We start from the raw sequence: 54,671 nt of genomic DNA on the forward strand, positions 1-54,671 counted from the left end.
CCGGCCTGGCCGCCCTGGCCATGACGGCGGCGGCCGTGGCGGCGTTCGTGGGAGGTTCCTCATGAGTTCGGACCGGCGGGGCAGGCGGCGGCGCGGCGGCGAGGAGTTGACCGTCCCGGAGGCCGAGTTCACCTCCTACTACGGCCGGCCGATCCTCAAGGCGCCGGTCTGGAAGTGGGACATCGCCGCTTACCTGTTCACCGGCGGGCTGGCCGCCGGTTCGTCGCTGCTCGCGGCGGGCGGGCAGCTCACCGGCCGGCCCGCGCTGCGCCGGGCCGGCCGGGTCACCTCGCTGGCGGCGGTCACCGCCAGCACCGTCTTCCTGATCAGGGATCTGGGCCGGCCCGCCCGGTTCCACCACATGCTGCGGGTGGCCAAACCCACCTCGCCGATGTCCGTGGGCACCTGGATCCTCAGCGCGTTCGGCCCGGCCGCCGGGATCGCGGCGGTCGCCGAGGGCGCGTCGTTGCTGCCCGAGCGCGGTCTGCCGGGGCTCGTCCGCCGGGCGCTGCCGTCGGTCGGACACGCCGCCGGGTTGGCCGCCGCGGCGACGGCGCCGGCGCTGGCCACGTACACCGGGGTGCTGCTCGCCGGCACGGCCGTGCCGTCCTGGCACGAGGCGTACCCGGAGCTGCCGACCATCTTCGCGGGCAGCGCGCTGGCCAGCGGCGCCGGTGTGGGACTGATCGCCGCGCCCACCGCGCAGGCCGGGCCCGCCCGCCGGATGGCGGTGGCCGGCGCGGCCCTGGAGCTGTACGGCTCGCACCGCGTGGAGACCCGGCTCGGGCTGCTCAGCGAGCCCTACCGCACCGGGCACGCCGGTCGGCTGCTGCGCGTCGGGCGGGCGCTGACCGCGGTGGGGGTGGCCGGCGCGCTGCTGGGCCGGCGCAGCCGGACGCTCTCCGCGCTGTCCGGGGCGGCCCTGCTGGGCGCGTCGGTGGCGACCCGGTTCGGCATCTTCCACGGCGGTGTCGCCTCGGCGAAGGATCCGAAGTACACGGTGGTGCCGCAGCGGGAGCGCCTCGAGCGGCGGCGTGCCGACGCGGGTTGACGCCTGGCCGCACCCGCCCGCCGGGGCGTGTGGTTCACTGCTGCGTGGAGGCGTTCAGTGGGCTGGTGCCCCTCCCGGTCTTCAAAACCGGTGTGGTCCGGGATCCGGGCCAGGCGGGTTCGATTCCCGTCCGTCTCCGCCAGGCTGTGGAAGAGGGGACCATGGGGGACGTCGCGGCCGATCCGCGCCGGCGGGTGCCACGCACCGACACGCTGCTCGCCGATCCCCGGTTGGCCGCCGCGACGACCACCCTGGGCCGGGAACGGGTCAAGGCCGCCGTCCACCGCGCGCAGGAGCAGGCCCGTCGGGGCGAGATCACCCCCGAGGCGGTACCCGACGCCGCGCTGGCCGCCCTGCCCGCGCTGACGCCCCGGGCGGTGCTCAACGCGACCGGGGTGGTGCTGCACACCAACCTGGGCCGGGCCGCGCTGTCGCCGGCCGCTGTCGCGGCGGTCACCGCCGCCGCCGGACACACCGACGTCGAGCTGGACCTGGGCACCGGGCGGCGGGCCCGGCGTGGACGCGACGCCCTGGACGCCCTCGCCGCCGCGGTGCCCGACGCGGGCGCGGTGCACGTGGTCAACAACGGCGCCGCCGCGCTGGTGCTCGCCGCCACCGCGCTGGCCGCCGACGCCGAGATCGTCGTCAGCCGGGGCGAGCTGGTGGAGATCGGCGACGGGTTCCGCCTGCCCGACCTGCTGGCGAGCACCGGCGCCCGGCTGCGCGAGGTCGGCACCACCAACCGCACCACGCTCGACGACTACGCCGCCGCCCTCGGCCCCCGGACCGGCTTCGTGCTGAAGGTGCACCCGTCGAACTTCCAGGTCACCGGCTTCACCTCGGCGGTGCCCGTGCGGCGGCTGGCCGGCCTCGGTGTCCCCGTGGTCGCCGACATCGGCTCCGGGCTGCTCACGCCCGACCCGCTGCTGCCCGCCGAGCCCGACGCCGCCGGCACCCTGCGGGCCGGGGCGGCGCTGGTCACCGCCAGCGGCGACAAGCTGCTCGGCGGCCCGCAGGCCGGGCTGCTGCTCGGCGCCGCCGACCTGGTCGACCGGCTGCGCCGGCACCCGCTGGCCCGGGCGTTGCGGGTGGACAAGCTGACCCTCGCCGCGCTCGCCGCCACCCTAGGCGACCCGGCCACCCCCACCCGGGCCGCGCTGCACGCCGACCCGGGCGTGCTGCGGGCCCGCACCGAGCGGCTGCGCGACGCCCTCGCCGCCGACGGCTGCAAGGCGGAGGTGGTGCCGGCCAGCGCGGTCGTCGGTGGCGGCGGGGCACCCGGCGTGGAGTTGGACTCGTGGGCGCTCAGCCTGCCCGAGCGGTACGCCCGGCCGCTGCGCGTCGGCGACCCGCCGGTGCTCGGCCGGGTGGTGCGCGGACGACTGCTGCTGGACCTGCGTTGTATGCCCGCCGACGCCGACGCGACGGTCCGCGCCGCCGTGCTGCGCGTGCCCGGGGAGGGCTGAGCGTGTTCGTGGTGGCCACCGCCGGGCACGTCGACCACGGCAAGTCGACTCTGGTGCGGGCGTTGACCGGGATGGAACCCGACCGGTGGGCCGAGGAACGCCGCCGGGGCATGACCATCGACCTCGGTTTCGCCTGGACCACGCTGCCCTCCGGCGCGACGGTCGCGTTCGTCGACGTGCCCGGCCACGAGCGGTTCGTACCGAACATGCTCGCCGGCGTCGGCCCGGTGCCCGCCGCGCTGGTCGTGGTGGCCGCCGACGAGGGCTGGATGCCGCAGTCGGCCGAGCACCTGGCCGCGTTGGACGCGCTCGGGGTGTCGTACGGCCTGCTGGTGGTGACCCGCGCGGACCTGGCGGACCCGGGGCCGGCGATGGCCCGGGCCCGCTCGGAGCTGGCCGCCACCTCCCTCGGCGCCCTCGACGCGGTCGCGGTCAGCGCGGTCACCGGGGCCGGCCTGCCGCAGCTGCGGGCGGCCCTGGACCGGCTCGCCGTCCGGCTGCCCGCACCGCAGGCCGACGCCCCGGTGCGGCTCTGGGTGGATCGCGCCTTCACCGTCCGGGGCGCCGGCACCGTGGTCACCGGCACCCTCGGCGCCGGCCGGCTGCGTGTCGGCGACGAGCTGGAACTCGCCGGTGCGCAGCCGGTGCGGGTACGCGGCCTGCACTGCCTCGGCGTGGCCCGGTCCGAGGCCGCCGCGGTCGCCCGGGTGGCGGTGAACCTGCGCGGCACGCCCCGGGACCGCATCGGGCGCGGCGACGCGCTGCTCACCCCCGGCCGGTTCCACCGCACGGACCTGCTGGACGTCCGGCTGGCCGGCGACCCGACGGCGCAGCTGCCGGCCACCCTGACCCTGCACATCGGCTCGGCGGCGGTTCCGGTGCGGGTCCGGCCACTCGGCCCGGACACCGCCCGGCTGCGGCTGGCCCGGCCGCTGCCGCTGCTGGTCGGGGACCGGGCACTGCTGCGTGACCCGGGCCGGCACCACGTCGCCGGCGGCGTGACCGTGCTGGACGTCGCGCCGCCGCCGCTGACCCGCCGGGGCGCGGCGGCGGCCCGCGCCGCAGTGCTGGCGACGGTGGACGGCCGCCCCGACCTGGCCGGCGAGCTGCGCCGACGGCGGCTGGCCCGGGCCGCCGACCTGGTCCGCACCGGCGTCGAGATCACCGGCCAGCCGGTCGCCGGCGACTGGCTGGCCGACCCGGAGCACTGGCGGGGCCTCGGCGCCCGGCTGGTCGACGAGGTCGCCCGGCACGCCCGGGAGCACCCCCTCGAGTCGGGCGCGCCGGTCGAGCTGCTCCGCCAGCGCCTCGACCTGCCCGAGCGTGCGCTGGTCGAGGCGCTGGTCCGGCCACCCCTGCGGCTGTATGCCGGCCGGGTCACCGCGTCGGCGGCCGACGCGCTGCCGGAACCGGTGGCCCGTGCCGTGGCCCGGGTCCGCGCCGGCTACGCCGGCCGCCCGTTTCGGGCACCCGAGGCCGAGCACCTCGCCGAGCTGGGGCTGGGCCCCCGGGAGATCGGGGCGGCCGTGCGCGCGGGAGCGCTGCTGCGGCTCGCCGAGAACGTGGTGCTGCTGCCCGGCGCGGCCGACGACGCCGTGCGGGTGCTGGTCGGGCTGCCGCAGCCGTTCACGCTCAGCGCCGCCCGGCGGGCGCTGGACACCACCCGCCGGGTCGCGGTGCCGCTGCTGGAACTTCTGGACCGCCGGGGTGTCACCCGGCGGTTGCCCGACGACGCCCGGATCGTGGTCGACCGGACGGTCGGGTCGCGGCCGGCGGACGAACCCGGCGACCCGGTCCCGGCCCGGCGCTGAAGCCGCCCCGGCGGGGCCGGTGGTCGCCTAGCGTGGCGCCATGGACCCTTCCGCGGTCTGGCGGGACAGGCAGCACAAGTGGCGGATCGAGGCGTACCGGGCGCCTGACCTGCGCTTCGCGATCTTCGCCACCAACGGCCCCACCGAGTCCGCGCCGTTGTGGCTGTTCGGAATGTCGGCGCTGGCCCGATGGCTGATGACGCACAAGATCTCCCTCGACGACCTGGAGGTCGACTGACATGGGGTCGCAACTCGGTCAGCTCGCGCTGGTGGTGGTGCTGGTGCTGGTCAACGCGGCCCTGTCGGGCAGTGAGATGGCGCTGGTGACGTTGCGCGAGGGGCAGGTGCGGCAGCTGAGCCGGCGCAGCCGCTCCGGGGAGCGGCTGGCCCGGCTGGTCCGCGACCCCAACCGGTACCTGGCCACCATCCAGCTCGGCATCACCCTCGCCGGGTTCCTGGCCTCCGCCGCCGCCGCGGTCTCCCTGGCCGAGCCGCTGGTCGGGCCACTGGGCTTTCTCGGCGGGGCCGCGCGCGGCGTCGCGGTCGTCCTGGTCACCATGCTGCTGACGTTCGTCACCCTGGTCGTCGGCGAGTTGGCCCCCAAGCGGCTGGCGATGCAGCGCGCGGAACGTTGGGGGCTGGTCAGCGCCGGCCCGCTGGACCTGCTGGCCCGGCTGTCCCGGCCGGTGGTGTGGCTACTCAGCCGGACCACCGACGTGGTGGTGCGGCTCGCCGGTGGTGACCCGCAGGCCAGCAGGACGGAGATGAGCGAGGACGAACTGCGGGAGATGCTGGTCAGCCAGCGGGGCCTGTCCGCGCAGCAGCGGGAGATCCTCACCGGCGCGTTCGACATCGCCGGCCGGACGCTGCGGGAGATCCTGGTGCCCCGGCTGGACGTGACGGTGCTGCCCGCGGCGCTGCCCGCCGCCGACGGGCTGCGGCGGCTCGCCGCCGCCGACCGTTCCCGCGCCCCGGTCGTCGGGCCGGGCGGGCTCGACGAGGTGTGCGGCGTGGTGCACATCCGCGAGCTGGTCGAGGCGGGCACGGCGACGGTCGCCGACCGGGCCCGTCCGCCGTTGCTGCTGCCCGACACGCTGCCGGTCGCCGACGCGCTGCGCCAACTGCGGCTGTGTCACCAGCAGCTCGCCCTCGTCGTCGACGAGCACGGCGGGGTCGACGGCATGATCACCATGGAGGACCTGCTGGCGGAGGTCGTCGGGGAGTTGTACGACGAGACCGACCGGGACGTGACCGCGGTGACCCGGGAACCGGACGGCTCGCTGCTGCTGCCCGGCGACTTCCCGCTGCACGACCTGGCCGACGTCGGCGTGCGCCTGCACTTCCGGCCGTCGCGGGAGTACACGACGGTGGCCGGGCTGGTGCTGGCCGGGCTGGGGCACCTGCCGACCGGCCCGGGCGAGACCGTGCGCCTGCCGGGGCTGACCGTCGAGGTGGTGGAGGTGTCCGGCCGGGTCATCCGGCGGGTCCGGCTGCGCGGCTTCTCGACCGGCCCCTGACCTGACACTCGGCCGGGTGAAAACGGATGAAACGGCTGCGACCGGTGCGGTCCAGGTCGTACCGTGCGATATGTGAAGGACCGAGGGATGCGGACGTTCGTCACCGTGCTGGCCGGCCTCGCGGTGATCTACTTCGGCACCACCGGCCGCAGCGAGGAGGACGGCCGCGGTGTGTCCGGCGGCCTCGTCGTGCTCGCGCTGCTGGCGGCGCTGCTGGTGTGGCACCTGACCAGGCCGGGCGACAAGACGGTCAAGTAGGTCGGGTCACCCGGCGGCGGCGCGGGTGACCTCACCGGCGGACTCCTCGCCGAGGGCCACCCGGACCAACGCCGAGGCGAGCCGGCCGAAATCGGCCGGGCCGACCAGCCCGGCCAGCCGGTCCGCCGAGCCGGGCAGGCCGAGACGTTCCGCCCCGGCCAGGGCCCGCCGGTCGACGAACGGGCGCAGGCCCGGCCAGACCACCTGCGCCTCGCGCAGGAAGATGTCGGCTCCGGTGGGGCCGATGCCGGGGAACTCCGTCAACAGCCGGCGCAGGGCGGCCGGTTCGTCACCGGCGTCGCGGTGCAGCCGGCGCAGGTCCCCACGCCAGCGGTCCAGGCACAGCCGGGCCCCGGTGCCGAGCATGGTGGAGGTCCGTTCGTCGTAGCGGCGGTAGTGGCCCCGGCCCAGCGCGTCGACCCGGTCCTGCCAGCTCGCCGCCTCCATCGACTGCGGGGTCCGGTAACCGGCGACGAAGAGTTCCCGGGCGGCGGCCACGGCCACCCGGGCCCGGATTCGGGTGCTCAGCAGCGTGGCGAGCACCAGCAGCTGGTAGAGCGGGGCGGGCCGGTCGGCGAGCGTGATTCCCGCCTCCTCGGCGTACGTGCGGCCCTGCCGGTCCAGCAGGACCCGCGCCACCTTCCGGTCGTCGCCCATTCTCGGGAGATACCCGCCCCGCGCCCGGTCACCCCTGTGGCCGTCCGGCTCACCGGGTATGCCGTCGGGGCGGGCGGGTAACCGACGTCGGACACGGTCGAACCCCGAAAGGAGAGACCCGTGGTGAACCCGCAGCAGGAGGAGTTGCGCCGCAACGACAAGGGCGCCACCAGCCAGGACAGCAAGGGCCCCAACCCCGGCGGACAGGTGCGTAGCCGTGGCTCGTCGCGGGGCGACCAGGGGCGGCCGGTGCCCCGGGGGCAGGTGTCCCCGTACGGCCCGGCCACCGAGCCCGTCGCCGAGGACGAGAGCATGCGCCGCTAACCACCCCGACCCGAGGCGGGTGGCCGCAGCCGGTTCCAGGTGGCTGCGGCCGCCACGCCGTACGCGAGGTGCGGCACGATGTCGGCCAACCAGTCCGACCGGCGCCAGGAGCGTGGGTCGGTCACCCCGAGCAGGGTCATCGACCCGTCGGACATCGTCATCACACCGCCGCCGAGCACCCCCGCGGCCAGCGGCAGCGGCATCCGCCGGCCCCGGGCGAGCAGGGCGTACCCGAGTCCCGCCGCGACGCCGATGCCATAGCCGAGCAGGGGCCCGAGGCCCGAGCGGCGGTTCGCCGCCCGGTCCTCGGGCCCCAGGTCAACGTGCGCCACCCCGGCCAGTCGTCCGGCGGTCTTCTCCGGGGTGCTGCTGGCCGGCCGCGCGCGCACCACCATGTCCAGGTAGCTGACCATGTTCAGGGCGACGCTGCCGACCGCGCCGGCGATGGCTCCGTCGGCCAGGCCCGTCGCCCTCACTTCGGGTCGCCCGGTTCGCGCTCGCCCTTGGGGCCGTAGCCGCGCTCGCCGCGCACGACGCCCCGCTGCCCGCGATCGGACTGCAGGATCCGGTTGGCCACGTCGTTGGCCTTGTCGTCCGGCACCCGTCGTCCCGAATCGTCGATCACGTCCCGGATGCGTGCCCGCTGCTTGTCGTACGCGTTGCTGCCCGGCCGTGGTCCTGGCATCACTGCCTCCTCCGGTCGTCGCCGTTGGCGTGCCGGGCTCGTCTACCCGCCTGCGCCGGGGCCAACCCCGTGACCGGTTCAGCGCGGCGCGTGGATCACCGCGACGGGGCAGTCGGCGTGGTGCAGCAGCGACTGGCTCACCGAGCCCAGCAGCAGGCCGGTCAGCTCGCCGCGGCCCTGCCGGCCGACCACCAGCAGCTGGGCCCGCCGGGACGCCTCGGCGAGCACGGTGCGGGGGCGACCTCGTGTGGTCTCCCGGCTGACCGCCACGTCCGGCCACCGCTCGGTCAGCCCGGCCATCGACTCGGCGACCACCCGCTCCTCCTCGGAGCGCAGTTCGGTCTCGTCGTACACCAGGGGGCGCATGTCGCCGGGGCCGGTGGAGGTCGGATGTCGGTAGGCGTGCAGCGCGACCAGCGGTGCGCCGCGCACCGAGGCCTCCTCGATGGCGAACTCCGCGGCCAGGCGGGCCGTCTCGGAGCCATCCACCCCGACGATCACCGGCCCGTCGGGGTGGTCGGTGCCACGGGCGACCAGCACCGGACAGTCGGCGTACGCGGCGACCTGCACCGCGACGGAGCCGACGACCAGGGCGGAGAACCCGCCGAGCCCCCGGTCGCCGAGCACGATCATCGCGGCGGCCGGCGACTCGCCGAGCAGCACCGCGGCGGCCTCGCCGTCGATGATCTCGCCGGAGACCCGCAACCCGGGCACAGTCGCGTCGGCCTCTTCAGTCGCGGCGGCGACGGTCTGTTCCGCCTGGTGCCGCAGGCCCGCGCCGGGTGGGCTGCCGGCGGGCGCGTCCACCGGCACCCGCAGCAGGGGCCAGATGAAGCCGTGCACGATCCGCAGCGGCCGGTGACGCCGGGCCGCCTCGACGGCGGCGAGCCGCACGGCACGCAGCGCCGCTTCCGAGCCGTCAACGCCGACGACCACCGCCGCGCCGTTCGCCGAGTTCACCGCCCACCTCCCGCCGGTTCCCGGCCAGTATCGCGGCCGGCCGCCTATCGGCGGGCCGATACCGCGCAGGCCGACCGGTGGGTACGCTGTCCACGGCCACCGGGGAGGGAGCGTCGTCGATGGTTGAGCCGGACCAGCCGAGCACCGCGCGAATGATCGATTTCTGGCTCGGTGGGGAGCACCACTTCCCGGTCGACGTGGCGGCTGCCAGCGCCTTCGAGCAGGCGTACGGGCCGTGCCCGCCGGTCTTCCGCGAGCTGCGCGCCTTTCTCGGCCGGGCGGTGCGGGCGATGGCCGCGCAGGGGATGGAGAGTTTCCTCGTCTTCGGTGCCGGGGTGCCCACCATGGGCAATGTGCACGAGGCCGCCCCGGAGGCCACCGTGCTCTACACCGACGTCGACCCGGTCACCATCCGCCTCGGCCAGCGCCTGCTGACCGGCAGCGACCGGGCCGGCTACGGCTACGGCGATGCCACCGACATGGGTACGGTCGATCGCGCCCAGCTGCACCGGTTCGTGCCGGGGTGGGGGAGAAGGCCGGTCGGCGTGGTCTTCCTGGGTCTGGCGGCGTTCCTGGACGACGTGACGCTGGCCCGCACCCTCGACGAGCTCTACCAGGCGACCGCGCCGGGCAGCCTACTCGCGGTCGACTTCGACACCGAGGAGCTGGCCGGTTTCCCGGAGGCCCTCGCGATGATGGGTCCGGCGTTCCGGATGCGCCCGCCGACTGCGTTCCTGCCGCTGCTGGGCCGCTGGACGCCCACCGACGACGGCATCGTCCCGATCACGCGGTGGCGTCCGGACGGCCCACCGGCGCAGGTGCCGGACGCCTTCCACGGCGGGGTCGCCGTCCGCTCGGCGGGCTGAGCGCCCGCCCACCGCAGCGCCCGCCCCGAGCTTCCGGGGCACCCTTGGCGGCACCGGCCCAACCCCTTTGCCGACGGCTTCGCGCCCAGCCACCGGGCGCGCGGGCAGGGGCGGCGCGGTGCGCCGTGCACCCGCGCAGGCACCGGCGTGAGACGTGGCCTGGCGCCTCCGGGCCGCACCCCCGCCCGCCCGGTGGGCGGGGAAGGGGCCTCCGTATGATGCTTGCCCTACGGCAAGCATCCGGAGGATGATCATGTTGGAGGCACCGGGCCAGGTCTCGCGTGTGCTTCGTGCGGCCCCGCCCGACCAGGTGGTGGAGGCGGCGGACCGGGCCATCCGGTCCGTTCTGGGCGCCTCGCGGACGGACGTGTTCATCGCCGACTACCGGATCAGCGGGCTCTGGCCGGTGCTGGACGCAAACCTCGCCGGCGGCGGCTCGCTCGCCTGCCACAACATGGCACAGCGCTGCTTCAGCAGCCAACAGCCGGTGACCGACACCGACGACGAGGGCCGGTGCCGGCTCTACCTGCCACTGTCGGTGTGGGGGGAGCGGCTGGGTGTGCTCCTCGTCGAGCTGCCCGACCCGCCCGACCCGGGCACCGTCGAGCGGGCCACGGACATCGCCGGCGAACTGGCCGTCGTGCTGCGCGCGGCGGACCGGGAGACCGACCGGTACCGCCGTCTCCGCCGGCGGGAACGGCTCAGCATGGCCGCGGAGATGCAGTGGGAGCTGCTGCCGGGGCGCGGCGTCAGCCACACCGCGTTCGAGCTCGCCGGCCAGCTGGAGCCCGCGTACACGGTGGGTGGGGATCACTTCGACTGGTCCGTGGACGACAACCGGCTCGCCGTGACGGTGCTCAACGGCGCCGGCATCGGGCTGACGGCGGCGCTGCTGACCGCCGTCACCGTGAACGCGCTGCGCAACGCCCGGCGTTCCGGTGGCAGTCTCGTCGAACAGGCCGAGCTGGCCTCCGACACGGTCTTCTACCAGCACCGCGGCCGTCGGTACGTGGCCACGCTGCTGCTCGAACTGGACACCGTCACCGGCCGGGTGCGGGCGGTGGACGCCGGCTCCCCGCACCTGCTGCGGCTGCGCGGCGGCACGGTGACGCCCATCGACCTCGAGCAGCAGCTGCCGCTGGGCATGTTCGCGGAGGCCCGCTACGACGTCCAGGAGTTCGACCTGGAACCGGGGGACCGCCTCTTCGTGGTCAGCGACGGGGTGTGGGCCGCCGACCCCGGTGACCGTGGGGCGTACGGCGAACGGGCGATGGCGCGGGCGATGCGATCCACGCGCCTGCAACCGCCGGCGGAGGCAGTTGGTACGGTGATGCGCGAACTGCACGCCTGGCATGCGGATGCCGACCTGCGCGACGACGCGGTCGTCGTCTGCCTGGACTGGCGTGGTTCCGCCGGGCGGGACGACGGGTGAGAGCCGTCGCCGCGACGGCAGGACAAGAGCGGGACGATCGCAGGGGACACCGGGTGGAGCGACCTCCGAATCTCGCCACGGCGATCGACGCCGCCGCCGAGGCGCTTGTCGGTGTGCTCGATTCGGCGGTGTCCCGGCACCAGATGGCCGTCTCGCCGACCCAACTGCGCGTGCTGTCGCTGATCAGTGGCCGGCCGGAGACCAACGTCAACGGCCTGGCCGAGCTGCTGGACGTCGTACCGTCCTCGGCGAGCCGGCTCTGCGACCGGTTGGAGGCCATCGGGCTGCTGCGTCGGGTGCCCGATCCCCGTGACCGGCGGGAGGTGCGGCTGATGCTGACGGCAGCCGCTGAGAGGTTGCTGCGCGAGTTGCAGGAGCGTCGTCACCGGGCGGTGCAGGCCGTGCTGGACCGGATGCCCGGCCGGGCGCAGCACGAGCTGCTGCTGGCGCTGCTGGCCTTCGAGCAGGCGGCCACCGCCGCGCCGCTCGATACTCCGGCCGACTCCTCGGTCCGCACCGCCTGACAGGGCTTCCCGCCGCGCGCATAGCCGGCAACCGCTCCACTAGTGTCCTAGGATGCCCTACGCGTGGTGACCCGTCACACACCACGGCAACGGTCACCACGCACCCGGCCGGCTGAGCCCGGAGTAGACCTGGGCAGCCCGATATAGTGGCAGCGCAATCAGCCGGCCCGTGATCGCGACGATCGCGGGCCGTGTCAGGGGAGGGTCCCGTCCGGGGGCCACAGGGGTGCCGGCGTCAGCCGGCCCGACAGCGCCCACGTTCTCCGCGCCGCCCGTCCTCGGCCGGGGCGGCTGAGCGTGCCGCGGAGGAGGTTCGGTGTCGCGTCCGCCGGCTCGGGAAGATCGCCCGGGGGCCACCGCCGGCACGAGCGGGTCGCCCGTGGGTGACCGGATCCTCACGCTGCCGAACGCCATCAGCTTCGTCCGGCTGCTCGGCGTACCGCTCTTCCTCTACCTGCTGCTCGTCGCGCGCGCCGACGTGGCCGCGCTCGTGGTGCTGGCCATCGGCGGCACCACGGACTGGGTGGACGGTTGGATCGCGCGTCGGATGCATCAGGTCAGCCGGCTGGGGGAGCTGCTCGACCCGCTCGCCGACCGGCTCTACATCCTCGCCACCCTGCTCGGGTTCACCGCCCGCGACGTGGTGCCCTGGCAGTTCACTGCGGCCCTGCTGGCCCGGGAGCTGCTCCTGCTCGGTTCGCTGGGGGTGCTGCGTCGGCACGGGTACGGGCCGCCGCCGGTGCACTACGTCGGGAAGACCGCCACGTTCCTGTTGCTGGCCGCCTTCCCGGTCCTGCTGCTCGCCGCCGCGGTGCCGGGCGCCGCGGCGGTGGCCGGGGCGATCGGCTGGGGCCTGGCCTGGTGGGGCCTGGTGCTCTACTGGGTGGCCGGCGCGCTCTACGTCGTGCAGGCCGGCCGCCTGGTCAGGGCGGTGCGGACCGGGGGAGCGTCGGCATGACGGGCACGCCGGGCGACAGCCAGGGACGCGCCGACCGGGTGTACGCCCCGGACTTCCTCACCGAACTGTTCCGCAACCCGTTGGATCCCGGGTACGCCGACGCCGCGGCCCGGCGCCGGGAGCGGCAGGCTCCGCCTTCGGGATGGCGGCACTGGTCGGCGCGGTCGGTGAGTCTGGTCGTGGCGGTGACCCTGGGTTTCCTGTTCGCGGTGGCGTACCGGCAGACGCTGGAGGCCGAGCCGGGGCGCAGCCAGGCCCGTTCCGGCCTGGTCGAGCAGATCAAGCAGCGGGAGACCGAGACCGACCGGTTGTCGGTGCGGGCCGACGAGCTGCGGGCGGAGGTGGCACGGCAGCGGGAGGCGGCGCTGGGTGGTTCGGAGGCGGCGCGGTTGCGCACCCTGGAGGCGGGCACCGGCCTGGGGCCGGTGCGCGGTGACGGCGTGGTGGTACGCCTGGCGGACGCGCCGCAGAAACCGGACGCGGTGACCGGCGCGGACGTGGGTCCGTCCCGGGTGATCTACAGCGATCTGCAGGGTGTGGCCAACGACCTGTGGGCGGCGGGGGCGGAGGCGATCGCGATCAACGGTCAGCGGTTGACGGCGATGTCGACGATCCGGTCGGCGGGGCAGGCGATTCTGGTGGACTACCGGCCGGTGAGCGGGCCGTACGAGGTGTCGGCGATCGGCCCGAGGTCGATGCGGGACCGGTACGAGGACAGTCGCAGCGCGTTGACGATGCGGAAGGTGGCCGAGGACACCGGGCTGTCGTTCGGGGTACGCAGGGCCGAGGACCTCACCTTGCCGGCCGCTCCGGACCCGCGGCTACGCTACGCGCAGCCCTCGGTGAGCCCGACGCCGTCGCCGTCGGGGGCTGATCGTTCCGTCAGTCCTGGACCGCCCGGTTCGAGGACGTCTCCCAGTCCCTCCGGAGGTGGTCGATGATCGCGGTGCTGGCGTTGCTCGCCGGTGTGGTCCTCGGGGTGTGGCTCGACCCCACGGTCCCCACGGCGTTGCAGCCGTACCTGCCGATCGCGGTGGTGGCCGCGTTGGACGCGGTGTTCGGCGGGGTGCGGGCGAAGCTCGACCGGATCTTCGACGACAAGCAGTTCGTGGTGTCGTTCATCTCGAACGTGTTGGTGGCGGGTCTGATCGTGTATCTGGGTGACCAGTTGGGGGTGGGTGGTCAGCTCTCCACCGGCGTGGTGGTCGTGCTCGGAGTGCGGATCTTCGGAAACGTGGCGGCGATCCGTCGGCACCTGTTCCGGGCGTAGGTTGGTGGCGATGAGCAGCGACGAGCACACCGAGACGGGTACGGGTTGGCCGCAGCCGGCGGGTCCTGGGCGGCCGTCGGGTCCGGCGGGCGAGCCCGATCCGCGGCCGGACTCGCCGGATCCGGACGAGTTGAGCCCGTTGGCGCCGGAGCGTTCCGTGCCACCGGCGGAGCCGGTCGTGCAGGAGCCGGACGACGGCGCGACGGTGGATCTGAGCCGTGCCGCCGGTGAGGCTTCCGCCGCGTCGGCGTCGGTCCGGGGCGATGAGGCTTCCGCCCGGTCGACGTCGGTCCGGGGCGGCGGGGCGCGGTGGCGTCGGCTGAGTTCGGCCGGGGTGATGATCGCGGTGCTGTTGGCGTTGCTGGGTTTCACCCTGGTGGTGCAGTTCAAGTCGACGTCGACGGATCCGACGGTGGGTGCGACGCGGCAGGAGGACCTGGTCCGGATCCTGTACGACCTGAACTCGCGGGAGGTTCGGCTGCGGCAGGACATCGCGACGCTGGAGGAGAGTCAGCGGCAGTTGCGTTCGGGTCAGCAGGGGCGGCAGGCGGCGTTGGAGGAGGCGACGCGGCGGGCCGACGAGTTGGGCATCCTGGCGGGGACGTTGCCGGCGACCGGGCCGGGGTTGTCGGTGCGGTTCGAGGCGGGTGAGAAGCCGATCTCGGCGTCGCGGGTGTTGGACGCGGTGCAGGAGTTGCGGGGCGCGGGCGCGGAGGCGATGCAGATCTCCGGTGGCGACCGGGCGACGGTGCGGATCATCGCGTCGACGTTCTTCCTGGACGGGGAGAACGGGTCGTTGGTGGTGGACGGGCGTCGGTTGACGGGCCCGTTCACGATCACGGTGATCGGTGATCCGGCGACGATGCGTACGGCCTTGAACATTCCCGGCGGGGTGGTGGCGTCGGTGACGGGTGACGGCGGTAAGTTGATCGTTGAGGATCGTGAGGCTGCCGAGGTTTCGGCGCTGCACGCGCCGATCAAGCTGGAACACGCCCGTCCGGTCTCCTGACCGGCGCGGCTCGCACCGGGTTTCCGGTGCGCCGATGGATGAAGGACGCGTCTGGTGATTCCTGAGGATCTGCGGTATACCGCCGAGCACGAGTGGGTGGCGGGTGACGGCGGCGGCACTGTCCGGGTCGGCATCACGCACTTCGCGCAGGACGCCCTGGGCGACATCGTGTACGTCCAGCTGCCCGATTCCGGTGCGGTGGTGGCGGCCGGTGAGTCGTTGGGTGAGATCGAGTCGACCAAGAGTGTGTCGGAGATCTACGCCCCGCTCGGCGGTACGGTGGCGGCGCGCAACGAGGCGCTCGGCGACACCCCTGAGATGATCAACACTGATCCGTACGGTGCGGGTTGGTTGGTGGAGATCCGGCTGGACGATCCGGCGGCGGTCGACGGCCTGCTGTCCGCGGACGCGTATCGTGAGCTCACCGAGAGCTGAGTACGTCCCCTCCGGGCGTGGCGGGTGTTCCGCGCGTCCGGTTGCCCTGCATTTCGGCGCTGGCTAGGCTCGCCCAGTCGACCGAGAACCCAATAGTTGAGCGTTGCGGAATTGCCTTTCCGGGCACGGGGAGCCAGCCGCCGGGTGTTGGAGTGCCCGGCGGCCAGACCCGCCATTACCCGACGCCGACCGAACAGATCCGTGAGGTGGTCCCATGACGCGCCCAGACGACGAGTTCCCCCCACTCGACGTCACTTCGACGCTCAATCTCGGTTCGCTCGACGAAGTGCTGGAAGGGCCGGACACCGATGTGGTGCCGAGCCGGATGTCCGGTTCGTTGCCGGCGGGTATGGCGTTGCTGGTGGTTCGCCGGGGTCCGAACGCGGGTGCCCGGTTCCTGTTGGATCACGATGTGACGACCAGCGGCCGTCATCCGGACAGTGACATCTTCCTCGACGACGTGACGGTGTCGCGGCGGCATGCCGAGTTCCACCGTGACGGTGGGACGTTCACGGTGCGGGATGTGGGCAGCCTGAACGGCACGTACGTGAACCGGGAGCGGGTCGAGGCGGCCACGTTGAGCAATGGTGACGAGGTGCAGATCGGCAAGTTCCGGGTGGTGTTCATCGCCGGTCCGCGCCCGGAGGAGGGGGCCGGCCGGGGGTGAACGAGCCTGCCGCCTCCATGCCGCCCGAGGTGGCCCGTGCCCAACCGTTGATGAGTATCGGTGAGGTGCTGGGTCAGCTGCGGGTTGATTTTCCGGACGTGACCATTTCGAAGTTGCGGTTTCTCGAGGCCGAGGGTCTGGTGGAGCCGCAGCGGACGGCGGCGGGTTACCGGAAGTACAGCTGGGACGATGTGGCGCGGTTGCGGTTCGTGCTGTCCGCGCAGCGGGACCAGTATCTGCCTTTGCGGGTGATCCGCGATCAGTTGGCGCAGTGGGACGCGTCCGGGGAGTCGCCGGGTCGGCAGCGGCCGACGTTGGTGGCGGTGGGCCCGGACGGTGAGGTTCCGGGGCGGGTGCCGGAGGAGTCGGTCGGGTCGCCGCAGGTGCGGCTCGGCCGGCTCGATCTGGTGGCGCGTAGCGGGATCGACGAGTCGACGCTGGGCGAGTTGGAGCGGCTCGGTGTGGTGGTGTCGGATCCGCCGGGTTGGTATGACGACGACGCGTTGATCATCGCGCGGGCGGTGGCGGGTCTGGCGGCGTACGGGTTGGAGCCGCGGCATCTGCGTGCTTTCCGGACGGCGGCGGATCGGGAGGTCGGTCTGTTCGCGCAGTTGCTGGCGCCGTTGGCGCGGCAGAGTGATCCGGCGGCGCGGGCGCGGGCGGCGGAGACGGCGCGGGAGTTGGTGGCGTTGTCTCAGCAGTTGCACGCGGCGTTGGTGCGGGTGGGGTTGCGGTCGACGTTGGGTCGGTGATCCGGCGGGGGGCCGTGCGGAAGGATCTTCCCCGGGAAGCGTGTCGTAGGCTTGCCGGGGTAACCCCTTTCTGGCGCGGTCGTGGTGCGGGTAGCGCATGGGACGGCCGTGTCGCGGTCCGTGTACCGTGCAGGGAAGGGCGCGGTGCGGCGTAGGTGACAACGACACGGAGGCGGCGGTGCGCGAGCTGAGCGTGGTCGGAGTTCGGGTGGAGCTGCCCAGCAACCAGCCGATCGTCCTGCTCAGGGAGGTCGAGGGGGACCGCTATCTGCCGATCTGGATCGGTGCGGTCGAGGCGACGGCGATCGCTTATGAGCAGCAGGGGGTCAAGCCGGCCCGGCCGCTGACCCATGATCTTCTGCGGGACGTGTTGGCGGCGTTGAAGGCGCCGTTGCAGGCGGTGGAGATCATCGAGTTGAAAGAGAACGTCTTCTACGCGGATCTGTTGCTGGGTGACGGGGTGCGGGTGTCGGCCCGGCCGAGTGATTCCATCGCGTTGGCGTTGCGGGTCGGTGCGCCGATTCGTTGTGCCGAGGAGGTCCTCAGCGAGGCGGGGATCGTGATCCCGGACGAGCAGGAGGACGAGGTGGAGAAGTTCCGCGAGTTCCTCGACCAGGTGCGTCCGGAGGACTTCGCCGGCTGATTCCAGCCCTTTCCGGGATGTCACGTGCGGTGACCGTCCCGATGCTGTGGGTGATCTTCGTTTGTCGTGGCGCGGCGTGTCGCGACGGTTCCTGCGGGGCAATTCCTGAAGGCGGCTATAGGGTTGCCGTGTCGAGGGGTGCGCGTCCCGGAAACGACGTGTCACCGCACTGGCGGGGAGGTTGTCCGGATGCACGAGTCGCGAGATCCTGATCCGGGTACGGAGCTGGACGAGCCGGGTGTGACGCCGTCGGGGTGGGCGACTGAGGGTGACGGTGCCGTCGGATATCGGGGTGTGACGGCCTGCCACGCGGTGGGGATCAGCTACCGCCAGTTGGACTACTGGGCGCGTACCGCGCTGGTGCTGCCGAGTGTGCGCGATGCGTCGGGTTCGGGCACGCATCGGTTGTATTCGTTCCGGGATCTGGTGGTCCTGAAGGTGGTGAAGCGCCTGCTGGACGCCGGGGTGTCGTTGCAGAACATCCGCAAGGCGATCGAGGCGCTGCGGTCCCGTGGGGTGGAGGATCTGGCGGGCATCACGTTGATCTCCGACGGTACGACCGTGTATGAGTGCCGGTCGCCGGAGGAGGTGGTCGACCTGTTGCAGGGTGGCCAGGGCGTGTTCGGCATCGCGATCGGTGGGGCGTTCAAGGAGATCCAGGGTTCCCTGTCGCACCTGCCGTCGGAGCCGGCGATGTCGGCTGAGCCGCCGGTGGTGGCGGATCCGGTGGGTGACGAGTTGGCGGCGCGTCGGGCGCGGCGTCGGGCGGGTTGATCCGTACGAGCGGAGTGTGGGTGTCCCCTTCCGATCTGTCAGCTTGTTGACATTCTTATCGATCATGTGAATCCTGTGCGGTGTTCCGCCGTGTTCCGCCGTGTTCCGCACGGATGTCGCCGTTCGTCGTGTACGGGCGGGGCTGCTGGCCGGGACGACGCCAGTTCTCGACGATCGGATTTGAACAACTGTGCAGACGGACCTGGATGCCGCTGCGGCGGCGGTTGCCCCAGTGCGTGCCGCAGGTGAGGGCGGGTCTGGGTGCCCGGTGACGCACTCTTCGGACTCGTATTCCCCGGACTCGCAGGCCCCGACGGCCGGGGACGTGGCGGTGGAGGCGGTGGAGTTCCTGCATCTGTTCCACGAGGAGCGGCGGCTGTCGGGTGTGGCCGCGCGGGTGGCGCAGGTGCGGGAGGAGATCGCGGTGACCGGTACGTACCGGCACACCGGCGAGGAGTTGGTTTACGGGGCGAAGGTGGCGTGGCGGCAGTCGGCGCGCTGCGTGGGACGGGTCCGGTGGGCGGGGTTGAAGGTCCGGGACCGCCGTGATGTGACGACGGTGGCGGGGATCGCGCAGGAGTTGGCGCGGCATCTGGCGTTGGCGGACAACGGCGGGCAGATCCGGTCGGTGATGACGGTGTTCGCGCCGGACCGGCCGCGGGTGGGTCCGCGGGCGCGGATCTGGAACGACCAGTTGATCCGCTACTGCGGGCATCGGGCGGACGACGGGTCGGTGCGGGGTGATCCGGCGCAGGTGGCGATGACGGACGCGGCGCGGGGTCTGGGATGGCATCCGCCGGTGGCGCCGGGGCGGTTCGATCTGCTGCCGTGGGTGGTCGAGACGGCGTACGAGGATCCGACGCTGGTGGAGGTGCCCCGCGATCTCGTACGGGAGGTGGCCCTGACGCATCCGGCGTACCCGTGGTTCGAGGAGTTGCGGTTGCGTTGGCACGCCCTGCCGGTGATCAGCAACATGCGGTTGCGGGTGGGTGGGGTGGACTACAGCTGTGCCCCGTTCAACGGGCACTACCTGAGTGACGAGATCGGCACCCGGAACATGGGTGACGGGGCCCGGTACGACCAGTTGTTGCCGGTGGCGCGGGGGTTGGGGTTGGACACCTCGCGGGAGGACACGCTGTGGCGGGAGCACGCGGTTCTGGTCATCAACCAGGCGGTGTTGCACTCGTTCCGTTTGGCGGGGGTGCGGATGTCGGATCCGCACACGGAGTCGGAGTTGTTCATGACGTTCTGCGCGCAGGAGGAGCGGGCGGGTCGGCCGGTGCACGGTGACTGGTCGTGGCTCAACGGCAGTGTGGGGTGGGCGGCGTTGCACGCGGTGCATCACCGCTACTACGACACCCGGGTGCCGAACCCCAACCTGTGGCAGACCGATCGTGTGTACGGTTCGGCGGGCGCTGCGCCGTTGACGCTGCGGCAGCGGCACGATGTGGCCCGTCTGCGGGAGGCTTACTGAGGCATGGATGTCGTGGCGTTGCGCCAGAGCTGGGCCCAGTTCTCGGTCGCCGGTGCAGAGGCGGCGAAGTATTTCTATGCGACGTTGTTTCTGATCGCGCCCGAGACGCGCGCGATGTTCCCGACGAACATGCAGTACCAGCAGGACAAGTTACTGGCGGCGTTGGGGCATATGGTCACCCACGTCGATGACGAGCGGGTGGTGACGGCGTTCGCACAGCGGTTGGGTGCCGATCATCGGCGGTTCCAGGGTGAGGACGGGCAGGGCCGGCCGGTGCCGTTGGCGCAGTGCCACTACGTCTGGGTCGGGCAGGCGTTGCTGGCGACGTTGGAGCGGTTCCTGGGTCCACGGTGGACGCCGGGGCTGCGGGACGAGTGGGCTGCGGCGTACGAGTTGGTGGCGCGGTTGATGCTCACCGGTGCGGCGGAGGCGGAGCAGACGTCGCCGCCGTACTGGGAGGCGGAGGTCCTGGCGGTGTGGCGGCGACGGGCCGACGTGTGTGTGTTCACGGTCCGTCCGAACTATCTGTGCGAGTACCTGCCGGGGCAGTCGCTGCCGGTGCAGGTGCCGCAGTTGCGGACGTGGCGGTATCTGTCGCCGGCGAACGCGCCGCGCACGGACGGGACGATCGAGTTCCATGTGCGGGCGGCGGGTCGGTTCTCCACGCATCTGGTCCGAAAGCTGCGTGAGGGTGACCGGGTGCTGCTGGGCTCGCCGGTGGGCACGGCGTTGTCGTCGTACGACCGGTCGCCGGATTTGCCGTTGCTGCTGGTGGCGGGGGGCACGGGGGTGGCGCCGCTGCGGGCGGTGGTGGAGGCGTTGCGGCGGGGGCCGGGTCGGGCGACGACGTTGGTGGTGGGGGGAAGGACCCCGGACGACCTGTACGACGACTGGGCGTTGCGGGAGTTGGTTTCGACCGCGCCGGGGCAGTCGTGGCAGCCTGGTGGGTGGCTGCGGTACGTCCCGACGGTGGAGTCGGGCTGGCAGTGGCAGGGGGCGGTGGGCACAGCCGGTGACACGGCGGTGCGGTTGGGTCCGTGGCGGGACACCGATGTGCTGGTGTGCGGCAGTCCGGAGATGACCAGGGCGACGGTTGCCATCCTGACGGTGTCGGGGGTGCCGCCGGAGCGGATCCTGGCGGAGAGTTTCCACCATTCCCTCTATCCCCCTCTGGCAGGTGCGGCTGTCGCCGCGCCGGACGACTTCAGTTGGACGGGTGCCCGATGAGCATCGATCACGGTGACCGGGTCGCCGATGCGCACGGTGAGTTGAGCCGGGCGGTGGGTGCGTTGGAGGCGCGCCGGTTCCGGGGTGGCTGGTGGTTGTCCGCCGACGAGGTCGCCGGCCTGGCCCGGTCGGCTGGCGAGCGGGCGGCGTTGCTGGACGGTGAGGTGGATCGGCTGCGGCGGGAGAATGAGGGCCTGGCGCGGCAGGTGGAGATGTTGCGTCACGGCGCGTTGCCCAGCACTGCCCCGCAGGGCCCGGACCCGATGATGATCGAGTTGGCGGTGCGGGCGCAGGACGAGGCGAACCGGACGATCGGTGAGGCCAGCGTGGAGGGCGCGGAGATCATCGCCGAGGCGCGGCGGCAGGCCGACGAGATCATCGCCGAGGCGCAGGCAGCGGCCGGGGGCGTCGGCCCGCAGGGGGCGCGGGGCGGGGAGTTGCCGCGGCAGGTACGGGAGTTGGAGGACCGGCACGCGGCGTTGGTGTCTGCGGTGGCGACGGCCCAACAGCATCTGGAACGGTGGCAGGTGTATCTGTCGGAGCAGTCGGAGCAGTTGCGGGCCGACGCGGCGGCGGCCGGGGCGGTCGGCGCGCAACTGCGCGCCGTGCTCGGCGGGTAGCGGCGCCGGGGTCAGCGCCGGTCGACGGCGGCGATGGCGTCGGCGATGGTGGTGTCGCCGTCGACGAGTTCCAGGATCCGGCCGGCGGTGCCCGGGTGGTAGAGCAGGGCGACCAGTACCCGGGCGACGTCGGTGCGGGTGACGGCGGCGCCCGCTGGGGCGTGCCGGGTGAGGGTGATGCGCCCGGTGGGCGGGTCGTCGGTGAGTCGGCCGGGGCGCAGGATCGTCCAGTCGAGGTCGCGGCCGGTCAGGTCGTCCTCGGCGGCTTTTTTCGCCCGCAGGTACGCGGCGAACACCTCGTCGGTGCCGGCGGGTGCTTCGCCCTCGACTCCCACGGACGACAGCAGCAGGTAGCGGCGGACGTCGGCGCGCTCGGCGGCGTCGGCGAGCAGGACGGCGGCGGCCCGGTCGACGGTGTCCTTGCGGGCGGCACCGCTGCCGGGGCCGGCGCCGGCGGCGAAGAGGACTGCGTCGGCGCCGTGGAGGTGGTCGGCGAGTTCGTCGACGCCGACGTGTTCGAGGTCGGCCACGACGGGGTGGGCGCCGGCGGCACGCAGCGCGGCGGCGTGGTCGGGGTTGCGGATCAGGCCGACGGCGGTGTCGCCACGTCCGGCGAGTTCGCGGTGGGTCAGCTGGGCGATCTTGCCGTGTCCTCCGGCGGTGACGACGCGCATACTGCCCAACCTAGCTGCCGCGCCGGTGCGGTGCGGACGGTCGGCGGCAGCCGTCGGTGTTCGCCGGTGGGCGGTGTTCGCCGTGGGGCGGTGGCCTGAGGCAGCATGGACGGGTGACGGAGACGGTCGACGCGGTGGCCCGCCTGGTGGCCGGCGGTGGTGTCGTGGTGTTGAGCGGGGCGGGCCTGTCCACCGAATCGGGCATCCCGGACTACCGGGGGCCCAGTGGCGTGGCGCGGCGGCACACCCCGATGACGTACCAGGTGTTCACGCGGGACGCGCAGGCGCGGCGGCGCTACTGGGCGCGTAGCCATCTGGGGTGGCGGGTGATCGCGCGGTCGGCCCCGAACGAGGGACACCGGGCGGTGGCGCGGCTGCAACGTGGCGGGCTGGTCGACGGGATCATCACGCAGAACGTGGACGGGCTGCACACCGCTGCGGGCAGCCCTCAGGTGGTGGAGTTGCACGGGCGTCTCGACGAGGTGGTGTGCCTGGGCTGCGGCAACCGGACGTCGCGGGAGGAGTTGGACCGGCGGCTGCGGGAGGCGAACCCGACGTTCGGCGCGCGGGTCACGGCGGTCAACCCGGACGGTGACGTGGATCTCGCCGACGACGAGGTGGCCGGGTTCCGTACGGTCGACTGCACGTTCTGCTGTGGCGGCATGCTGAAGCCGGACGTGGTGTTCTTCGGCGAGACGGTGCCGGCGCAGCGGGTGGCCCGCTGTTTCGGCCTGGTGGCGGGGGCGCGGCTGCTGCTGGTGCTGGGGTCGTCGTTGACGGTGCTGTCGGGTCGCCGGTTCGTGCTGCGCGCGGCGAAGCTGGGTATTCCGGTGGTGATCGTCAACCAGGGGCCGACCCGGGGCGACGGGTATGCGATGTTGACCGTCGACGCGCCGCTGGGCCGGCTGCTGCCGGCGCTGGCCGATCGGGCGGTCGGTGGGGGTGAGGTGCCGGTGGGGCTGATGGGCGTCGGCCGGTAGCGGCCCCGGCGTCGGGGGGTAGGACCTTCGGCGGGCGACCCGGCGCTGGTAGCGTTGACCATGCCGGTAGTACCCACGTGGGAGAGACCGCCCAGCAGCATCTCAGGCGGCGCCGAAGGGGCAAATCCTCCCCGGAACCTCTCAGGCAAAAGGACCTCGTGGGCAGGCACTGTGGAGCGCCTCGCGGGTGCGACAGAGGGGGAGGCCGACCTGTCGACCTCGCCCCACGGGAGCGCCGCCCATGACCACAGAGCAGTTCGCCGCCCGCCACATCGGTCCCGATCCGGACGACGAGCGCCGGATGTTGGAGATCGTCGGTTACGGCTCGATCGACGAGCTGATGGATGCGGCGATCCCCGAGGTGATCCGCTGGCACGGCACGCTGGATCTGCCGGAGCCGGCCAGCGAGCACGACGCCCTCGCCGAGCTGCGGGCCCTGGCGGCCCGTAACGCCGTCGCGGTGTCGATGATCGGTCTGGGTTACCACGGCACCCACACTCCGGCGGTGATCCGCCGCAACGTGCTGGAGGATCCGGCCTGGTATACGGCGTACACGCCGTACCAGCCGGAGATCAGCCAGGGCCGGCTGGAGGCGTTGCTGAACTTCCAGACCATGGTCACCGACCTGACCGGGCTGGCCACCGCGAACGCGTCGATGCTCGACGAGGGCACCGCGGCGGCCGAGGCGATGACCCTGGCCCGTCGGGCGTCGAAGAGCCGGAGTCCGGTGTACGTGGTCGACGCCGACACCCTGCCGCAGACCATCGCGGTGATCGCCAGCCGGGCCGAGCCGCTCGGTATCGACGTGCGGATCGTCGACGTCGAGCGCGACGAGTTGCCGGCGGAGTTCTTCGGTCTGCACCTGCAGTACCCGGGGGCGTCCGGGGCGGTGCGCGACCAGGCGGGTCTGGTCGCCGCGGCGCACGCCGTCGGGGCGCTGGTGACCGTCGCGGCGGACCTGCTGGCCCTGACGTTGCTGCGGGCGCCGGGGGAGGTCGGCGCCGACATCGCCGCCGGCACCACGCAGCGGTTCGGCGTACCGATGGGCTTCGGTGGGCCGCACGCCGGTTATCTGGCGGTACGGGCGGGGTTGGAGCGGATGCTGCCCGGCCGGCTGGTCGGGGTGTCGCGCGACGCGGACGGCAACCCGGCGTACCGGCTGGCGTTGCAGACCCGTGAGCAGCACATCCGGCGGGAGAAGGCGACCAGCAACATCTGCACCGCGCAGGTGCTGCTCGCCGTGATGGCCGGCATGTACGCCGTCTACCACGGTCCGGACGGGCTGCGGGAGATCGCCCGCCGTACCCATGACATGGCGGCCCGGTTGGCGGCGGCGCTGCGGGGTGTGGACGGCGTCGAGGTGGTCCACGACGCGTTCTTCGACACCGTCCTGGTGCGGGTTGCCGGTGGCGCCGAGGCGGTCGTCGCCGAGGCCGCCGCGCGGGGCGTGAACCTGCGGCTGGTCGACGCCGACCATGTGGGGGTGTCGTGCGACGAGACGACCACCCCCGCCCACCTGCGCAAGGTGCTCGACGCGTTCGGGGCCACGACCGGTGGGCGGCCGGTGGGTGTGGCGCCGGCGTGGTGGGACGCGCCGGTCGGGGGCGCGTTGCCGGCGGCGCTGGCCCGCACGTCGGATTTCCTCACCCACGTGGTGTTCCGCAGCCACCATTCGGAGACGGCGATGCTGCGCTACCTGCGGCGGTTGTCGGACTTCGACTACGCCCTGGACCGGGGAATGATTCCGCTCGGTTCGTGCACGATGAAGCTCAACGCCACCACCGAGATGGAGCCGGTGAGTTGGCCGGAGTTCGCCCACGTGCACCCGTTCGCGCCGGACGCGCAGACCACCGGCTACCGGGAGATGATCGCCCAGTTGGAGGGGTGGCTGGCGGAGGTGACCGGCTACGACGCGGTCAGCGTGCAGCCCAACGCCGGTTCGCAGGGTGAGTTGGCGGGTCTGCTGGCGATCCGCGCCTATCACCGGGACCGGGGTGAGGGGCACCGGGACGTGTGCCTGATCCCGTCGTCGGCGCACGGCACCAACGCGGCCAGCGCGGTGATGGCCGGCATGCGGGTCGTCGTGGTGGGCTGTGACGACGGGGGCAACGTCGACCTGGTGGACCTCGACGCGAAGATCGACAAGCATCGGGACGCCCTCGCGGCGATCATGGTGACGTATCCGTCGACGCACGGGGTGTACGAGACGGGCATCGCGTCGCTGTGCGCGAAGGTCCACGACGCCGGCGGTCAGGTGTACGTCGACGGGGCGAACCTCAACGCGCTGGTCGGGTTCGCCAAGCCGGGGAAGTTCGGGGCGGACGTGTCGCATCTGAACCTGCACAAGACGTTCTGCATTCCGCACGGCGGTGGCGGGCCGGGGGTGGGTCCGGTGGCGGTGCGGGCGCATCTGGCGCCGTTCCTGCCGGGCGATCCGCTGGGCGTGCACGTCGATGGCCGGCCGGCGATCTCGGCGGCGAAGTACGGGTCGGCGGGGATCCTGCCGATTCCGTGGGCGTACCTGCGGATGATGGGTGCGGCGGGGCTGGCCCGGGCCACCGGGGTGGCGGTGCTGGCGGCGAACTACGTGGCCGCGCGGCTGCGTGGGCACTTCCCGGTGCTGTACGCGGGCAACAAGGGCCTGGTGGCGCACGAGTGCATCCTGGACCTGCGGCCGTTGGCGAAGGCGACCGGGGTGAGCGTGGACGACGTGGCGAAGCGGTTGATCGACTACGGGTTCCACGCGCCGACGATGTCGTTCCCGGTGGCGGGGACGCTGATGGTGGAGCCCACCGAGAGCGAGGACCTGGCCGAGCTGGACCGGTTCTGCGACGCGATGATCGCCATCCGGGCGGAGATCGACGCGGTGGGGTCGGGGCAGTGGCCGGCCGGCGACAACCCTCTCGCCAACGCCCCGCACACGGCGGCGATGGTGTCGGCCGACGAGTGGGCGCACCCGTACCCGCGGTCGGTGGGCGCGTACCCGGGTGGGGTGGATCGGGCCGGGAAGTACTGGCCGCCGGTGCGGCGGGTCGACGGCGCGTACGGCGACCGGAACCTGGTGTGTTCCTGCCCGGCGCCGGAGGCGTTCGAGAGCTGACGTGGCGTGACGCCGGGGCGGGTCGTGGTGCCGCCCCGGCGGGTGCGCCGACCTGGGCGGGGGGTGTCCCGACCGGGGGACTAGCCTGGATCGACGCGGATAGAAGTGCGTTACGGAGCGTTACAGGTTAGGCGACGAGGGCGTGTCGGGCCGGGCCGCGGTGCGGGGCGATGCTGCTGCCGTCGGGGAGTAGTTCGCCGGTGTCCTCGAAGACGATGACACCGTTGCAGAGCAGGCTCCAGCCCTGTTCAGGGAAGCAGGCGAGGACTCGGGCGGCTTCCCGGTCGGTCATTTCGGCGGAGGGGCAGGTGGGTTGGTGCTGGCACATCGGGATCTCCGGACTGTGGGGGCACTGTGTCATGGTTCACATGACCAGTGACGCACAGTACCAAGCGAAAGTGGCCTGCATCGAGCAGGTATACGCATGGTTTATTGGAAATCCACTGAACGGATGAGGGCGAATGGGCCGGACGGTGTGGAAGCGCTCCCAGGGCTAGGGGTCGACCCGCCGGGGGCGCCGGCCGGCTGCCGCCGCGTCCGCGTCGAGCGGGCCCGGTGGGAGTGGCGCCCCACCGACGGCGGGGACCCGGCAGTACGGGTCGAGGAGTTCCTCGCCGCGTACGGCCTGCCGCTGCACGACCTGGCCCGCCCCGCCCCCGGCCACGACCCGGCCGGGGTGTGCGGGGCCGCCCTCTACGTCTCCGCCGCCGCCGGCGCGGCCCTGGTCGGCGCGCCGGCCGGCGCGGCCAACCCCGCCCCCGCGCTGCCGGAGGTGGCCGTGGTCGTCTACGGCCACGGCCCGGCCGCGCCGCAGCCGGCCGCACCGCCCGGCGCGCCGTGGTGGCTCGGTGACTGGGCGGAGAGCTGGACACCCCGCCAGCACGCCGACGCCGTGGCGTCGGTCCGCGCGGCGATCGGCCGCGGCGACGTCTACCAGGTCAACGTCGTCGGCCATGCCCGCGCCCGCTACGCCGGCGACCCGCTGCCGGCCCTGGGCCGGCTGGCCGCGCTGCCCGGTGCCCGCTACGGCGGCACCCTCACCGGAGCGGGCTGGGCGATCGGTTGCGCGAGCCCGGAAACCCTGGTGGAGCTGGCCGCCGGGCGGCTGATCACCAGACCGATCAAGGGCACCCGGCCGGCCACCGTCGCCGGCCGCGCCGAGTTGCTCGCCTCGGCCAAGGAACGCGCCGAGCACGTGATGATCGTCGACCTGGAGCGCAACGACCTGGCCCGCGTCGCCCGCACCGGCAGCGTGCGGGTCGACGAACTGTTCGCCGTACGCCGGTGGTGCGACCTGTGGCAGGCGGAGTCGACGGTGTCCGCGGCGGTCGCCGAGGGGCTCGGTCTGGCGGACCTGCTGCGGGCGGTCTGCCCCGGTGGCTCGGTCACCGGCGCCCCGAAGCTCGCCGCCCTGGACCGGATCGCCGCGCTGGAGCCGATCGGGCGGGGCGCCAGCATGGGCGCGCTCGGCTGGATCGCCCCGGGGCGCATCGACCTGGGCCTGACCATCCGCACCGCGGCGGTGGACGCCGACCGGGTGCACGTGTGGGCCGGTGGGGGCATCACCTGGGGCAGCGATCCCGACGCCGAGGTCGCCGAGGCGGCTGCGAAGAGCGCCCCGGTGCGCGCCGCGCTGGCAGCTCACCGGATGCCGGCCGCGGATGCCTCGGCGCCCACCGCGACGGATTGAACGCCGGCTGCCAGCCGGCCGACCCCGTGGTCCGGCCGGCCGCCCGGCGCCGTGGTGGTGCCCCTCTTGTTCAGCTCCGCGTCGACCCTGGTGAGCGCCTGCGAAGGAACAAGGCTGCGGTGATCCTGCCCTCGGCCAGCATGGCCTGCGACCCCCGCGCGGGGCATCCGTCGACCCTGGCGAACTAGCCGACGAGAGTGTTTGTCTTGACAAGATAATCTGTCGGTAGGAGGCTTCAGGTGTGCGGTGCTCCTCTGGAGGTACCCACACCGCATTCGTGGGTTGCGCGATGGCGCGGACCTTTCAGGGAGGGGCAGTCATGGAGATCAGCGTCCACACCTTCGTTAGCCTCGACGGGGTCATGCAGGGCCCGGGCGGGGCCGAGGAGGACACCAGCAGCGGCTTCACGCGCGGGGGCTGGCTCGTGCCGCACAGCGGAGACGGTCAGCTCGACGCCGTCGACGGGTGGTTCCGGCAGGCCGACGCCTTCCTGCTGGGACGCCGCACCTTCGACATGATGCGCGGCTACTGGACGCAGGTCACCGACCCCGACAACCTGGTGGCCACCGCCCTCAACACCTGGCCGAAGTACGTCGTCAGCAACACCCTCTCCGACGCCGACGCGGCCTGGGGGAACACCACCGTGCTGCGCGGCGGCGACATCGTCGAGCAGGTGCGACGGCTCAAGGGCCAGCCGGGTGGCGAGCTCCAGGTGCACGGCAGCTGGCAGTTGGCGCGAGCCCTGCACGACGCGGGGCTCGTCGACACCTACCGGCTGCTGCAGTTTCCCGTCGTCGTCGGCGACGGCAAGCGCCTGTTCGCCGACGGTGCCGCCCCGGCGACCTACCGGATCACCGGGTCGGAGGTGTTGGGCGGGGGCGCGGTCTCCCTCACCCTGCGCCAGGCCGGGTTCGACACCACCGGCGCCGGCGAGTTTGTCGTGCGCGACGGCAGGGAGGCCGTCGCGTGAACCGGGCACGCCGGTCGCCGGCCACCTGAGGGCTGGGGCAACCGGCGTCCGGGGCAGGGCATCGCCACCGGGGCCGGCCGAGGGGTGGCGCCGCCGGGCGCGCACTCAGCGGCGGTCGGCGAAGTCGTCCAGTGCCGCCACGACCCGCTCGGCCATGCCGTTGCCGGAGCCGTGCCCGGCGGCGTTCAGCAACTCCAGGCGGGCGTCGGGCCACGCCTGCGCCAGTTGCCATGGAATGTCCGACGGGCTGCTGATGTCGAGGCGACCGTGCAGCAGCACGCCGGGAATCCCGGCCAGTCGTCCCGCGTCGCGCAGCACCTGCCCCTCCGGCAGGAAGGACCCGTGCCGCCAGTAGTGGGTGACCAGCCGGGCGAACACCATCCGGAACACCGGGTCGTCGTAGCGGGGGTCGGGCCGGTGTCCGGGAGCGGTGGCGACGTGGGTGTCCTCCCACACGCACCACTGCCGGGCCGCCTCGTCGCGTACCGCCGGGTCCGGGTCGGTCAGCAGCCGGGCGTACGCGTCGGCCAGGTCGCCGTCACGGTCGGCCGACGGCACGCCGTCACGGAACCGGGCCCACTCGGCCGGAAAGACCCGCCCCATGTCCCGGGTGATCCACTCGGTTTCCCGGCGGGTGCCGGCGGTGACGCTGAACAGCACCAGCTCGCTGACCCGCTGCGGGTGCCGCTGCGCGTACGCCAGGCCGAGGGCGGAGCCCCAGGAGGCGCCGAGCACCAGCCAACGCTGCACGCCGAGGTGTGCGCGTAGCAGTTCGATGTCGGTGATCAAATGGTCGGTGGTGTTGGTGGACAGGTCCACATCCGGGTCGGCGGCATGCGGGGTGCTGCGACCGCAGCCCCGCTGGTCGAACAGGACCATTCGGTAGCGGGCCGGGTCGAACATGCTCCGCCAGCCGGGCGTGCAGCCGGAGCCGGGCCCGCCGTGCAGCACCACGGCGGGCTTGCCGTCCGGGTTACCGCAGGTCTCCCAGTACACGAGCTGGCCGTCGCCGACGTCGAGCATCCCGTGTGCGTACGGCTCGACCGGGGGGTACCGCTGCGCCATCGACCTCTCCTCACCTCGCCACCGATACAACAGCGCTGTTACATTAGTGGGGTGACGAACGCACCGGAACGGGAGGCCCTCGGGACGCTGCTGCGGCACGTCCTCGACGTGCTCGACGGCGACGTCGCCGCGGTCTACGCCGAGCGGGGCCTGGCCGACTACCGGCCCCGGTTCTCGCCGCCGCTGCGGGTGCTGGTCGCCGACGGGCCGCTGCCCATCCGTGACCTGGCCCGCCGGGTCGGGGTCACCCACTCGGCGGCCAGCCAGACCGTCGCGCAGATGGCCCGCGCCGGCCTGGTCGAGCTGACCCCCGGGGCGGACGCCCGGCAACGCATCGTGCACCTGAGCGACCGGGCTCGCGAGCTGCTGCCGCTGATCGAGGCGGAGTGGGCGGCGACGACCGCCGCGATGCGCGAGCTGGATGCGGAGTTGCCCGTGCCGCTGGCCGACCTGCTGCACGAGGTGCTCGCCGCGGTGGGCAGGCGGTCGGTACGCCAGCGCATCGCCGACGCGGGACTGCCGTCTTCTCCGAGCCCCGGGCAGCCTCAGGTCGCACCGCACCGGTGAGGGCTGGTCGGCACCGGCACCTCAGTTGCGGGGCCTCACCGCCCGGCCAGCAGCGCCGCCGCACGACCGGCCGCCACCGCCACGGCCGACCGCACCGCCTCGACGTCCACGTCCGGGCCGGACGGCAGCAGCGGCAACGTGGGCGCGTCCAGCACCGGCCCCGGCCCGGGCGGCAGTGCCGGCACCGCCCGGGTGTACGCCTCGGCGGCGGCCGTGCCCGTCCCGGTGGTGTCGGCCGCCGGTGGCGGCACGTCACCGCCGGGTGCGGCGGCGACGTCGGGCACGAGTGTGTGGACGTCGCGGCCCCGGATCAGCAGCAGCAGGGCCGGGTCGGTGTCCAGCAGCCAGGACACCTGGTGGCACAGCGCGGCGGCGTGCCGACACGGGTGGTCCCACTGCGGGCAGTCGCACTCCGGGGTGACCTCGCCCAGCCCCGGCAGCAGCCGCACCCCGGCCACGTCGGCCAGGTCGCGGGGAAGTTGTCCGGCCAGCAGCGCAGCCTGGTGCCCGGCGCGGGCGGCCACCTCGCCGGTCAACCGGTCCCAGTCGTCGGCGTCCAGCGCGGTGACACGCACCCGGGTGGCGTACGCCTGCTCGGTGTCGCCGTCGTGCACGGCCGCAGCGAGCCGGCCGGGACTGACGGTGATCGCACCGACGTGCCCGGCGGCGGCCAGCCGGCGGCCGGCGCGCAGCGGCCCGGCGTCCAGGGCGTCGGCCTCCCACGCCCGATTCCACGCGATGCCCCACCAGGTGCGGGGCCGGCGGGCCCGGCCGGGCGGAAAGGCGGGGAAGCCGCGCGGGGTCATCGATCGCCTCCGAGGGTCACCAGATCGGCCAGTTCGGTGTCGTCGAGCGCGGTCAGCGCCGCCGCCCCGGCGTCGAGGACCGCCTCGGCGAGTTCCCGCTTGCCGGCGAGCAGCGCGGCGACGCGGTCCTCGACGGTGCCCTCGGCGATGAGCCGGTGCACCTGCACCGGCCGGGTCTGCCCGATCCGGTACGCCCGGTCGGTGGCCTGGTCCTCCACCGCCGGGTTCCACCACCGGTCGTAGTGCACGACGTGGTCGGCGCGGGTGAGGTTCAGGCCGGTGCCGGCGGCCCGCAGCGACAGCAGGAACACGGGGGCCTCGCCGGCGTCGAAACGGCGGACCAGATCGTCGCGGGCGGCGACGGGCAGCCCACCGTGCAGCAGCAGCGCGCCGACACCCCGGTCGGTCAGGTGCCGGTGCAGCAGCCGGGCCATCGCCACATACTGGGTGAAGACCAGCACGGCGCCGCCGCCGGGGATGATCGTGTCGAGCAGTTCGTCGAGCAGGTCCAGCTTGCCGGAGCGCCCGGCCAGCCGCGGCGCGGTCTCCCGCAGGTAGTGGGCGGGGTGGTTGCAGATCTGCTTGAGCGCGGTGAGCAGCTTGACCACCAGGCCGTGCCGGGCGAAGCCGTCGGTGTCGGCGATCGTGTCGAGCAGTTCGGCGACGCAGGCCTGGTAGAGGGCGGCCTGTTCGGCGGTGAGCGCGACCGGCTGGTCGGTCTCGGTCTTGGCGGGCAGTTCGGGGGCGATGCCGGGGTCGCTCTTGCGTCGGCGCAGCAGGAACGGCCCGACCAGCCGGGCGAGGTCCCGGCCCGCGTCGGGGTCACGGTCGGTCTGCACCGGCCCCACCCAGCGGGCCCGGAATTCGGTGAGGGTGCCGAGCAGCCCGGGGGTGGTCCAGTCCAGGATCGCCCACAGGTCGGTGAGGTCGTTCTCCACGGGGGTGCCGGTCAGGGCGACCCGGGCGGCGGCGGGGATCGCGCGCAGTGCCGTCGCGGTCTCCGAGTGCGCGTTCTTGACGTGCTGGGCCTCGTCGGCGACGAGCAGCGGCCACCGTCGGGCGGCGAGCCGGGCGGCGTCGCGGCGCAGGGTGGCCCAGGTGGTGAGCACGAACCCGCCGTCGAGCCCGTCGAGGCTGCGCCCGGGGCCGTGGAAGCGGCGTACGGGGGCGCCGGGCGCGAAGCGCCGGATCTCCCGTTCCCAGTTGCCGAGCAGCGACGCCGGACACAGCACCAGGGTTTCGCCGGCGGTGGCGGGGTCGGCCTGACGGTGCAGATGCAGGGCGATCAGCGTGACGGTCTTACCCAGCCCCATGTCGTCGGCGAGGCAGCCGCCGAGGCCGAGGGCGGTCAGCCCGGCCAGCCAACGCAGCCCGTGCCGCTGGTAGTCACGCAGCGTCGCGGCCAGCCCGGCCGGTACGGGCACCGGGGGCATGCCGTCGCTGTCGGTGAGCCGTCGGGCGGTGTCGGCCAGCCAGCCCTCGGTGCGCACGTCGACGCGTTCGCCGTCGACGTGCGTCGCGCCGGTCAGCGCGGCGCGCAGGGCGGGCATCGCGGCCAGCGACCCGGCTCGCGGCTCGCGGGCGCGGCGGGCCAACTCCGGGGGCACCAGCACCCACCGCTCGCGCAGCCGCACCACGGGCCGGTGCGCGTCGGCGAGCAGGGCCAGCTCGGCGGGGGTGAGCGGGGTGCCGTGCAGGCTGAGCCGCCAGTGCAGCGTCAGGTCGCCCGGCTCGGCGAGCAGGCCGCCCCCGCCCGCGCGGGCCGGGGCGCGCAGCACCGCCGAGGTGGTGAGGTCCCGGTCGAGTCCGGCCGGCCAGTGCACGTCGACACCCTCGGCGGCGAGCCGGGTCGCCGCGCCGGTGGCCAGGTCGACGACCTGCGTGTCGGCCAGCGTCAACGCGTCGGGTACCGCCGCCTCCAGCAGCCCGGCCAGGGGCGGCCACACCCGTACGGCGTGCCGCAGGGCCAGCAGCGCGGCGTCACGGGACCCGGGCGGGAACCCGGGGGCGGTGGCCCGCCACAGCGCGGCGGTGTCGGTGAGCAGTCCCGGCGTGGTGCGGCGGTGCACCTGCGCCACCAGCAGCCACGGCGCGTCGGGGGTGTCGCGGTGTTCCAGGCGCAGCGACAGCCGTACCGCCGCGTCGGCGTCGGCGGCGACCCGGGCAGCCCAGTCGCGTAGCCGTCCGACCGGGGTGGGCGGTAGCGCCGACCAGGCGCAGGTGGCCGCGTCGTCGCGGGGCAGGGTGTCGGCGACCGCGTCGAGGAAGTCACGCAGCAGCCGCGCCGGGTCGGGCAGCCAGGCCGGGGTGCGCCCGGGCACCGGCGTGGCGCGTGCGGTGGCGGGCATCGCGGCGGCGAGCCGCGCCTGCCGGGCCTCGTCGTCGACGGTGAGCGGCCCGACCCGCCAGGTGTCGTGCCCGGTGGGGGTGACCGCGGGCAGCAGCAGGCCGCGGGCGGCCAGGTGCAGGGCCTCGCGGGCCGCCGCGGCCCAGAACGCCGCCGCCGGGTCGGTGGCCGGCCCGGCCAGCAGCAGCGGTACGCCGGTGGCCACGCTCACCCGCCGCGCGGGCACCGACGCCGGCTGGCCGTGCGGCGGCGTCGCCAGGGTCACCTTCACGGGGTCGCCGGGCCCGCCGGGTGGGGCGTCGCCGTCGGGGGACCAGACGAGCAGCACCCCGGCGCGGGGCGGGTCGGCCGGGGTGAACGTGACGGCGTGGGAGCCGATCGTCACGGGTGTCCTTCCGGGTGCGGGTCGGCGGTCAGGTTCGCGGGCGTCGGGCTGCGCCGCGACGGGGGCGGGGGCGGGGGCCCGACGACTCACTGGTCGAGACGCCGGTAGCGGCGCACCGCCAGGGGCAGGAACACGGCGATCAGCAGCAGCGGCCAGGCCACGGCGAGTGTGACGGCGTGCTGCGCGGCGAACGACTCGCCGCCCCAGCCGGGATTGCCGAACAGTTCCCGGCAGGCCGCGACGGTCGCCGACAACGGGTTCCACTCGGCGATCACGGCGAGCCAGCCGGGCATGGTGTCGGGGGAGACGAACGCGTTGGAGGTGAACCCGAGCGGCCAGACCAGGATCTGCAGCACCACCACCGACTCGGGTTTGCGCAGCATCAACGCCAGGTGGATGCCGACCCAGATCAGCGCGAAGCGCAGCAGCAGGAGCAGCCCGATCGCGGCCAGCGCCGCCGGTGCCCCGGCCCGCCACTGCCAGCCGACGGCGACGCCGCAGGCGAACATGACGGCCAGACCGGCGGCGCAGTTCAGCAGGTCCGCGGCGGCCCGGCCGGTGAGCACCGCCGACGGCGTCATCGGCAGGGACCGGAACCGGTCGGTGACACCGCGCGCGGTGTCGGTGGCCACGGCCGCGTACGTCGACTCGATGCCGAAGACGACCGTCATGGCGAACATGCCGGGCAGCAGGAACTCCCGGTAGTCGCCGCCGCCGGGCACGCTCATCGCGCCGCCGAACAGGTAGCCGAACATCAGCACCATCAGCACCGGGAAGAGCAGCCCGACGACGAACTGCGCGGGTTGCCGGGCCCAGTGCGCCAGGGCCCGGCCGGTGAGGGTGGCACCGTCGGCGACGGCCCAGCGCAGGCGGTGCGGCCACGGGTGGACGGTGGTCGCGCTCATCGGCTCACCTTCTCTCTGGTGGGGGAGTCGTCGCCAGTGAGCCGCAGGAACACCTCGTCGAGGGTGGGGCGGCGTACCGCGACGTCGGCGGCGGTGAGGCCGGTGTCGTCCAGCGCCCGCAGCACGGCGGCCAGCGCGGCGACCCGCCCGGTGACGGGAACGCTGAGGCGCAGGCCCGCGGTGTCGACGGACGGGGTCGCGGCGACGGCGGCGCCGACGACGCGTACGGCCCGGTCAAGATCGTCGGTGCGGGTCAGCACGACGTCGACGCGGTCGCCGCCGAGCGCGGTCTTCAGCTGCTCGGGGGTGCCGTCGGCGATCACCCGGCCGGCGTCGACGACCCGGATGGTGTGGGCGAGCTGGTCGGCCTCCTCCAGGTACTGCGTGGTCAGCAGCACGGTGGTGCCGTCGGTGACGAGCCGCCGTACCGCCTCCCACACCTGCGCGCGGGCACGCGGGTCGAGGCCGGTGGTGGGCTCGTCGAGGAAGAGCACCGGCGGGTCGAGGATCAGGCTCGCCGCGAGGTCGAGTCGGCGGCGCATCCCACCGGAGTACGTGCCGACGGGCCTCTCGGCGGCGTCGGTCAGGTCGAAGCGGGCGAGCAGTTCGGCGGCCCGGGCGCGGGCCCGCGCGCCGCCGAGGTGGTGCAGCCGGCCGAACAGGATGAGGTTCTGCCGGCCGCTGAGCACCTCGTCGAGCGCGGCGTGCTGGCCGACCAGTCCGATGCGGGCGCGGACCCGCTCGGGGTGGCGCAGCACGTCGGCTCCGGCCACCCGAGCCGTGCCGGCGTCGGGCCGCAGCAGGGCCGTCAGCACCCGCACGGCGGTCGTCTTACCCGCCCCGTTCGGGCCGAGCAGGCCGCAGACGGTGCCGGCGGGCACCGTCAGATCGAGGCCGGCGAGGGCCTCGGTGTCGCCGTAGCGCTTGCGTAGTCCATCGGCCTCGATGGCCGGTCCGTCGTCGTGCATCCGCCCCCCCGCCCGTCCGTTTCGTACGCCGTACCGTACAGCATACGGTACGGCGCACGGTAGAGTGCCCGGATGACGACCGAGTACAGCGGCACCGGCGACCCCGCGCGCAGCCTCGCCCTGCTCTGGCGCACCCGCGAACGCACCAGCCGCAAAGGTCGACCCGACCTGTCCGTGGACCGGATCGTGCGCGCCGCCATCGACGTGGCCGACGCCGAGGGCCTCGCCGCGCTGTCCATGCGCCGGGTCGCCGAACGCCTCGGCGTCGGCACCATGTCCCTCTACACCTATGTCCCCGGCAAGGGCGAACTGCTCGACGTCATGCTCGACACCGTCTACGGCGAGACCGCCCGCCCCGACGACGTGCCCGGCGGCTGGCGCGGCCGGCTCACCCACATCGCCCGCGAGACCTGGGCGCTCTACCTGCGCCACCCCTGGCTGCTGCAGGTCGCCACCAACCGCCCCCCGCTGGGCCCCCACGTCATCGCCCGCTACGAGTACGAACTGCGCGCCGTCGACGGCATCGGCCTGACCGACCTGGAGATGGACGCCGTCGTCACCCTCATCTCCGGGTACGTCCACGGCGCCGTACGCAGCGCCGTGGAGGCCGCCCAGGCCGCCGCGCACACCGGCATGACCGAGCAGCAGTGGTGGCAGGCCCACGCCCCCTACCTGGAGAAGGCCCTCGACCCGCGCCGCTACCCCCTCGCGGCCCGCGTCGGCACCGCAGCCGGCCAGGAGCACCAGGCCGCCACCGACCCCCACGGCGCGTTCGACTTCGGCCTGGCCCGCATCCTCGACGGCATCGAGGTGCTCATCGCCGGCCGCCCGGACGCCACGACCACGACCGGCGACCGATAACCTTGCCGGCATGACCATGCGCCCCATCAGGATCATCGGTGACCCCGTGCTGCGCACCCCCAGCGAACCCGTCACCAGCTTCGACGACGAACTGCGCGCCCTGGTCACCGACCTGATGGACACCCTGCTCGGCGCACCCGGTCGCGCCGGTGTCGCCGCCCCCCAGATCGGCGTCAACGCCCAGGTGTTCGTCTACGACGCCGGCGGCCACCGCGGCCACCTCGTCAACCCGACGCTTCAGGTGTCGGAGGAACTCCAGGACGACGACGAGGGCTGCCTGTCCATCCCCGGCCTCTACTTCCCGACCCCGCGCGCCCTGCACGCCACCGCCCACGGCTTCGACCAGCACGGCGAGCCGCTGACCATCTCCGGCAGCGGATTCCTCGCCCGGGCCCTGCAACACGAGACCGACCACCTGGCCGGGCGCCTCTACGTCGACACCCTGCGCGGGGACACCCGCCGCAAGGCGCTGCGGGAGATCCGCGCCGGCCGCTTCGACTCACCCAGCCGCCACGGCTGAGGCGCGCACCCGCCCGGCTCACGTGCGGGTCATCCTGGCCGCCCAATGGCAGGCACGGCCTCGTCCTGCGCCCGGGTGGCGGCGGAGGGGACGTTGTCACCGTGGGTGGGCGCTCAGCGCGTACTCGCCGTAGTCGGCCACCCGGGTGAAGCCCAGCCGCCCGTAGAGCCGCAACGCCGCCGCATTGTCCGCCTTCACGTTGAGCGTGACGTGCGCGACCTGCTCGCGCAGCCGCCGGCACAGCGCGGCCACCACCGCGCCGGCCAGTCCCTGCCCACGCAGCCGGGGATGGGTGGTGACGTTGCCCAGCGCCGCCACCCGGTACGCCGGCGAGAACACGTGCACCCCGGCGACCGCCACCAGCTCTCCGCCGTCGCGGACGCCCACGTACTGGCCGGTGTCCAGCATCCGGGGGTCGAACCAGTTGCCCGGGTAGGCGACGTCGTACAGCCGGCGCAGCGCCGGCAGGTCGCCCGCGTCCAGGACCGTCCCGGCGGGGGCCAGCGCGGCCAGCCGCTGCGGGTCGGTCAGCGCCATCCGGTGGTGCGGGCCGGCCTCGTCCATCCGGAACGCCCCGGTCAGGGCCGGCTCCAGCCCGGGGGACAGGTGCGCCCACAGGCGCACCGGCAGCACCGGCGCCAACTCCCGCAGCAGCGCCGCCAGCCGGCTCACCCGGGACGGGGGAGCGAACGCCAGCAGGGTGGGCGGGTCGGCGCCGTGGTACAGCAACGCCACCTCCTCGTCACGACGGAACCAGGAGGTGTACGGCCAGAAGAAGTCGTCCAGGTCACCCAACTGGTACGCGTGCAGCACCGGGTCCCGCCCGAGCAGCGCGGCGAGGACGGCCCGGTCGTGTTCGGCGCGTACCGGCATCCGATGATGATCACACACCCGGCCGGGCCCGTCCCCGGGCGATGGTGGTCCTCAGCAGCCCCGCGGCCCGATGGTCTCCGGCCCGGCGGGGAGGTTCTCGTGCGCCCACCGGCCCAGCGCGTCGAGGACCGGCAGCAGTGCGGCGCCCGGCCCGGTGAGCTCGTAGCTCACCCCCACCGGGGGACCCTGCCGGACCGTCCGGCTGACCAGACCGAGCCGGACGAGCTCGCCCAGCCGGTCGGAGAGCACCGACTCGCTGATCCCGGGCAGGGCGCGGGTCAGCTCGGCGAACCCGGCCGGCCCGTCGGCGAGAGTGCTCAGGAGCATGCCGTTCCACCGCTTGCCGAGGAACGCGAAGGCCCGAGCAATGCCCCCGTCACACGTACGGGGCGTGGCGTCTGCCTCCGGCCTGACCGTCATGTCCTCAGGATACGGGGAACACCCCGTGAGCAACGAGCTACTAAAAAGCTAGCTGCTACTGTAGCCGAAGCACGTTAGCCGACTTCATGGAGACGCCCCGATGACCGACATCCACTCGCCCCTGATCAACCTCGACCCCGAGGCACAGGCGCTGCTGTTCACCGACGCCCGCACCGCCAACACCTTCACCGACGAACCGGTCACCGACGAGCAACTCCAGGCGATCTACGAACTCGCCAAGTACCCGCCCACCGCAGCCAACACCCAGCCGCTACGCATCGTCTACGTCCACCCCGGCGAAGCCCGCACCCGCCTGACCGCCCACATGAGCGAAGGCAACCGGGCCAAGACCGGCAGCGCCCCCATGGTCGCCGTGCTCGCCGCCGACACCGACTTCCACGAGTTCATCCCGCAGGTGTTCCCCATCCGACCCCAGATGCGCGACGACCTCGCCGGCAACCCCGAAGCACGCGAGGGCATGGCCCGCTTCAACGCCGCCCTGCAGATCGGCTACTTCCTGCTCGCCGTCCGCGCCGCCGGTCTGGCCGCCGGCCCCATGGCCGGCTTCGACGCCGCCGGCATCGACCGCGAGTTCTTCGCCGACAGCACCTGGAAGACCCTGCTCGTGGTCAACATCGGCCGCCCCGGCGAGAACGCCTGGTTCCCGCGCCTGCCCCGCCTCGACTACACCGACGTCGTCCGGCACGCCTGAGACGCCCCACCCACCAACAACCCGACCAGTGGGTGGCGACCCCTCAGGCCGCCACCCACTGGTCGAAGCCCAACCTGCCGACCAACGCCACCACCACGACCAACAACACGACCCGCACAAAACCCGAACCACGCCGCAACGCCATCCGCGCCCCCAACGCGGCCCCGGCGATGTTGCACACCGCCATCGCCGCCCCGAGCAGCCACCACACGTGCCCGGTCGCCGCGAACACCACCAACGCGCCCAGATTCGTGCCCACGTTCACGACCTTCGCCATCGCCGAACCATGCACGAAGTCCGCACCCACCAGCGCCGTGAACGCCACCACCAGAAACGTCCCCGTCCCCGGACCCACCAGCCCGTCGTACAACGCGATACCCACCCCGGCCACCAGCACCGCCACACCCACCCGCACCCGGGTCCGCCGATGCGGCAGCGACACCACCCCCAACCGCGGACGCAGCACCACGAACGCCGCCACACCCACCAGCACCACCAACACCACCGGCCGGTACGCCGACGCAGGCACCGCCCCCGCCAGCGCCGCACCCACCCCCGCACAACACATCGCCAACACCGCCGACGGCCCCGCCACCGCCCAGTCGATCTTCGTGGACCGCGCGTACGTCACCGCCGCCGTCGTCGTACCCGCGATCGCCGTCAGCTTGTTCGTGGCCAACGCCGACACCACCGGCATCCCCGGCACCGCCACCATCAACACCGGCAACAGCAACAGGCCACCACCACCCACCACCGCGTCGATCCAACCGGCCATGGCGGCCACGGCGAGCAGGGTGGTCAGCGACAAAGGATCCACATCCACGGGCCGTCATTCTTCCCACCGGCACCCGCCCCACGACCCCACCTGTGGCCAGCCTCACCAGCGCCGACCAGCACCACCACATCACATGCTCACCGACCCCGAACCCGCCGCAGCCACACACCCACCGCCCCCAACGCCACGAACAACAGCACCGAGCAGAACAACACCTTCAACACCGGGTAACCCTCCCACCGCCACGTAGGGTGCAAAGCGTGCGCCTGGCCACCTTCAACCTGCTGCACGGCCGATCCCTCACCGACGGACTCGTCGACCCCGACCGGCTCACCGCCGCCGTCACCGCACTCGACGCCGACGTCCTCGCCCTCCAAGAGGTCGACCGCGACCAGAGCCGCAGCGGCAAACTAGACCTCACCGCCATCGCCGCCCGCGCCCTCGACGCCAGCGAACACCGCTTCGCCGCCGCTGTCGTCGGCACCCCCGGCGAACAGTTCCGCCCCCTGACCCACGACGACGACGGACACGGCGAACCCTGCTACGGCGTCGGCCTCGTCACCCGCCACCGCGTCCACACCTGGCAGGTCACCCGACTACGCCCCGCCCCCGTACGCTCACCCGTCTACGTCCCCGGCCCCGGCGGCGGACTCATCCTCCTACACGACGAACCCCGCGTCCTGCTCGCCGCCGTCCTCGACACCCCCCACGGCCGACTCACCGTCGCCGCCACCCACCTGTCCTTCGTCCCCGGCTGGAACGCCCACCAACTCCGCCAGAGCGTCCGCGCCCTACGCACCCTGCCCGCCCCACGCATCCTCCTCGGCGACCTCAACCTGCCCGCCGGCGCCGCCCGGCTCCTCACCGGCTGGCGCCCCCTCGGCCGCCGCCCCACCTACCCGGCGGGGCAACCCCGCGTCCAACTCGACCACATCCTCGCCGACCGCCACGGCCTCGACCAGCTGCCACCCGTCACCGCCGTACACACACCCCTGTCCGCCATCTCCGACCACCGCCCCCTCCTGGTTGACCTCGGCTGACCAGCAGCGGAGTGGACACCCCCTCGCCATCGGTCGCGTGACGCTCACCCCACCCCGCGTTGACACGACCCACGGCATCGGCGAAGGTCTCTGGCGTGACGGCACCCACCCCAGGCGCGACAAGCCACCACGACACCACCACCGAACAACGCCGATACGTGATCATCGGAGCCGGACCAGCCGGCCTCCAACTCAGCTACTACCTCCAGCAGGCCGGCTGCGACTACATCACCCTCGAACGCGCCGCCGCGCCCGCCGAGTTCTTCCGCCACTTCCCCCGGCACCGCCGGCTCATCTCCCTCAACAAAGTCCACACCACCAGCACCGACCCCGAGATCCGGCTGCGCTGGGACTGGAACTCCCTGCTACACGAACCCGCCGACCTGCCCTTCGCCAAGTACAGCAGCGAATACTTCCCGCACGCCGACGACATGGTGCGCTACCTCGCCGAATTCCAGCGCCACCACCAACTCGCCGTACGCTTCGACACCACCGTCGAACAGATCGAACGACTCGACGACGGCTTCCTCGTACACACCCCCGGCCGCACCCTGCACTGCCGCTGCGTCATCGTCGCCACCGGCTGGGGCCCGCCGAACATCCCCGCCATCCCCGGCATCGAACACGCCACCGGCTACGAGGACATGCACACCGACCCCGCCGCATACACCGGCCAACGCGTACTCATCCTCGGCAAGGGCAACTCCGCGTTCGAAACCGCCTCGGCCATCCTCGGCCACGCCGCCATGATCCACCTCGCCAGCCCCCGACCGCTGCGCCTGGCCTGGAACACCAAACACCCCGGAGACGTCCGCGGCCACCACGGCGCCGTCCTCGACAGTTACCAGTTCAAGACCCTCCACTCCGTCCTCGACTGCGTCATCGACGAGATCCGCCCCCTCGGCAACCGCTACCAGGTGCACCTCACCTACACCCACGCCGACAACGAAACCGCCGTCATGGAATACGAATCCGTCCTGCGCTGCACCGGCTTCGCCATGGACACCACCCCGTTCGGCCCCACCTGCCAACCCGACATGGTGCCCAGCGGCCGGCTACCCACCACCACCGGCGACTGGCAGTCCACCAACATCGACGGCCTCTACTTCGCCGGCACCCTCGCCCAGGACCGCGACTTCAAAAAAGCCTCCTCCGCGTTCATCGACGGCTTCCGGTACAACCTGCGCACCCTCACCGCCCTGCTCCTCGAACGCTACGAGGGCATCCCACTGCCACACGCCCACATCGACCGCGACGCCGACACCGTCACCACCCTCGTCCTCGACCGGGTCAACTGGAGCTCCGCACTGTGGACCCAGTTCGAATTCCTCTGCGACGCCCTCGTCGTCGACCCCGACGGACACCTACACCACTACACCGACCTGCCCGAGGACCACGTCCGGGCCCGCTTCCGCGACCACCCGCACTACTACACCGTCAGCCTGCGCTGGGGCCGCGACGACTACGGCGACGTGTTCGCCATCGAACGCCACCCCCAACCCGACCGGGCCGCGGAAAGCGCCTTCATCCACCCCGTCATCCGCCGCTACCACGGCGACACCCTCGTCAACGAACTACACCTGCTCGAAGACCTGCTCGCCGAATGGCGCCGCCCCGACCGCCACATCGAACCCCTACGCGAGTACTTCGCCCGGGAACTGCACCGCGACCGCTGACCCCGACCGGGCGTGCCGGACCAACCCCGCCAACCCACATGCCCGGCCAACCCCACACCCGCACACCGTCACCAGGGGAGGGGGCCCGGCCACGACACACCTACGCCGGCTGCCGCTCATCCACCCCCGTCCGCGCGACCAGAAAATCCACCACGTCCGCGAGCCGACCCCGACGACCCGCCGCCTCCCGCTGCCGCACCGCACCACAACCCCCCGCCAACAACCGCTCCAACCAGCCCCGCACCAACTCCTCGTCCCCACCCGCCCGCAACACCGGCGCCAACCAGTCCACCACCTCGCCCAACACCTCCCGCGCCGGACGCAACCGACCCGTACCAACCTCCAACAGCGCACCCTCCAGACCGTCGCGCGCCGCCCGCCAGTACGCCGCCCGCAACCACTCACCGGCAAGCTCCGGACCATGATCACCCCGGTCCACCGCCTCCAACCCACGCACCACCAACGCCCGCACCAACGCCGCCACCAACGCCGACTCCCACGCCGACACCGGCACGTCCGCCACCCGCACCTCCAACGTCGGATACACCACCGACGGCCGGATGTCCCAGAACAGCGTCCCCGGATCCACGATCGCCCCCGCCGCCGACAACATCTCCACGACCCGCTCGTAGTGCGCCACCGACGTGAACCGCGGCGGCGGCCCCGCCACCGGCCACCGCGGCCACACCATCGACCGCCAACTCGCGTAACCCGAATCCCGCCCCTCCCAGTACGGCGAGTTCGCCGTCACCGCGATCAACAACGGCAGATAAGCCCGCAGATGGTTGCTGACCAGCAACGCCCGCTCCCGGTCCGGCACCTCCACATGCACGTGCAACGCGCAGATCGCCAACTCGTCGTGCAACCCCCGGAACGTCGCCGTACCCCGCTCCTGCCGAGGCCCCCGCGTCACCGGCGGCGCCGTCGCCCCCGGCAGCACCGGCGTGCCCGTGGCCACGATCCGCAACCCGTCGACCGCCGCACACTCGGCCACCACCCGACGAGCCTCCACCAACTGCTCCAACACCCCCCGCACCGACGACGTCGGATCCGTCTTCGTCTCCACGTGCAGGGACGTGATCTCACCCGACACCCGCGAACCCAACCGCGCCGCCGCCCGATCCACCACCGCCCCCGCACCCGGCACCACACCCCGACTCACCGGATCGACCAGCAGAAACTCCTCCTCCACCCCCAACCGCGGACCCGACACCACACCATCCCCGCCTCCCTGCACCGGCACCATGGCCTCCACTCGCGACACCGCAACGACCGCCCGACACGAACCAGGCCGACAGGGTAGCCCGAACCGGTGACGAACGGGACACCCACAGTCAACGCCCCGACACAGGTCCCGCACCACGGTCACCCCGCCGACCCACAACCGCACCGGGGCACACCCCACCCGAACCGCTGTGGCAAGCTGACACCAGACGCGACTGGCGGCCAGAGGATGGGCACCAAACCATCGGGGAGCTCCACGCGCGGAGGTCGACCGCCTGGGCCCCGCCGGCGAAGGAGCACCATGCCCACCGCCCGACTCCTGCCCGGCGCACCCGTCGCCGAACGCATCCTCACCGACGTCGCCGCCGGTGTCACCGCCCTGCGCGCCGCCGGCACCACCCCCGGCCTCGCCACCATCCTCGTCGGCGACGACGACGCCAGCGCCGGCTACATCCGCATCAAACAACGCCAGGCCACCGAACTCGGCTTCACCTCACCCCACGTGCACCTGCCCGCCACCGCCACCCAGGCAGACCTGCACCACGCCATCGCCGACTTCAACACCGCACCCGACGTGCACGGCCTGCTCATCCAGCACCCCATCCCCGCACACCTCGACTACGACCGCGCCCTGCAGACCATGGACCCCGACCTCGACGTCGACGGCATGCACCCCCTCAACATGGGACGCCTCGCCCTCGGCCTGCCCGGACCCCTGCCCTGCACACCCGCCGGCATCGAAGCCCTGCTCGCCTTCCACGACATCCCCGTCGCCGGCCACGACGTCGTCATCCTCGGCCGCGGCGCCACCCTCGGCCGCCCCCTCGCCCTGCTACTCACCCAGAAACGCCCCACCGCCAACGCCGCCGTCACCGTCGTACACACCGGCGTACCCGACTGGGCCACCCACACCCGCCGCGCCGACATCCTCATCGCCGCCGCCGGCGTCCCCGGCATCATCCGACCCGAACACGTCCGCCCCGGCGCCGTCGTCATCGGCGGCGGCGTCCGCTACGAAGGCCGACGCCTCCTGCCCGACGTCGACGAAAGCTGCGCCGAGGTCGCCGGCGCCATCACCCCCCGCGTCGGCGGCGTCGGCCCCACCACCGTCGCCATGCTCTTCCGCAACGCCCTCGACGCCGCCCGCCGCACCACCGGCCACCCCGCTCCCGCACAACGGCCCGACGCCCGGTAAAACACCGCGGCCCCCGGTGCGGCGAACGACCCAGCTCGCCGCACCGGGGGGACAGGCACCCGACTCCGGCATCCGCACATCCATCACCACCACGTCCGGCCGGCAGGCTGCCACGCACATTCGTCAACGACTCCTGCACGATCCGCGTCATCAAGGAAGAAGGCGCGTTCGGGCTCTCGTCCACGATCACGACGCCCCGGTGTACGCCGCCCGGTGAGCAGCCCGCGAGGATTTTTTCATCATGCGTAGTTCCTAGCGCTCACGCCGAGCGTACGAGATGGCGAAGGATGAGCCCCATGAGTAACGAACCGATCCTCCTCAGCAAGGCTCTGGCATCCTTCGACGCCCTGTGGAGCCCTCGCATCGTCACGCGGGTGAACGACTACGACGTCCGCATCGCCAAGGTCGAGGGCGAACACATCTGGCACGTCCACGACAACACCGACGAGTTCTTCCTGGTACTCGACGGAGAACTACACATCTCCTTACGCGAGCCCGCAGGGGAGCGCACGGTCCTGCTCCCACAGGGTGCGGTCTTCACCGTCCCCCGAGGCACCGAGCACAGACCTCATGCTCCGTGCGGCGCCGCAATCCTTCTGTTCGAGCCCGCCGGGACACCGACCGTGGGCGATCGCCACGACGAGATCCCGGACCACGTGGACGCAACGACCGGGCACGCACTCAACACCTGAGCTGACGGCCTCCAAGGCGGGTTGCCGCAAAGAACTGTCTTCGATCGCCGCCGCCACCACACAGCGGAGACGTGACGGTGCAGAAAAGCAGCACCCGCCCTCACGGCCGTACGCCCGGCTCCGCCGGCAACAACCCCGCCAACGCCCGATTGGTGCGGTTGGAGCGGACCGCGTCGCGCTGCTGCCCGGCCGTCACCTCGATGTACGCCTGCGACGACGCCAACGACGCGTGCCCCAGCAACCGCATGATCTCCGCCGCGCTCGCCCCGTCCTCCGCCAACCGCGTCGCGAAGGTGTGCCGCAACGCGTGCAGGCGCGCCCCGCGCGGCACCCGGTCGTTGATGCCCGCCCGCCGGTAGCATGACTCCACCAGGTACTGCAGCCCACCCCGGCGCAGCGGCTCACCCTGACGATCCACCAGCAGCGGCGCGTCCGGCCGCACCGTCCGCGACCCGAACCGGCGCACCCGGCTGTCCAGGTAGCCCACCAGCACCCGGTCCAGATCCGGCTCGATCGGCACCACCCGTGGCCGGCCGCCCTTGCCGGCCACGTCGACCCGCCGTTCGCCCGGACGACCGGTCAACGAACCCACCCGCAGCGCCAGCAACTCGGACAGCCGCAACCCCGCGCAGAGCGCCAACGCCAGCACCGCCAGGTCGCGCTCCGGCCACGGGTCACGCTGCCGGCCCTCCTGCCGGGCCACCGAGGCGAGCAACTGCTCGGGGGTGTCCGCGCCCCGCAGCGGCTTGGGCGCAGGGAGAGGCGCCCGGGGACGACCGACCGCCGGCATCGGGTTGCCGGCGACGATCCCGTCGGCGACCAGGAAGGAGAAGAAACTGTTCCAGGTGGACCAGGCGCGGTGTACCGAGGCGGCGGCACGGGGAGTGGCGAACCGGGCGAACGCCGCGCGCATGACGCGGGGAGTGAGGGCGGCGAGGGGCAGCGCGTCGAGGGGGAGGGGAGGGGTGGCTTCCTCGGCGGCCAGCGCGGCGACGGCACGCAGGTCCCGCCGGTACGCCTCCAGGGTGTGGGGGGAGGGCTTGCGGGTGGCGCGGGCCGTCAGGAACTCCTCGATCAGCCATTGTACCGATTCGTCCTGTTTGTCATGCATAAGGGATATTATGCATGATTTTCGGGTTAGTCGGCAACGGTGGGAGAGGGGGAGAGCATGCGGCGGTACGTACTGACCGGCGCGCCCGGGGCGGGCAAGACGACGCTCGCCGACGCGCTGCACCGTCGGGGATGGCTGGTCGTCAGCGAGGCGGCAACCGACGTCATCGCGGCGGAGCAGGCACGCGGCGTCACCGAACCATGGTGCGCGGCGGCCTTCGTCGACACGGTGGCGCGGCTCCAACGGGAGCGCCGGGAGGTGCCCGGGCCGCCCGGGTCCGTGCAGATCCACGACCGGTCGCCCCTGTGCACGCTGGCCCTCGCGCGGTATCTGGGCCGCCCGCCGGGGCGCGTGCTCAACGACGAGATCGAGCGCGTGCTCCGGGAGGGCGCCTACCAGCGGCAGGTGTTCATGGTCCAGCCGCTGGGCTTCGTGACGCCCACCGCCGCCCGTCGGATCAGCTACCGGGACTCGCTGGCGTTCGCCGACGTGCACGAGCAGGTCTACCGGGCGCACGGCCACGAGCTGATCGTCCTCCCGGCCGCGCCGGTACGAGTCCGGGTCGCGCTGGTGGAGGAGCATTTGCGGCGCCTCGCCGACCTGCCGCCCGACGAGGCCGAGGGAGGGCCCGATCCTGCTTACTTGACATAATGTGCATTATCGAATCTGGCGGGTCGGGCCAGGAACCCCTTCTCACGGGCGTGCGCGAAGGCCTCCCGGTCAGGCGCCGACGTAGGCCGCGAGATGCTCGCCGGTGAGGGTGCGGCGGGCGGCGACGAGCTCGGCGGGTGTGCCCTCGAAGACGATCCGGCCACCGTCGTGGCCGGCGCCGGGACCGAGGTCGATGATCCAGTCCGCGTGCGCCATGACTGCCTGGTGGTGCTCGACGACGATGACCGACTTGCCGGAGTCGACGAGCCGGTCGAGCAGGCCGAGCAGCTGCTCGACGTCGGCGAGGTGCAGGCCGGTGGTCGGTTCGTCGAGGATGTAGGTGCCCCCCTTCTCGCCGAGGTGGGTGGCGAGCTTGAGGCGTTGCCGCTCGCCGCCGGACAGCGTGGTGAGCGGCTGCCCGAGCGAGAGGTAGCCGAGCCCGACGTCGGCGAGGCGCCGCAGGATCGTGTGGGCCGCCGGGGTCCGCGCCTCGCCGGTGCCGAAGAACTCCTCGGCGGCGGTCACCGACATCGCGAGCACCTCGCTGATGTCGCGGCCACCGAGGTGGTATTCCAGTACCGCTGCCTGGAACCGCTTTCCTTCGCACTCCTCGCAGGTGGTGGCGATGCCGGCCATCATCCCCAGGTCGGTGTAGATGACGCCGGCGCCGTTGCAGGTGGGGCAGGCGCCCTCGGAGTTGGCGCTGAACAGGGCCGGCTTGACGCCGTTGGCCTTCGCGAACGCCTTGCGGATCGGGTCGAGCAGTCCGGTGTACGTCGCCGGGTTGCTGCGTCGCGAGCCGCGGATGGCGCCCTGGTCGATCGACACCACGTCCGCTCCGGCGGGGATCGACCCGTGCACGAGTGAGCTCTTGCCGGAGCCGGCGACGCCGGTGACGACGACGAGCACCCCGAGCGGGACGTCGACGTCGACGTCGCGCAGGTTGTGCGCCGTCGCGCCGCGGATCTCCAGCGTGCCGGTGGGCTTTCGGACCGTCTTCTTGAGGGTGGCCCGGTCGTCGAGGTGTCGGCCGGTGAGGGTGCCGCTGGTTCGTAGCCCCTCGACGGTGCCCTCGAAGCAGATGGTGCCGCCCGCCGTGCCGGCGCCGGGGCCGAGGTCGACGACGTGGTCGGCGATGGCGATCGTCTCCGGCTTGTGTTCCACGACCAGTACGGTGTTGCCCTTGTCGCGCAGCCGCAGCAGCAGTTCGTTCATTCGCTGGATGTCGTGCGGGTGCAGGCCGATGGTGGGTTCGTCGAAGACGTAGGTGACGTCGGTGAGCGAGGATCCGAGGTGGCGGATCATCTTGGTGCGTTGGGCCTCGCCGCCCGAGAGGGTGCCCGACGGCCGGTCGAGGCTGAGGTAGCCCAGCCCGATTTCGACGAACGAGTCCAGGGTCTCCCCCAGCGCCGTCAGCAGCGGTGCGACCGAGGGTTCGTGCAGGGCCCGGACCCAGACGGCGAGGTCACTGATCTGCATCGCGCAGGCGTCGGCGATGCTGGTGTCCTTGATCTTGGAGGATCGGGCCGCCTCGCTGAGTCGGGTGCCTGCGCAGTCCGGGCAGGTCGTGAAGGTCACGGCCCGATCCACGAACGCCCGGATGTGTGGCTGCATCGCCTCCCTGTCCTTGGTCAGGAAGGACTTCTGGATTCTCGGGATCAGGCCCTCGTACGTGAGGTTGACGTTGTCGACCTTGATCTTGGTCGGCTCCTTGTGGAGCAGGTCGTGGAGTTCCTTCTTGGTGAAGTCGCGGATCGGCTTGTCCGCGTCGAAGAACCCGCAACCGCTGAAGATGCGGCCGTACCAGCCGTCGACGCTGTAGCCCGGAATCGTGAGGGCGCCCTGGTTGAGCGACTTGCTGTCGTCGTACAGCGCGGCGAGGTCGAAGTCGGTGACCCGGCCCATGCCCTCGCAGCGCGGACACATCCCGCCGATGACGGAGAAGCTCTGTCGTACGGCCTTCTGGGACCCGCGTTCGACGGTGACAGCTCCGGCACCATGGGCCGAGGCGACGTTGAAGGAGTACGCCTGGGGCGAGCCGACGTGGGGCTGCCCGAGTCGGCTGAAGAGGATGCGCAGCATCGCGTTGGCGTCGGTGACGGTTCCGACGGTGGACCGGGCGTTGGCGCCCATCCGTTCCTGGTCGACGATGATCGCGGTCGTCAGCCCGTCGAGCAGGTCGACGTCCGGTCGTGCCAGTGTCGGCATGAAGCCCTGGAGGAAGGCGCTGTAGGTCTCGTTGATCATCCGTTGCGACTCGGCGGCGATGGTGCCGAACACCAGCGAGCTCTTGCCGGAGCCGGACACGCCGGTGAACACGGTCAGGCGGCGTTTCGGAAGTTCGACGCTGACGTTCTTGAGGTTGTTGCCGCGGGCGCCCTGCACGCGGATCAGGTCGTGGCTGTCGGCGACGTGCGGTGCGGGCGGCTGCGTGTCGGTTCTCGTGGCCGTGCTCATCCTGTCTCCATCTGTCGGGCCGCTTCGCGATCTGGTGTCGGCGTCGCCTGGCTCGGTCTCACCGGCGTCGAGCGTTTCTGGTTCGTCGGCGCGGTCGTGGCACCGGGCGCGGTGCCACGACCGGAGGCATCTGTGCGGTGGGCTGCGGTCAGCGGACGGATGAGCGCAGCTCCTGAAGGCGGATCATGTTGCCCGCCGGGTCGCGGAAGGCGCAGTCGCGGACCCCGTACGGCTGCTCGGTCGGCTCCTGGACCACCTCGGCGCTGCTGGCCTCCAGCTTCGCGAAGGTGTCATCGAGGTCGGCGGTGGCCAGGTTGACGCCGAAGAAGCTGCCCTTGGCCATCAGTTCGGAGATGGTGCGGCGCTCGTCGTCGGTGAGGCCGGGGATGGCGGCCGGCGGGTGCAGGACGATGGCGGTGTCGGGCTGGTCGGCGGGGCCGACCGTGATCCAGCGCATCCCCTCGTATCCGACGTCGTTGCGGACCTCGAAGCCGAGGGTGTCGCGGTAGAAGGCCAGGGAGGCGTCCGGGTCGTTGTGCGGGAGGAAGCTGGAGTGAATGGTGATGTTCATGGCAGTCACGCTAGGTGCGGCGCGGGCGCCGGCGCTTCTTGATTCCTGATCGGTCTGGTGACCTGTTTCGCCACGCAGGACGGCATTCCCACGGTCGCACGCGTCTCTTGGCGCCGGTAGACGCTGGGCGGTACGCCGACCAGTTCGGTGAAGCGGGTGCTGAAGGTGCCCAGTGACGAGCAGCCGACCGTGAAGCAGATTTCGGTGACGCTGAGGTCGCCACGGCGCAGCAGGGCCATTGCCCGTTCGATGCGCCGGGTCATCAGGTAGCTGTACGGCGACTCACCGTAGGCGGCCCGGAACTGACGGCTGAGGTGTCCGGCCGACATGTGCGCGCTGCGGGCGAGCGCCTCGACGTCCAGCGGCTGCGCGTACTCCCGGTCGATCCGGTCGCGGACGCGGCGCAGCCGCGCGAGGTCACGCAGGTGCTGTTCCGAGGCGGGTCTGCTGGTCACATGCGGAATCGTACGTCGCGCCGGGGGCACCCGGCGGCGTTGCTCATGCGTGCGGGCGTGCCTGATGCTTCCGCCGGGTGCGGGAGCCCGGTCTCCCCCACCCGGCGTGGTGTTCAGGCCGTGTCGAGTGCGTGGCGCAGGCGTCGGGCCTCGGTGCCGAGGCGGCTGGTCCCGCCCCGGGCGGCGAGCTCGTCCAGACCGGGCACCTCGATCCGGGTGCCGGTCGTGCTGGCCGTCTCCGCCGCCAGGCTCAGCAGGTCGGGCAGGCCGCGCGGGGGTGTGGGCGTGGCGAGTATCGCCGGCAGTGCGGCGGCGGTCAGCCGCCACACGGTCAGCGGCGCTCCGGCCAGGGCGGCGTCGCGTAGTGGTTCGAGTGCCCTGGTCAGCTTCACCAGTTGTCCGGCGATCAGCCGGCCGAGTTGCTCGCCTGTCCCGGTGGCGTCGAGTTGTCCGGCTCCGGCGAGCCCGAGCAGGGCGTCGAGGGTGGCGACCCGGTCGGCGCCGTGGCGTGCCCCGAGGCCGTAGGCCAGTGCGAGGTCGAGGGCCACGCCGCCGGGGCCGCTGCTCTCGGCGAGCAGTGGCAGCACGGCGGTGCCGTCGCGCTGGTCCATGTCCGCGGTGGCGGCCACGATGGGCAGGGTGTACGCGGCGATCACGCCTCGGTGCCCGGGCAGGATCGACGGCCAGAGGTGTGCCCAACCGGAGTGTTCGTCGCCCCCGAGGGGTGCCGGATCGGCGGTCAGCAGGCCGTACCGGTCGTCGTGTCCGTCGGGTGGGCGCAGCTCGACGAGAATGCGCCTGGGTGGCAGTTGGTCGTGTTCCCAGTCGTAGCTGCCCTTGCGGGACCGCCGGGTGACGGTGGTGGCGCGCATGACGGGTTGTGGCAGTCCGCCGGTGCGAAGCCAGGTGGCGAGCCGCTCCCCCGCCGGTGTGCCCAGTGCCGTGGCTTTGCCGGCGACTGCCTCGTCGGTGTCGGCGGGTAGCCGCAGCAGTGCCTGGGTGAGGTCCCAGTGCCAGGGTGTGCGGTCGCCGAGCGCCGCGAGCCGTTCCAGCAGGGTGAGCGGGTCGAGCAGGCCGTTGGCCGAGGTGGGGGTGGCGAGCAGGCCGGGGTGTCCGGGTTCGTTGGCGTGGGCGCCGATCTCGAGGAGGCGGGCCCGCAGTAGCCGGTGTGGTGCGGGCATCCGGGGGTTGGTGGCGATCAGTTCCGGCTGCGGTGTCGTCCGGTCGGTGCGGCGTACGGCGGCGAGCAGTGCCTCCCACCGGCTGCGTCGTCGGGCCTGCTGGTCGGTGGCTGCGGCGGTGGTGAGCACGTCGACGACCACCTCGCAGAGGCAGAGGGGGTCGTAGCGGTGTTCGTTGCCCCAGGACCAGTGTCGGCGTTCGATGACGGGGGTGAGGGCGGTGTGCACCCGGGTGCTGTCGGTCGTGGTGAGCCGGACGAGTCCGTCGAGGATGCGGTCCAGGGGTGCGCCCTGTGACTGGGTGCCGAGCAGGGCGGCGACCTCTTCGGCGAGTTCGTCGACGTCGGTGATGGGGGTGGGTGCCGGTGCGGGTGGTGCGGGTGGGGGCAGGTCGTCGGCGCGTGGTCGGGCGAACGCCCGGCCGGTGCCGGTTGCCGTGGGGTCGTGTCCGTGGCGGGTGGCCAGGGTGTTGGCGCGGTCGCGCAGCTCGACGGCGGGGTGTTCGGCGGCGACGGCGATGACTTCGGCGATCTGGGTGGCGCGGTCGCGGTGTTGGCGGGCCAGCCGGTCGAGCCAGCTGAGCTGGGCCTTCACGAGTGTTTTGTCTGGTCGTAGCAGCACGTCCCGGGAGGTGTCGAGAACGGCGTCGATTTCGAGGTCGGGTAGTTGTCGTAGTGCCTTCTGCGCCATGGTGGCGGTCGGGGCTGGTGCGTCGGTGAGCAGGCGGAGGTAGTCGGTGGCGCGGGTGGCGACCTCGGCGGTGGTGGGTTCGAGCTCGGTGAGCAGGATGGTGAAGGCGCGCAGGGCCACCGCCCGGTCGCCGCGCAGCAGTCGGCCGATCGCACCGTCGATCAGGGTCTTGCGGTCGATGGAGCCCTCGGTGGCGAGCCGGGCCAGCGCGGTCGGCAGGACGTGCCGTTGTCGTTCGTCCCCGGTCGTGGTGACCTCGTCGAACATCATCCGGGAGCCGAGGCCGTCCACCTCGAACAGTCGGGGCAGCATGGCGGTGAGGAACGGGTCGGCGCGTAGCCGCTCGATCAGGGGTGTCGACTGGTTGGCGCGTCGGTCCGGCTGTTCCACCGAGTTCAGCCACAGCTCGACGAACCGGTCGTTGGTTGGTGGCGCGGTTTCCGTGACACGCAGCAGTGCGGCGAGGAACCGCCAGCGCTCGACCCAGGTCTGCTGGTTGGCTTTCGCGGCCAGCCGGTGGGCCAGGTCGCCGAGCCAGGTGATGCCGCGTTCCTCGGCGACCTGTGACACCAGGGTGGCGGCGCGTTCACCGTAGGGGTTGATCGTGTTGCGGGTGAGGATCGTCGCGGCCTGTGCGGCGGTGGGTAGGCAGCCGACCACGGCGGCTGCCAGGGCGGTGCTGGAGCCGGCGGTCCACCAGGTGGCTTGTTGCCGCTGCTTGAACCAGGTCGTCAGGTCGCCGCCGATTTCCCGGCGGCGCTGCTCGGGCAGCTCGGCCAGGGCCGCCGCGACCTGGTTGGCGAGGCCGCTCTGGACGAGGTCGAGCAGGTCACTGGTGCCGCCGGCGGCCAGTTCCCGACGGCGCCGTAGGGTGCTCTTCATCAGCAGTGTCTGCTGCGCCCGGCTCACACCCGCTCCTCGGCCCGCTCGACGGTCAGCATCCGGGTGGCCAGGGCGTGCCGGCACGGCCCCCGTTGACCGCGGTGCTTGGCCCACCAGGGGCAGGTGCAGGTGAGGTTGCCGTCGGGCAGTTGGCGGGCCCGGTAGACCTGGTCGCCGCTGCGGATCGTGGCGGTCGTTCCGTCGAGTTCGACGGCTCCGGTGTCGAGGAGTGCGCGGGCGCCGACCAGGCGGGGGTTGTCGCGTTCGGCGCGGCCCGCGTCGTAGGGCATGACGCGGTGGAAGTATGCGGCCTCGGAGACGTCGTATCCGACGCGGCCGGCGGTGCCGAGCTGGGCGAGTGCGGCGCGGACCCGGGCCGGGTCGATGCCGGTGTCGCTCGCCAGCCGGTCCACGTCGATGGTGGGGTCCCAGGAGAGTACGGCGGTGACGAGGTTGGCGTCGTCGACCACGTCGTCGCCGGCGAGTGCGGTGAGTGCGGCGCCTTCGCCGGAGAATCCGCGGTACGGCTCGGGTGAGAGGGTGAGGGAGAGTCGCAGCGCGCCGGTGTCGAGTTCCCAGGTGCTCGGTACGGGTGCTGAGCCGGCGGCGACGGTCGGTCCGTACACCCGCAGGGTCTGGGCGAAGCGGAGCATGCCGCGCAGGGCGGTCAGGCGGCTCGCTCCGGCGAGGCAGACGGCGCCGGGGACGGGCCGGGAGGTCAGTCGCAGCGACTTTCCGGCCGGCACCGCCCAGAGCACGGACCGGTCGCTGGTGGTGGGCAGTCGGCGCAGGAACGTCGCGGCCTCGGTGGCGGGGATCTCGGCTCGGGGTTCGAACGCGGCGGCCAG

At 72.9% G+C, this 54,671-nt stretch carries 57 protein-coding genes, 1 tRNA gene and 1 riboswitch (2 of these 59 running past the window's edge); of the genes, 37 read left to right on the top strand and 21 right to left on the bottom strand.

Translation table 11 applies throughout. The annotated features are described in order from the left end of the window. The 8 genes from GA0070608_RS33095 to GA0070608_RS32790 form a co-directional block, all read left to right on the top strand. A protein-coding gene (locus GA0070608_RS33095) for a 4Fe-4S dicluster domain-containing protein (RefSeq protein ID WP_218107679.1) crosses the window boundary here: on the top strand, nt 1-65 show its end. It extends 886 nt beyond the left edge of the window; the window shows 65 of its 951 coding nt (coding positions 887-951); its start codon lies off the left edge, out of view; it ends in the stop codon at nt 63-65. Then, on the top strand, nt 62-1,051 hold the full coding sequence (nrfD, locus tag GA0070608_RS24730; RefSeq protein ID WP_091630867.1) for an NrfD/PsrC family molybdoenzyme membrane anchor subunit: 990 nt from the start codon (nt 62-64) through the stop codon (nt 1,049-1,051). Before GA0070608_RS33095 ends, nrfD begins: the two co-directional genes overlap by 4 nt. Before the next feature lie 46 nt (nt 1,052-1,097). Further along, nucleotides 1,098-1,193, top strand: a tRNA-Sec gene (locus tag GA0070608_RS32785). 19 nt (nt 1,194-1,212) lie between these two features. Continuing rightward, nucleotides 1,213-2,517 carry an L-seryl-tRNA(Sec) selenium transferase gene (selA, locus tag GA0070608_RS24735; RefSeq protein WP_091630868.1) on the top strand — a complete coding sequence of 435 codons (1,305 nt, stop codon included), beginning with the start codon at nt 1,213-1,215 and terminating at the stop codon, nt 2,515-2,517. A 2-nt stretch (nt 2,518-2,519) separates the two neighbouring features. Continuing rightward, nucleotides 2,520-4,328, top strand: coding sequence for a selenocysteine-specific translation elongation factor (gene selB, locus GA0070608_RS24740; protein ID WP_091630869.1), 1,809 nt, complete (start codon nt 2,520-2,522; stop codon nt 4,326-4,328). Between the two features lie 40 nt (nt 4,329-4,368). After that, entirely contained in the window at nt 4,369-4,566 is a 198-nt protein-coding gene (locus GA0070608_RS24745) for a hypothetical protein (RefSeq protein ID WP_091630870.1), read from the top strand. Between the two features lies 1 nt (nt 4,567). Continuing rightward, complete coding sequence (locus GA0070608_RS24750) at nt 4,568-5,845, top strand: hemolysin family protein (protein ID WP_091630871.1); 1,278 nt, start codon at nt 4,568-4,570, stop codon at nt 5,843-5,845. 87 nt (nt 5,846-5,932) lie between these two features. Beyond that, the gene (locus tag GA0070608_RS32790) at nt 5,933-6,103 is read left to right on the top strand and encodes a hypothetical protein (RefSeq protein ID WP_176733828.1); all 171 of its coding nucleotides are present in this window, start codon (nt 5,933-5,935) and stop codon (nt 6,101-6,103) included. A gap of 6 nt (nt 6,104-6,109) precedes the next feature. Here the strand turns inward: GA0070608_RS32790 and GA0070608_RS24755 are convergent, their stop codons facing one another. Beyond that, the gene (locus tag GA0070608_RS24755) at nt 6,110-6,760 is read right to left on the bottom strand and encodes a hypothetical protein (protein WP_091630872.1); all 651 of its coding nucleotides are present in this window, start codon (nt 6,758-6,760) and stop codon (nt 6,110-6,112) included. Nucleotides 6,761-6,880: 120 nt separating this feature from the next. Here GA0070608_RS24755 and GA0070608_RS24760 point away from each other — a divergent pair, with 120 nt between their 5' ends. Beyond that, entirely contained in the window at nt 6,881-7,084 is a 204-nt protein-coding gene (locus GA0070608_RS24760) for a hypothetical protein (protein WP_091630873.1), read from the top strand. Here the strand turns inward: GA0070608_RS24760 and GA0070608_RS24765 are convergent. The 3 genes from GA0070608_RS24765 to GA0070608_RS24775 form a co-directional block, all read right to left on the bottom strand. Further along, entirely contained in the window at nt 7,081-7,560 is a 480-nt protein-coding gene (locus GA0070608_RS24765; RefSeq protein WP_091630874.1) for a hypothetical protein, read from the bottom strand. The genes GA0070608_RS24760 and GA0070608_RS24765 overlap by 4 nt on opposite strands. Continuing rightward, a complete protein-coding gene (locus GA0070608_RS24770) occupies nt 7,557-7,769 on the bottom strand; it encodes a phosphatidylethanolamine-binding protein (RefSeq protein ID WP_091630875.1) in 213 nt (70 codons plus the stop codon). Before GA0070608_RS24770 ends, GA0070608_RS24765 begins: the two co-directional genes overlap by 4 nt. 78 nt (nt 7,770-7,847) lie before the next feature. After that, a complete protein-coding gene (locus GA0070608_RS24775; protein WP_091630876.1) occupies nt 7,848-8,729 on the bottom strand; it encodes a universal stress protein in 882 nt (293 codons plus the stop codon). A gap of 119 nt (nt 8,730-8,848) precedes the next feature. Between GA0070608_RS24775 and GA0070608_RS24780 the strand changes: the two genes are divergently transcribed. The 15 genes from GA0070608_RS24780 to GA0070608_RS24850 all read left to right on the top strand — a co-directional run bounded on the left by GA0070608_RS24780 (nt 8,849) and on the right by GA0070608_RS24850 (nt 21,380). Next, entirely contained in the window at nt 8,849-9,595 is a 747-nt protein-coding gene (locus GA0070608_RS24780) for an SAM-dependent methyltransferase (RefSeq protein ID WP_091636090.1), read from the top strand. A gap of 253 nt (nt 9,596-9,848) precedes the next feature. Next, entirely contained in the window at nt 9,849-11,027 is a 1,179-nt protein-coding gene (locus GA0070608_RS24785; protein WP_091636094.1) for a PP2C family protein-serine/threonine phosphatase, read from the top strand. A gap of 53 nt (nt 11,028-11,080) precedes the next feature. After that, nucleotides 11,081-11,551: a MarR family transcriptional regulator gene (locus tag GA0070608_RS24790; RefSeq protein ID WP_091630877.1), complete on the top strand. Its 471-nt coding sequence runs from the start codon at nt 11,081-11,083 to the stop codon at nt 11,549-11,551. Between the two features lie 316 nt (nt 11,552-11,867). Further along, the gene (gene clsA / locus GA0070608_RS24795; protein WP_091630878.1) at nt 11,868-12,509 is read left to right on the top strand and encodes a cardiolipin synthase ClsA; all 642 of its coding nucleotides are present in this window, start codon (nt 11,868-11,870) and stop codon (nt 12,507-12,509) included. Then, a complete protein-coding gene (locus GA0070608_RS24800; protein WP_091630879.1) occupies nt 12,506-13,450 on the top strand; it encodes a DUF881 domain-containing protein in 945 nt (314 codons plus the stop codon). The genes clsA and GA0070608_RS24800 overlap by 4 nt, the downstream gene beginning before the upstream one ends. Then, entirely contained in the window at nt 13,447-13,779 is a 333-nt protein-coding gene (locus GA0070608_RS24805; protein ID WP_089000302.1) for a small basic family protein, read from the top strand. The genes GA0070608_RS24800 and GA0070608_RS24805 overlap by 4 nt, the downstream gene beginning before the upstream one ends. Nucleotides 13,780-13,789: 10 nt before the next feature. Next, complete coding sequence (locus GA0070608_RS24810; RefSeq protein WP_091630880.1) at nt 13,790-14,788, top strand: DUF881 domain-containing protein; 999 nt, start codon at nt 13,790-13,792, stop codon at nt 14,786-14,788. A 54-nt stretch (nt 14,789-14,842) separates the two neighbouring features. Continuing rightward, entirely contained in the window at nt 14,843-15,223 is a 381-nt protein-coding gene (gcvH, locus tag GA0070608_RS24815; protein ID WP_091630881.1) for a glycine cleavage system protein GcvH, read from the top strand. Between the two features lie 214 nt (nt 15,224-15,437). Next, the gene (odhI, locus tag GA0070608_RS24820) at nt 15,438-15,890 is read left to right on the top strand and encodes an oxoglutarate dehydrogenase inhibitor Odhl (RefSeq protein WP_091630882.1); all 453 of its coding nucleotides are present in this window, start codon (nt 15,438-15,440) and stop codon (nt 15,888-15,890) included. Between the two features lie 50 nt (nt 15,891-15,940). Further along, nucleotides 15,941-16,642, top strand: coding sequence for a transcriptional regulator FtsR (gene ftsR / locus GA0070608_RS24825; RefSeq protein ID WP_176733829.1), 702 nt, complete (start codon nt 15,941-15,943; stop codon nt 16,640-16,642). 178 nt (nt 16,643-16,820) lie between these two features. Next, on the top strand, nt 16,821-17,285 hold the full coding sequence (locus tag GA0070608_RS24830; protein WP_091630884.1) for a bifunctional nuclease family protein: 465 nt from the start codon (nt 16,821-16,823) through the stop codon (nt 17,283-17,285). Nucleotides 17,286-17,474: 189 nt separating this feature from the next. Beyond that, on the top strand, nt 17,475-18,059 hold the full coding sequence (locus GA0070608_RS24835) for a MerR family transcriptional regulator (protein ID WP_245715931.1): 585 nt from the start codon (nt 17,475-17,477) through the stop codon (nt 18,057-18,059). 268 nt (nt 18,060-18,327) lie between these two features. Next, the gene (locus GA0070608_RS24840) at nt 18,328-19,533 is read left to right on the top strand and encodes a nitric oxide synthase oxygenase (RefSeq protein ID WP_091630885.1); all 1,206 of its coding nucleotides are present in this window, start codon (nt 18,328-18,330) and stop codon (nt 19,531-19,533) included. A gap of 3 nt (nt 19,534-19,536) precedes the next feature. Next, nucleotides 19,537-20,760, top strand: a complete 1,224-nt coding sequence (locus GA0070608_RS24845) for a globin domain-containing protein (protein WP_091630886.1) — start codon at nt 19,537-19,539, stop codon at nt 20,758-20,760. After that, nucleotides 20,757-21,380, top strand: coding sequence for a hypothetical protein (locus GA0070608_RS24850; protein WP_091630887.1), 624 nt, complete (start codon nt 20,757-20,759; stop codon nt 21,378-21,380). Before GA0070608_RS24845 ends, GA0070608_RS24850 begins: the two co-directional genes overlap by 4 nt. Nucleotides 21,381-21,391: 11 nt before the next feature. On the opposite strand, the gene GA0070608_RS24855 is transcribed toward GA0070608_RS24850, so the two are convergent. Then, nucleotides 21,392-22,054 carry an NAD(P)H-binding protein gene (locus GA0070608_RS24855; RefSeq protein WP_091630888.1) on the bottom strand — a complete coding sequence of 221 codons (663 nt, stop codon included), beginning with the start codon at nt 22,052-22,054 and terminating at the stop codon, nt 21,392-21,394. A gap of 113 nt (nt 22,055-22,167) precedes the next feature. On the opposite strand from GA0070608_RS24855, the gene GA0070608_RS24860 reads away from it, so the two are divergent. After that, nucleotides 22,168-23,034: a Sir2 family NAD-dependent protein deacetylase gene (locus GA0070608_RS24860; protein WP_091630889.1), complete on the top strand. Its 867-nt coding sequence runs from the start codon at nt 22,168-22,170 to the stop codon at nt 23,032-23,034. Nucleotides 23,035-23,102: 68 nt separating this feature from the next. Continuing rightward, nucleotides 23,103-23,201, top strand: a riboswitch (glycine riboswitch). A gap of 74 nt (nt 23,202-23,275) precedes the next feature. After that, nucleotides 23,276-26,134, top strand: a complete 2,859-nt coding sequence (gcvP, locus tag GA0070608_RS24865; protein ID WP_091630890.1) for an aminomethyl-transferring glycine dehydrogenase — start codon at nt 23,276-23,278, stop codon at nt 26,132-26,134. A 127-nt stretch (nt 26,135-26,261) separates the two neighbouring features. Here gcvP and GA0070608_RS24870 read toward each other — a convergent pair whose 3' ends face one another. After that, nucleotides 26,262-26,462 carry a DUF5999 family protein gene (locus GA0070608_RS24870; protein ID WP_091630891.1) on the bottom strand — a complete coding sequence of 67 codons (201 nt, stop codon included), beginning with the start codon at nt 26,460-26,462 and terminating at the stop codon, nt 26,262-26,264. Between the two features lie 123 nt (nt 26,463-26,585). On the opposite strand from GA0070608_RS24870, the gene GA0070608_RS24875 reads away from it, so the two are divergent. Then, nucleotides 26,586-27,824, top strand: a complete 1,239-nt coding sequence (locus tag GA0070608_RS24875; RefSeq protein WP_425413242.1) for a chorismate-binding protein — start codon at nt 26,586-26,588, stop codon at nt 27,822-27,824. 319 nt (nt 27,825-28,143) lie between these two features. After that, a complete protein-coding gene (locus GA0070608_RS24880) occupies nt 28,144-28,794 on the top strand; it encodes a dihydrofolate reductase family protein (RefSeq protein ID WP_091630893.1) in 651 nt (216 codons plus the stop codon). Nucleotides 28,795-28,899: 105 nt separating this feature from the next. Here the strand turns inward: GA0070608_RS24880 and pip are convergent, their stop codons facing one another. Further along, on the bottom strand, nt 28,900-29,859 hold the full coding sequence (pip, locus tag GA0070608_RS24885; RefSeq protein WP_091630894.1) for a prolyl aminopeptidase: 960 nt from the start codon (nt 29,857-29,859) through the stop codon (nt 28,900-28,902). 51 nt (nt 29,860-29,910) lie between these two features. Here pip and GA0070608_RS24890 point away from each other — a divergent pair, with 51 nt between their 5' ends. After that, a complete protein-coding gene (locus GA0070608_RS24890) occupies nt 29,911-30,426 on the top strand; it encodes a MarR family winged helix-turn-helix transcriptional regulator (protein ID WP_091630895.1) in 516 nt (171 codons plus the stop codon). A gap of 35 nt (nt 30,427-30,461) precedes the next feature. On the opposite strand, the gene GA0070608_RS24895 is transcribed toward GA0070608_RS24890, so the two are convergent. The 4 genes from GA0070608_RS24895 to GA0070608_RS24910 form a co-directional block, all read right to left on the bottom strand. After that, complete coding sequence (locus GA0070608_RS24895; RefSeq protein WP_091630896.1) at nt 30,462-31,232, bottom strand: SWIM zinc finger family protein; 771 nt, start codon at nt 31,230-31,232, stop codon at nt 30,462-30,464. Continuing rightward, on the bottom strand, nt 31,229-33,964 hold the full coding sequence (locus GA0070608_RS24900; protein WP_091630897.1) for a DEAD/DEAH box helicase: 2,736 nt from the start codon (nt 33,962-33,964) through the stop codon (nt 31,229-31,231). The genes GA0070608_RS24895 and GA0070608_RS24900 overlap by 4 nt, the downstream gene beginning before the upstream one ends. An 86-nt stretch (nt 33,965-34,050) precedes the next feature. Further along, complete coding sequence (locus GA0070608_RS24905; RefSeq protein WP_091630898.1) at nt 34,051-34,869, bottom strand: ABC transporter permease; 819 nt, start codon at nt 34,867-34,869, stop codon at nt 34,051-34,053. Continuing rightward, nucleotides 34,866-35,837, bottom strand: coding sequence for an ATP-binding cassette domain-containing protein (locus GA0070608_RS24910; protein WP_091630899.1), 972 nt, complete (start codon nt 35,835-35,837; stop codon nt 34,866-34,868). Before GA0070608_RS24910 ends, GA0070608_RS24905 begins: the two co-directional genes overlap by 4 nt. 72 nt (nt 35,838-35,909) lie before the next feature. Here GA0070608_RS24910 and GA0070608_RS24915 point away from each other — a divergent pair, with 72 nt between their 5' ends. Both GA0070608_RS24915 and def read left to right on the top strand, forming a co-directional pair. Beyond that, nucleotides 35,910-36,698 (top strand): TetR/AcrR family transcriptional regulator, encoded by a 789-nt coding sequence (locus GA0070608_RS24915; RefSeq protein ID WP_091630900.1) that lies wholly within the window; start codon nt 35,910-35,912, stop codon nt 36,696-36,698. Nucleotides 36,699-36,708: 10 nt separating this feature from the next. Continuing rightward, a complete protein-coding gene (gene def, locus GA0070608_RS24920; protein WP_091630901.1) occupies nt 36,709-37,218 on the top strand; it encodes a peptide deformylase in 510 nt (169 codons plus the stop codon). Nucleotides 37,219-37,314: 96 nt separating this feature from the next. Here def and GA0070608_RS24925 read toward each other — a convergent pair whose 3' ends face one another. Further along, entirely contained in the window at nt 37,315-38,091 is a 777-nt protein-coding gene (locus GA0070608_RS24925) for a GNAT family N-acetyltransferase (RefSeq protein ID WP_091630902.1), read from the bottom strand. A 51-nt stretch (nt 38,092-38,142) separates the two neighbouring features. Beyond that, entirely contained in the window at nt 38,143-38,511 is a 369-nt protein-coding gene (locus tag GA0070608_RS24930) for a winged helix-turn-helix transcriptional regulator (protein WP_091630903.1), read from the bottom strand. Between the two features lie 100 nt (nt 38,512-38,611). Here GA0070608_RS24930 and GA0070608_RS24935 point away from each other — a divergent pair, with 100 nt between their 5' ends. Further along, on the top strand, nt 38,612-39,223 hold the full coding sequence (locus GA0070608_RS24935; RefSeq protein WP_091630904.1) for a malonic semialdehyde reductase: 612 nt from the start codon (nt 38,612-38,614) through the stop codon (nt 39,221-39,223). 43 nt (nt 39,224-39,266) lie between these two features. On the opposite strand, the gene GA0070608_RS24940 is transcribed toward GA0070608_RS24935, so the two are convergent. Continuing rightward, a complete protein-coding gene (locus GA0070608_RS24940; protein WP_411970847.1) occupies nt 39,267-40,040 on the bottom strand; it encodes a TSUP family transporter in 774 nt (257 codons plus the stop codon). A gap of 218 nt (nt 40,041-40,258) precedes the next feature. On the opposite strand from GA0070608_RS24940, the gene GA0070608_RS24945 reads away from it, so the two are divergent. Continuing rightward, on the top strand, nt 40,259-41,038 hold the full coding sequence (locus GA0070608_RS24945; RefSeq protein WP_091630905.1) for an endonuclease/exonuclease/phosphatase family protein: 780 nt from the start codon (nt 40,259-40,261) through the stop codon (nt 41,036-41,038). 95 nt (nt 41,039-41,133) lie between these two features. After that, nucleotides 41,134-42,714 carry an NAD(P)-binding domain-containing protein gene (locus tag GA0070608_RS24950; RefSeq protein ID WP_091630906.1) on the top strand — a complete coding sequence of 527 codons (1,581 nt, stop codon included), beginning with the start codon at nt 41,134-41,136 and terminating at the stop codon, nt 42,712-42,714. 100 nt (nt 42,715-42,814) lie between these two features. Here the strand turns inward: GA0070608_RS24950 and GA0070608_RS24955 are convergent, their stop codons facing one another. Continuing rightward, nucleotides 42,815-43,927, bottom strand: coding sequence for a carboxylate-amine ligase (locus GA0070608_RS24955; protein ID WP_245715932.1), 1,113 nt, complete (start codon nt 43,925-43,927; stop codon nt 42,815-42,817). 312 nt (nt 43,928-44,239) lie between these two features. On the opposite strand from GA0070608_RS24955, the gene GA0070608_RS24960 reads away from it, so the two are divergent. Together GA0070608_RS24960 and GA0070608_RS24965 are read left to right on the top strand one after the other, a co-directional pair. Next, entirely contained in the window at nt 44,240-45,133 is an 894-nt protein-coding gene (locus GA0070608_RS24960; protein WP_091630907.1) for a bifunctional 5,10-methylenetetrahydrofolate dehydrogenase/5,10-methenyltetrahydrofolate cyclohydrolase, read from the top strand. A 296-nt stretch (nt 45,134-45,429) separates the two neighbouring features. Continuing rightward, nucleotides 45,430-45,825, top strand: a complete 396-nt coding sequence (locus GA0070608_RS24965) for a cupin domain-containing protein (protein ID WP_091630908.1) — start codon at nt 45,430-45,432, stop codon at nt 45,823-45,825. 100 nt (nt 45,826-45,925) lie between these two features. Here the strand turns inward: GA0070608_RS24965 and GA0070608_RS24970 are convergent, their stop codons facing one another. Further along, complete coding sequence (locus GA0070608_RS24970) at nt 45,926-46,936, bottom strand: tyrosine-type recombinase/integrase (RefSeq protein ID WP_091630909.1); 1,011 nt, start codon at nt 46,934-46,936, stop codon at nt 45,926-45,928. A gap of 57 nt (nt 46,937-46,993) precedes the next feature. On the opposite strand from GA0070608_RS24970, the gene GA0070608_RS24975 reads away from it, so the two are divergent. Further along, nucleotides 46,994-47,587 (top strand): AAA family ATPase, encoded by a 594-nt coding sequence (locus tag GA0070608_RS24975; RefSeq protein WP_091630910.1) that lies wholly within the window; start codon nt 46,994-46,996, stop codon nt 47,585-47,587. Between the two features lie 69 nt (nt 47,588-47,656). Here the strand turns inward: GA0070608_RS24975 and GA0070608_RS24980 are convergent, their stop codons facing one another. The 5 genes from GA0070608_RS24980 to GA0070608_RS25000 form a co-directional block, all read right to left on the bottom strand. After that, on the bottom strand, nt 47,657-50,044 hold the full coding sequence (locus GA0070608_RS24980) for an ATP-binding cassette domain-containing protein (protein ID WP_091630911.1): 2,388 nt from the start codon (nt 50,042-50,044) through the stop codon (nt 47,657-47,659). Between the two features lie 148 nt (nt 50,045-50,192). Continuing rightward, nucleotides 50,193-50,615, bottom strand: coding sequence for a VOC family protein (locus GA0070608_RS24985; RefSeq protein WP_091630912.1), 423 nt, complete (start codon nt 50,613-50,615; stop codon nt 50,193-50,195). 5 nt (nt 50,616-50,620) lie between these two features. Next, on the bottom strand, nt 50,621-51,070 hold the full coding sequence (locus tag GA0070608_RS24990) for a helix-turn-helix transcriptional regulator (RefSeq protein ID WP_091630913.1): 450 nt from the start codon (nt 51,068-51,070) through the stop codon (nt 50,621-50,623). Between the two features lie 113 nt (nt 51,071-51,183). Then, nucleotides 51,184-53,850, bottom strand: a complete 2,667-nt coding sequence (locus GA0070608_RS24995) for a DUF6493 family protein (RefSeq protein ID WP_245715933.1) — start codon at nt 53,848-53,850, stop codon at nt 51,184-51,186. Beyond that, on the bottom strand, nt 53,847-54,671 hold the 3' portion of the coding sequence (locus GA0070608_RS25000) for a DprA-like winged helix domain-containing protein (protein ID WP_091630914.1). Its footprint extends 513 nt past the window's final position; 825 of the gene's 1,338 nt are visible here — the last part of the coding sequence; the start codon falls outside the window, past its right edge; it ends in the stop codon at nt 53,847-53,849. The genes GA0070608_RS24995 and GA0070608_RS25000 overlap by 4 nt, the downstream gene beginning before the upstream one ends.

Source organism: Micromonospora peucetia (assembly GCF_900091625.1).
GTDB lineage: Bacteria > Actinomycetota > Actinomycetes > Mycobacteriales > Micromonosporaceae > Micromonospora > Micromonospora peucetia.

What these genes read in the sequence shown, in the direction of transcription:
- nrfD (WP_091630867.1), top strand. Translation starts at nt 62, where the DNA reads ATGAGTTCGGACCGGCGGGGCAGGCGGCGGCGCGGCGGCGAGGAGTTG.
- selA (WP_091630868.1), top strand. Translation starts at nt 1,213, where the DNA reads ATGGGGGACGTCGCGGCCGATCCGCGCCGGCGGGTGCCACGCACCGAC.
- GA0070608_RS24745 (WP_091630870.1), top strand. Translation starts at nt 4,369, where the DNA reads ATGGACCCTTCCGCGGTCTGGCGGGACAGGCAGCACAAGTGGCGGATC.
- GA0070608_RS24750 (WP_091630871.1), top strand. Translation starts at nt 4,568, where the DNA reads ATGGGGTCGCAACTCGGTCAGCTCGCGCTGGTGGTGGTGCTGGTGCTG.
- GA0070608_RS32790 (WP_176733828.1), top strand. Translation starts at nt 5,933, where the DNA reads ATGCGGACGTTCGTCACCGTGCTGGCCGGCCTCGCGGTGATCTACTTC.
- GA0070608_RS24755 (WP_091630872.1), bottom strand. Translation starts at nt 6,760, where the DNA reads ATGGGCGACGACCGGAAGGTGGCGCGGGTCCTGCTGGACCGGCAGGGC.
- GA0070608_RS24770 (WP_091630875.1), bottom strand. Translation starts at nt 7,769, where the DNA reads ATGCCAGGACCACGGCCGGGCAGCAACGCGTACGACAAGCAGCGGGCA.
- GA0070608_RS24780 (WP_091636090.1), top strand. Translation starts at nt 8,849, where the DNA reads ATGGTTGAGCCGGACCAGCCGAGCACCGCGCGAATGATCGATTTCTGG.
- GA0070608_RS24785 (WP_091636094.1), top strand. Translation starts at nt 9,849, where the DNA reads ATGTTGGAGGCACCGGGCCAGGTCTCGCGTGTGCTTCGTGCGGCCCCG.
- GA0070608_RS24800 (WP_091630879.1), top strand. Translation starts at nt 12,506, where the DNA reads ATGACGGGCACGCCGGGCGACAGCCAGGGACGCGCCGACCGGGTGTAC.
- GA0070608_RS24805 (WP_089000302.1), top strand. Translation starts at nt 13,447, where the DNA reads ATGATCGCGGTGCTGGCGTTGCTCGCCGGTGTGGTCCTCGGGGTGTGG.
- GA0070608_RS24810 (WP_091630880.1), top strand. Translation starts at nt 13,790, where the DNA reads ATGAGCAGCGACGAGCACACCGAGACGGGTACGGGTTGGCCGCAGCCG.
- odhI (WP_091630882.1), top strand. Translation starts at nt 15,438, where the DNA reads ATGACGCGCCCAGACGACGAGTTCCCCCCACTCGACGTCACTTCGACG.
- ftsR (WP_176733829.1), top strand. Translation starts at nt 15,941, where the DNA reads ATGAGTATCGGTGAGGTGCTGGGTCAGCTGCGGGTTGATTTTCCGGAC.
- GA0070608_RS24835 (WP_245715931.1), top strand. Translation starts at nt 17,475, where the DNA reads ATGCACGAGTCGCGAGATCCTGATCCGGGTACGGAGCTGGACGAGCCG.
- GA0070608_RS24845 (WP_091630886.1), top strand. Translation starts at nt 19,537, where the DNA reads ATGGATGTCGTGGCGTTGCGCCAGAGCTGGGCCCAGTTCTCGGTCGCC.
- GA0070608_RS24850 (WP_091630887.1), top strand. Translation starts at nt 20,757, where the DNA reads ATGAGCATCGATCACGGTGACCGGGTCGCCGATGCGCACGGTGAGTTG.
- GA0070608_RS24855 (WP_091630888.1), bottom strand. Translation starts at nt 22,054, where the DNA reads ATGCGCGTCGTCACCGCCGGAGGACACGGCAAGATCGCCCAGCTGACC.
- gcvP (WP_091630890.1), top strand. Translation starts at nt 23,276, where the DNA reads ATGACCACAGAGCAGTTCGCCGCCCGCCACATCGGTCCCGATCCGGAC.
- GA0070608_RS24870 (WP_091630891.1), bottom strand. Translation starts at nt 26,462, where the DNA reads ATGTGCCAGCACCAACCCACCTGCCCCTCCGCCGAAATGACCGACCGG.
- GA0070608_RS24875 (WP_425413242.1), top strand. Translation starts at nt 26,586, where the DNA reads ATGAGGGCGAATGGGCCGGACGGTGTGGAAGCGCTCCCAGGGCTAGGG.
- GA0070608_RS24880 (WP_091630893.1), top strand. Translation starts at nt 28,144, where the DNA reads ATGGAGATCAGCGTCCACACCTTCGTTAGCCTCGACGGGGTCATGCAG.
- pip (WP_091630894.1), bottom strand. Translation starts at nt 29,859, where the DNA reads ATGGCGCAGCGGTACCCCCCGGTCGAGCCGTACGCACACGGGATGCTC.
- GA0070608_RS24895 (WP_091630896.1), bottom strand. Translation starts at nt 31,232, where the DNA reads ATGACCCCGCGCGGCTTCCCCGCCTTTCCGCCCGGCCGGGCCCGCCGG.
- GA0070608_RS24905 (WP_091630898.1), bottom strand. Translation starts at nt 34,869, where the DNA reads ATGAGCGCGACCACCGTCCACCCGTGGCCGCACCGCCTGCGCTGGGCC.
- GA0070608_RS24910 (WP_091630899.1), bottom strand. Translation starts at nt 35,837, where the DNA reads ATGCACGACGACGGACCGGCCATCGAGGCCGATGGACTACGCAAGCGC.
- GA0070608_RS24915 (WP_091630900.1), top strand. Translation starts at nt 35,910, where the DNA reads ATGACGACCGAGTACAGCGGCACCGGCGACCCCGCGCGCAGCCTCGCC.
- def (WP_091630901.1), top strand. Translation starts at nt 36,709, where the DNA reads ATGACCATGCGCCCCATCAGGATCATCGGTGACCCCGTGCTGCGCACC.
- GA0070608_RS24925 (WP_091630902.1), bottom strand. Translation starts at nt 38,091, where the DNA reads ATGCCGGTACGCGCCGAACACGACCGGGCCGTCCTCGCCGCGCTGCTC.
- GA0070608_RS24930 (WP_091630903.1), bottom strand. Translation starts at nt 38,511, where the DNA reads ATGACGGTCAGGCCGGAGGCAGACGCCACGCCCCGTACGTGTGACGGG.
- GA0070608_RS24935 (WP_091630904.1), top strand. Translation starts at nt 38,612, where the DNA reads ATGACCGACATCCACTCGCCCCTGATCAACCTCGACCCCGAGGCACAG.
- GA0070608_RS24960 (WP_091630907.1), top strand. Translation starts at nt 44,240, where the DNA reads ATGCCCACCGCCCGACTCCTGCCCGGCGCACCCGTCGCCGAACGCATC.
- GA0070608_RS24965 (WP_091630908.1), top strand. Translation starts at nt 45,430, where the DNA reads ATGAGTAACGAACCGATCCTCCTCAGCAAGGCTCTGGCATCCTTCGAC.
- GA0070608_RS24970 (WP_091630909.1), bottom strand. Translation starts at nt 46,936, where the DNA reads ATGCATGACAAACAGGACGAATCGGTACAATGGCTGATCGAGGAGTTC.
- GA0070608_RS24975 (WP_091630910.1), top strand. Translation starts at nt 46,994, where the DNA reads ATGCGGCGGTACGTACTGACCGGCGCGCCCGGGGCGGGCAAGACGACG.
- GA0070608_RS24980 (WP_091630911.1), bottom strand. Translation starts at nt 50,044, where the DNA reads ATGAGCACGGCCACGAGAACCGACACGCAGCCGCCCGCACCGCACGTC.
- GA0070608_RS24985 (WP_091630912.1), bottom strand. Translation starts at nt 50,615, where the DNA reads ATGAACATCACCATTCACTCCAGCTTCCTCCCGCACAACGACCCGGAC.